Raw genomic sequence first — 57671 nt, forward strand, 5'->3', positions numbered from 1 at the left:
AGGAAATGTCTTTAAACGCTTTGCTATTTGCTGAGGAGACCATAAACAACGGATCGCTTCAACAATAAATTTCCAGAGGATTGAATCGATTTTGAGTTTTCTGTGACCACGTCTACGTCTAGCGAAGGTGTTATCAGAAGCATATCGAGCTTGATAAACGTCATTGATGCTATTTCTTTTAAGCTCACGATAGATCGTACTAGGATGTCTTTTAATGAGTTCAGCAAATTTTCTGGCTGAAAAGCCTTCTTTTCTTGACTCAAGCATTAATGCAGTACGATCTTCAAAGTTAAGATGATGGTATGACAATTTTATATACTCCATAAACCCTTTAAATTAATTAGGTGGTTTATGTCGCACTTCAAGTTTTACTCTGCCAACTTATTAATCTTATTTATAGGTAAAACATTATAAAAAAATGCTTAATAGTTCGACTATCTCTAGCGTTCAGAATAAAACATTTATAGGTATATTTTAAGTTTAGCAATAACTTCAAGCACTTTTTTACTATTTGGTAAAGCTATCTCACTAAAATTATAGAATTTCCGCGAACACTCTAATAGAAAAAAGATATTAAAAAATAAGGGCAAAAGAAAATTTATCCTTTTGCCCTCTTTAATTACTTCTCTAAACTATATGCGATCACATAATCACCATGGTCTGGAGACTGACGTGCACCGCCCGCGGTAACCACTACATACTGTTTACCTGTTTTAGGTGAGACATAGCTGATTGGTGTACCTTGGCTACCTACTGGCATACGTGACTTCCACAGCTCTTTACCTGTAGATGAATCAAAAGCACGCAAGTAGTAATCTTGAGTTGCAGCAAAGAAGACTAAGCCCCCTTGAGTTGCCATCGGTCCACCAATAGTCGGCATACCAATCGGTGCTTTTAAGCCCATCTTAATACCTAAAGGTCCAGTATCTTCAACTGTGCCAAGTGGTACCTGCCATGCAACCTGACGAGTTTTCATATCAATTGCAGTCATGGTACCAAATGGTGGTTTTTGACAAGGAATACTTAAAGCAGACATAAAGCGGTTTTTATTCACTTTATATGGTGTACCTTTCATTGGTACAGCACCCATACCTGTATTTACTTTTTCACCGCCACTCGCCTGAATCTTAATATCTTCAGGGGTTTGTTTAATGAGTTGAACCCATAAACCAAGACGCATGTCGTTTACGAACATGTAACGATGAGTCGGGTCAAAAGCAATACTTCCCCAGTTCATGCCACCTAAAGAACCAGGAAAACTTAATGAAACATCAGTACCCGGTGCAGTAAATAAACCTTCGTAACGCATTGACTTAAAGTTAATACGGCACATGAGCTGATCAAACGGTGTAGCACCCCACATATCTGACTCAGTTAAAGTCTGATTACCAATTTGAGGCATTTCAACAGAACGTGGTTGAGTTAAACTATATTGCTCACCCGGAATATTCGCAGCTTTCACTGGCTGTTCAATCACTTTAGTAAGTGGTTTACCAGTTACACGGTCAAGAACAAAGAATTGGCCTGATTTGGTTCCAATCACAACAGCTGGCTTAGTCGTACCATCTTTTAATGGAAAGTCGACTAGACTTGGTTGCATTGGTAAATCAAAGTCCCATAAGTCATTATGAACAGTTTGATATACCCACTTTTCTTTACCCGTTGTCGCATCGAGTGCCAACACAGAAGTATTGTATTTGTGATCTAACGGATTACGGTTACCACCCCAAATATCAACAGATGAACTCCCCATAGGTAAGAACACTGTATTCATTTGTGGGTCATACGACATAGCGGCCCAAGAGTTTGCCGAACTACGTTTATACGTTTCACCTGGTTTTAGAACATGGTTAGGATCAGGGTTACGTGGGTCAAATGCCCAGCGGAGTTTACCTGTAATCACATCATAACCACGGATTACGCCACCCGGCATATCTGCTGCCACGTTATCTGCGATACGGCTGCCGACTACAATAGTAGTACCTGCTATCGTTGGTGCAGAAGTCACTTCAAAACGTGGAGCTTTTGTTCCATCGCCTAAGCCTTCGAGCAGGTTAACTGTTCCATTCACACCAAAGTCAGCACAACGTTGACCAGTATCTGCATTGACTGCAATTAAACGAGCATCGGGAGTATTGGTATATACACGGCGTGGACATGCTGTGTTGGCCGCAACAGTAGTGACCGGAGTTGCACCAGCTAAAGTTGGTTGTACAAGTGTTTTTGTTGAATCAAAGTATGCAACACCACGGCAACGCTCCCAAGCATCGGCTTTAGAGTTCACCTCAGCTTTCCAAAGCTGTTTACCCGAATCAGCATCTATTGCAAAAATATTGTTATGCGGCGTACATAAAAAGACTTTATTTCCAACTTGTAGTGGGGTCATTTGGTCTTCAGCACCATTACCGCTACCCGTTGTAAAATCACCTGTTCTAAAGCGCCATGCTTCTTTTAACTTATGAACGTTATCTCGATTAATTTGATCGAGAGCAACAAAACGACTACCGCCAGAATCATTACCATAATTTTCCCAATTCACCTGTTTTTTAGCAGGGTCAACTGGCACTAAAGGTAGCTTTTGACCTGAGCTTGCTACTGTCGGGTGCGGTTGAAACATTTGGTAAAGCGCAATCAACATACCAACAACAACTAGTCCACCAACAGCATATGCTGAAGATGCTGAACCATTTTGAAATTGGTAACGTCGAATTGAAGGTAAGGTAAATAACAACGCAGCAAAAAGACCAGCAGGAAACATTAAGCGCGAGAATAACGGCCAAAATTCCCATCCAGCGTCAATCAGTGACCAAATTACCGTACCGACAAAAACAACTGCAAAAATCCAGACACCAAGTGCTTTTTTACGGAAGATACTAATTGCCGAAATGGTTATAAACAGTCCTGAGATAAGGAAATACCAAGAACCGCCGAGTGATACTAGTTTTCCACCACCTACAATGTAAAAAACACCGGTAGCCAATAAAACTAGACCTAAAATAAAACACCATATTTTGAATAAGATATGAAACTTAGAATCTGACTCAGACATAGATCCTACTCCACATATACTGAACACAAATAGTTCAAGCATTTGGGCCAGTTAAACTATGTCTAACCAGCCATCAATATTGTTAAAAATTAGCTTTTACACTCAGGCCCGCCACCCAAGCATCATCAACTTCTTTTACACCAGCAGGTTGATGGATATATTGAATATTTGGTCGCAGCATGACGGCCGGAGACCATTGATAGGTATAGTTCAATTCAACGTTTAGTTCGTCGTCCTGAATTGGAATATAGTTAGATGCGATCGGATCATAGCTATAGTATCCGCGGCTTTCATTTGTCGCGATCTGCTTATCTTTAGCACGGTCATTAACGACATAATTGGCAATACCAAAACCAATTGAATCATTTGGTCGGCTGTCAAATGGGCCCTTATACCAAAGTGCAAGTTGTTGTGTACTTTGTACAAAGGTCGTTGCTTTATCATTTACAACGCCATTAAAACTTACATATAAACCGCGTTTCGGATCTTGGCCGGCATGGCTAAGTTGTTGCTGCGCATTAATCCAGAAGCTTTGTTTTCCGTCATGAACTTTACCTGCAGTTTTAATATCATTTGCTTCTGCGGTTGAGTAAAGTGCACCTACTTTATATTCACCCGGTAAACCATTGAAAGCAGCAAGTTTTGGTTTCCATGCAAGTTCAACCGGTATAGTAGCGCCCTTGACGTTATTCATATCCAGATTAAAACCATCACTGTTTGATTCGGTTTTAATATTGTCTGGATTGACCTCATAAACACCAACACCTAAAGACCATTCAGGTGCAAACTGATATTTAACATTTGCAGCCCAAACACCAACTGGTGAGTTATACCAAATTGAACCAATTGATTTTCCTAACTGCCCACCACAAAGCAATAAGTTCTGAAACTCACATTGAGAACTATTAAAGTCCTCTGAGATGCCCATACGACCAACTTTGACTTGTACGGTATTATCAGCAAAGCCTTTTTTTATCCATGCTTGAGATAAACGCCAGATTTTGCCACGACCATAAATCTCTTGTGCGTTACCAAGTTGGCTAGAGCGTGGGTCTTTAATACGCTCTAAAGTAAGCGCATTACCGTCACGTTTAGTCACAACTAAGCTCGCGGTTGTATCTTTCCATCCAGCAATTTTGTCTAAATCGAAAGTTGCACCCAAAGAAAGCTGCGCAGCATTCTCAAAAGTATTGCTGTCGTTATACCCACCATCTAAATTTGTGGCAGCTTGGCTCATGATAGAAGCTGTAAATTTATAACCCTGTTGCTCTAATTGTTGACGCTCACCATTCCAGTCACCCAATAACCATTGGCGGCCTTGTGACCACGGCTCATTCGCAAGTGCAAATTGGCTACCTAATACAGCAATTGTTAATACACTCAGTTTGATTACGTTTGGCATTTCAAGTCCTTTTTATCTTTTAAACGCGCCTCTGTTTGAGGCGCTTTATTTGTTGTTATTTAACTTGCGTAAAGCCGAGTTCAGAAGTTGCTCCAAAGTTATCCGTTACATTTGCTGTAATTGAGGCAACTTTGACTGTTGGCTTCCAATTGGCTTTTGCGTTGCCTTGTGCATCTGTAGCAACTGTTATAGTTCCTAAATATTGCTCAGCTTCTTTTGATGCCGCACTTTGATTTCCAAAAAACTCAACTTGGTAACGTTGGTTTGGTAAACCATTCACCTCTATATTAACTGAACCTTTATTTGCTGTTAACTTAGGCGCTTTAATACCCTGATTAGGTTGAGAATTACAACCTTGTTCATTTGGCTGAGTACATGTTTTTTGTAGTTTAGATGGTTCAATCACCACACCACCACCACGAGAGCCAACAAACCCTTCATGCTCAAGTGCAGGCACTCCAAATACAATTGCCCCTAAACGCTGATCTGGTACACATGAACCACCAGCTTCGCAGCGTTTAATATCTTTACCATTGTCCCAAATTAGGTTTTTAGTCAGTGTAATTCTTGCATTTGCATCTTTTTCTGAGCGAATGGCAACACCAATACGGTTACCATGCACTTTATTGCTATCAAGAATATTGCCATCACCCGTCATGTTAAAACCAATCGAGTTATTGGTCAGTTCGTTGTAAGCAATATAGTTACGCTTACCCCAGTTAATCTGTAAGCCATCTGAATAATTTTCAAACTTGTTACCAACTACCGCATTGTCATTGCCCCACAAAATTTCAATACCTTGTGATGGTTCTGGGTTTGCTTTAGTTGAAACAAAATGGTTATTCGCAATTAAGTTAAAAGCAGCACCACGTGTCAGTTCTAAACCATCTCCATTGTCTTGGAAAATATTGTCTAAAACTTTGTTGTTATTGGTGGTTGTCGCAGTTGGGTTACCTTTACCATCGTCACCCGTGATCATGACACCAGCACCACCATAGTTATTACTAATACGGTTATGCTGAATTAAGTTGTTACTTGAACGGTTAACCAATACACCAATGCAAAAACGATGGATATCTAATCCTTTTAAAGTCACGTTATTGACATCACGTAGTACAAAACCCGGTAAAGTCATGGTGCGTACATTGGTGCCGTACTGTTCAGGGTTTGCACCAGGACAAGCTTTTGCACCTTCACCTTTAATATAGTTTGAACCATCAATTGCGATGTATTCACCCGTTTTATCCCACTGGGTACCAATGATTTTGACGGGTGCTTTAATTTCAGGAAGTGCGCTGTTTAATTTAATCGCATAAGGCGCTTTGCCTACTGCTTGAATCAAGATATCGCTAGCTTCGCTTGGGTTTGCATTGGCTTGTTCAATTGCCCAGCGTAAAGAGCCTTTATTGCTATCGTCTTGATAACGGTCAACCACATAAGTTTGAGCCGCAGCTATGCCTGAAACCATCAAACCTAATGCAAGAGTAGTTAAACGTAATGTATTCATTTCATCATATCCTTATGATTTATGGGTTTGTTGGTTGAACTGTTTGTAAAATCTGTTTGAGCTTAGTCACATCAATTTGACCCGGTGCAGAAGCCTGACCAATCATGCCAAAGCTATAACTTCCACCCATATTGGCAGTCGCAACACGGGAAATCGTACCTAATTGCCCCATCGACATCGTCAATAAAGGCTTAGTGGTTTGCTGACTTACTTTTAAAGTTGCGTTCATTAAAGTGAAAACATCTTGTTTAGATTTTGGCATTACGGCAATTTTGAGAATATCTGCACCCATTTGATCTTGTTTTAATAAGCGTTTTTCAATTTCATCTTGGCTAGGCGTTTTTTGGAAGTCATGATTAGACATCACAATCAGCACTTTCTTTTGATGTGCTTTTTGAACAATCTCTGAAACTACTTTTTGATCACGGAACATTTCAACATCTAACCAGTCCATGAATGGATTTTTTAAGTAAGCCTGATAAGTCTTACCATAATCCACATCACTAATTTCAAGCTGGCCACCTTCATTTTTGGTACGAATAGTGGCAATCATTGGCTTATTGCCTAAAATCTTTTTTAATTCATGCCCCAAAGCAATCACTTGTTTTGTATCATTCGCAAAACTGAGTAAATCGATACGGAACTCAGCTAAATCAGCATCCGATGTATTTGCAATAACTTGAGCTTGTGCCAAAGCTTGTTCTTTGGTTTTTGCGGTAATCGGAACAATCGTTTTAACGGCTGTATTAGCAGGTTGTGTTTGAGCAGCTAAAGCAACAGGTTCAGCATTTACCTGTGCAGTAAAAAATGGGAGTGCAAGCAAACTTAGGCTTAATAATGTTTTCATGTTCATATCATTCATCCTTAAAAAGGCTACACGCATCCTTGAATAATCAGGTGTAGCCTTAGGTGTTTCTTAAATATCAAAAAATACAGTTTCGTCATCGCCTTGAATGCGAATATCAAAGCGGTAAACAACCTCACCATTTTCTTCAAAACGTTTTGCAATAAGAGTTTGGCGACGTGGGGCCCATTCAATGCTATTTAGAATTGGATCGTTAGCATTTGCCTCTGCTTCATCTTCAAAATAAACACGTGTATGAAGACCCAAGTTAATACCGCGAGCGAAAATAACTAACGCAATATGTGGAGCTTGAGTTGAACCCTTACGACCTGCTGTCGCGCCCGGTTTAATCGTATTGAAACTCCAAACGCCTGTTTCAAAATCGGCACCTGTACGGCCCCAACCCTGAAATGCCGGGTCAGCTTTTTGATCACGCGTATCTGCCTGACTTGGATAAATACCGTTCGCATCAGCCTGCCAAATCTCAATAAGTACATCACGTAGCGGTAAACCTAATCCGTCAAACACTTGGCCTTCAAGACGAATACGCTCGCCTTTGGTTTGGTCTTGTACTAACTGGTTATTAAAGTTATTTTCAAACACTTCAATATTTGCTTGTTGTGGCAATAAGCCAATGTGAACGTAAGGTCCACCTGTTTGAGATGGAGTTTCTTTTAGTTCCTGAAAATTCCAGTTATTCATGCTCGTGCTCCCGATTAAGTCAAATCATTTTCGAAGTAAGTCGCTCGACGTCCACGTAAAGTGATGTCAAAACGGTAACAACGGCTATTAGCTTCGATAAAGTTGTTTTTATCTTCTAGTGCAATCAATGCACGACGTTGATCTTCAGAAGGAATCGTTTTTAAAATCGGGCAAGTGTCAATGAGCGTATCGCCTTCAAAATAAAACTGCGAAATCAGACGCTGCGCCCAACCATCAGCAATTAAAGAGAAATGGATATGCGCAGGACGCCATTCATTAATGCGGTTACGCCATGGGTATGGACCCGGTTTAATGGTACGGAAAATATAAAAACCATTTTCGTCAGTTAGTGTACGACCACAACCACCAAAGTTAGGATCCATTGCACCAATAAACTTATCGTTTGGATGACGATAACGACCAGAAGCATTGGCTTGCCATACTTCTAAAAGTGCATTTTTTACAGGACGCCCAAATTGGTCACGAACATAGCCATGAACAATGACACGCTCACCAATTGGCAAACCATCTTTGGCATAGTTCAAAATCAAATCGTTATCTTTTGGACCAAATAGATTTGAAGAAAAATGCGGTGCAGTAACTTCAGTTAAAGTCTCGTTAATAGAGATCAATGCATTTTTTGGCGACCGCAATACACTTGTTTTATAACCTGGCGTATACGCTGGTGGATGATCATCTGTATTACGTTGGGCGTAGGCACCCCAGCTATGTTGTGACATCTTTATCTCCTTAATTCTGTTCTTTCGCTGCAATTGGGTTTACTTCTATTCCCAACTCTTTAAAGACTTCTTCAGCCATGTGCATTGCAGCGTTTGCAGCAGGTAAACCTGCATAGAGTGAACTGTGTAAGATCAGCTCTTTTAAATCTTCTTTGGTTACACCATTGTTGAAACAAGCACGTAAATGCATGCGTAGTTCATCTTCACGGCCCAGTGCCAATAAAATTGCGATAGTCACTAAACTACGTGTATGACGTGGCAAGCCCGGACGCGACCACACCTCACCCCATGCGTAACGGCTAATAAAATTTTGAAAATCTTGGTTAAAGTCATTTAGGTTTTGCAAAGACCGACCAACATGCTTTTCACCTAAAACTTCAGTCCGCACTTCAATGCCTTGTTTATAGCGTTGTTCATCATTCATTGTGATAGACCTCTATTAAGTTGCATCGGTATGCGCAACAAGTGATTTAACAAATACAGCAACAGCCGCAGCAGTCGCTGGAATTAGTAATAAACTGAGAATAGCGGTGAATGACCAATCATTACCGAGTAGCACCGCACCAATCCATGCACCAAATACCGCACCAAAACGCCCAATACCAGTCATCCAAGACACACCCGTTGCACGGCACTGAGTTGGATAGAAGCGTGCACTTAACGCAGGCATCGAAGATTGCGCACCATTAATGGCGATACCCGCACAAAGCACTAATACTGCAAGTAAGGTTGAGTTGCCTAAGCTTTGACCGACTGCAATTGCAAATAGACCTGCGGCAAAGTAGAAAATGGCGATGACTCGGTTTGGGTTGAATTTGTCCATTGCCCAGCCAATGAACAATGCGCTCACCACACCACCGAACTGGAACAAACCTCCAATAAATGCAGCACGCTCCATCGAAGCACCTGTTTCACGCATAAGTGTTGGTAACCAGCTTGTCAGCAAGTAAACAACCACGAGTCCCATGAAGTAAGTTACCCAAAGTAAAATTGTTCCTTTGGCATATGGCTTAGAAAACATAATTCCAAAGACATTTTTCTTTTGAGCTGTTTCAGTTTTCTCTTCAGGAACATGAAATGCAGTCGCATTTTGAATTTGTGTTGGCGCGATATGATTTAAGATTTTGCGTACTTTTTCAGGATTCTTACCTTTCACAATTAAAAAGCGGTAAGACTCAGGTAGCACTACAATCACTAAAATCATTAAAATTAAAGGTGACCAGCCGCCGAGCAAAAATAAGCTATGCCAACCGTAGGTAGGGATAAGCCAACTGCTAATAAACCCGCCGGTAGCCATACCCAAGTTGTAGCCACAGAACATACATGTCACGAGTAATGATCGAATGCGGGTTGGACAGTACTCAGAAAATAAAGTGGTCGCATTCGGCATTGCTGCACCAAGGCCAATACCGGTTAAAAAACGTAAAACGACAAGGCTATCCAAGTTGGTTGCATAAGCAGATGCCAAAGTAAAGCCACCGAACACAAGCATTGCCACAGCTAAAACAACTTTTCGCCCGAAACGGTCCGCTGTCGGACCAGAAACTAAAGCGCCAATAATCATTCCACCAAGTGCTGCACTCATCACCGGTCCTAACTGAGAACGATCAATTCCCCAGTCTTGTGCCAATGCTGGTGCAATAAAGCCCATCGCAGCTGTATCGATACCATCAGTAAAAATAATTAAGAAACAGATGATTGCGATCATCCATTGATATTTACTAAGTGGAGCATCATTAATCAGTGCTTGAGCATCGATGCTTTTGTTTGGTGTAGCGTAATCCTGAGACGCCATATTTGCCTCCTTAAGGCCAATTCCTTTTAAATTACTAAGCGATTAGATTTGCTGAATAAACCTAGTCAATTCCTGTGTAAATCTCTGTGGTTGCTCAATATTAGAAAGATGAGATGCTTCGAGTTTTGCTAACTGGCTGTTCTTAATTGCCTTCTGCATAAATTCGGCATCTGCTACTGTAGTTACCGGATCTTCTGTTCCTGCAACCAGTAGCGCTGGAATTTGGATTTGTGCAATTTCATCTCTTAAATCGGCATACGCTAAAGCACGACATGCGTTGGCATAACCTTGTGCTGGTGTGTTTGCCAGACTTTGAATCGTTGTCTGTGCAACCACATTATGCTGATAGTCAAATTTTTCACTGAACCAGCGGGTATGCGTGGTTTTAACCAGCTCAGCTAAACCATTTCTTTCTACCGATTCAGCACGACTCAACCAAGCTTCAGTCTGACCAATTTTGGCTGCTGAGTTTGCAACCGTAATACTATTAAAACGATTTGCATGATGAATACCTAACCACAGTCCTGTAATACCACCCATTGAAATGCCACAAAAATGAGCTTTTTCAATATTCAAGGCATCTAAAATATCAACAACATCTTCAGCTAAGTTTTGCAATGTGGTGTCACTAATTACATCACTTTCACCATGACCACGTGTGTCGTATGTAATGACATTAAAATGACTTTTTAACTCATTCAGCTGAGGTTGCCACATACCATGGTCTGTTCCTAATGAATTAGAAAACACAAGCACAGGAGTATCTTTTAGACCATCTATATAAACTGCTAACTGTTTTCCTTGACGATTACGAATAGTCTGTTTCACTTTGACTCTCCTTGTGCTTCTTGCAAAACCGCATCAATCTGTTGCTGAATATTGCCTAAATAATTTTCTGGTTTGAAAATATCTCGTATTTCTTGCTGGCTAAACTGTCCTTTTACTTCATCTAGTTGGCTAACAACATCAAACAAATGCTGGTTTTGTGCTACCGCTGTCTTACATGCAGCTTCAACTAAATGATGAGCATTTAAACGGCCAATCTTGGGAGCAAGTGCCATCATCACAGCTTCTGCCATAATTAATCCGTTGGTACACTCAAGGTTCTGTTGCATATGCTCAGCATTAACTTCAAAACCTTGCAAAACCTCAACTGTCCGACTTAAAGCACCAGCACAAAGCTGAAAGATTTCTGGAACTGCTAACCATTCTGCATGCCATGCACCTAAACTCCGTTCATGTTCCTGTACCATGCTTTGATAAATGCTAGACATCAGCGCTGGTACACGATTCGCTGCTGCAAGTACTGAAGCTGCTGCGACTGGATTACGCTTATGAGGCATAGTAGAAGAACCACCACGACCCTTTGCGGTTGGCTCAAACAACTCTGCAATTTCAGTTTGCATCATGAGTGACCAGTCGCGTGCCATCTTGCCCGTATTCCCGACAATCATGCCAAGCACACTTGCAATTTCTACAATACGGTCACGCTCACCATGCCATGTACTTGTTGGTACAGTCAGATTCAGTTGCTTCGCAAATGCGCTGACCACAAGCGAACCTTGGTCTTGCAAAGAAGCTAATGAACCCACAGCACCGCCTAACTGAGCAGTGAGCACACGTGATTTCATAGCTTGTATACGGTCTAAATCACGTTTAAATGCAGAAGCCCAACGAGCAAGTTTATGTCCCAACGTAATTGGTAAAGCTTGTTGTAACCATGTACGTCCAATCATGACTTGATGGCGATATTGTTTAGCTTGCTGTAATGCAGTCGCATAGCATTGTTGAATTTGAGCTTCCACAATATTTAACGCATCACGGCATTGCATAATACAAGCTGTGTCTAAAATATCCTGACTAGTTGCACCCCAATGCACATAGCGGGAAGCATCTTCATCAGTATCTTTAACAATTGCTGTAAGCTGTTTTACAAATGGAATTGCGATATTCCCAGCTAAACCAGTTGCTATCGCCAAAGCGGAAAAATCAAACTTGTCTAGTGCATGCTCAGCTACTTGGGCAATGGTATTTGCTGCATTTTGAGGAATCACGCCAACTTGTGCCTGCGCTTGGGCTAACGCAACTTCAACCTGAATCATGTATGCGATTAAGGATGAGTCACTAAAGATGTCCGTGACGTCTTTTTGGTAAAACAAGCTGGCATATAACTGACTCATGATTAGACTCTCTCAATAATCAAAGCGATGCCTTGTCCTACCCCAATACACATTGAACACAAGGCATAACGACCACCTGTTTGTTCAAGCTGGTTTAGGGCTGTAGTCACAAGGCGTGCACCTGATGCACCAAGTGGATGACCTAATGCAATTGCTCCACCGTTTGGATTTACCTTGTCAGAGTTGTCTGGCAAACCTAAATCACGGGTCACTGCCAATGCCTGTGCAGCAAAAGCTTCGTTAAGCTCAATCACATCCATCTGCTCTAAAGTCAGGTTGGCTTGTTTCAGTAATTTTTTAATGGCTGGGGCCGGAGCAAAACCCATAATCCGTGGTTCTACACCCACCGCTGTTGAAGCAATGATCTTGGCACGTGGTTTGAGGTTATAAGCCTGAACAGCATCATCCGAAGCAACCAGTAGAGCTGCTGCGCCATCATTAATACCTGAAGCATTACCTGCAGTGACTGTGCCATCTGCTTTCACAACAGGTTTAAGTTTGCTTAAACCTTCAAGTGTGGTTGATGCACGTGGATGTTCATCGGTATCAATCACAACAGCATCTCCCTTACGCTGAGGGATTTCAACTGCCACGATTTCTTTAGAAAAAAAGCCTTTGGCTTGCGCGCTTGCGGTGCGTTGTTGGCTCACCAAGGCAAACTGGTCCTGATCTGCACGATTGACGTTGAACTGTTCAGCCACGTTTTCGGCAGTCTGGGGCATAGTGTCTACACCATACAATTCTTTAAGTTTTGGGTTAATGAAGCGCCAGCCCATAGTGGTGTCTTCAATCTTCTGGCTACGGCCAAAAGCACTGTCAGACTTACCCATTACATAAGGCGCACGGCTCATGCTTTCCACACCACCTGCAATCACCAAGTTCGCTTCACCTGCTTTAATGGCACGTGCAGCAATGGCAATCGCATCGAGTGATGAACCGCATAAACGGTTAATGGTGGTTGCCGGCACCTGATAAGGTAACCCAGCAAGCAGTGCTGACATACGGCCGACATTACGGTTGTCTTCACCGGCTTGGTTGGCACAGCCATAGATCACATCATCGACCTGTTCCCAATCTACACTTGGGTTACGCTGCATGAGGGCTTTAATCGGCACAGCGCCAAGGTCATCGGCACGGACAGGTGCAAGGCCACCGGCATAACGGCCGAATGGAGTACGGATGGCATCGATGATATAAGCGTTTTTTAATGTCATTTCCCTACTTCCTTACCCTTGAGTCGCATCAATCAAAGTTGCACCAGTCAAAGCCTGTAACTCATCAAAGCTAAGACCTTCAACTTTCTCAATCACCTTTAAACCATCTTTGGTCACATCAATCACACACAGGTCGGTGTAAATACGATCCACACAGTGCTTACCCGTTACCGGATAGCTCAGCTCAGCCACAATCTTCGGCTCGCCTTGCTTGGTGACGTGGTCTGTGGTGATAAATACTTTCTTGGCACCAACTGCCAAATCCATCGCACCACCCACCGCAGGAATCGCATCCGGCGCACCTGTATGCCAGTTCGCCAAGTCACCATTGGCTGCAACCTGAAATGCACCAAGTACCGCTATATCAAGGTGACCACCACGCATCATCGCAAATGAGTCACCATGGTGGAAAAAGCTGCCGCCTTCAAGCATGGTCACAAACTCTTTACCCGCATTAATCAGTTCAGGGTCTTCTTCACCTGCCGCTGGTGGTGGGCCAAATGCCAATAGGCCATTTTCAGAATGAAGGAAAATATCTTTATCGTTAGGTAAGTAGCTGGCAATTTTAGTTGGTAAGCCAATGCCCAAGTTCACATAGGCGCCATCTGGAATATCTTGTGCCACACGTTGTGCAATCTGGTCACGGCTGAGTTTCTGGTAGCTCATGTTATTTCTCCTTATTGCTTACTGTGCTGGCGTTACTTGTACAACATGCTGTACAAAGATACCCGGGGTAATGATGTGTTCCGGGTCTAATCCACCCAGCTCCACCACTTCAGAAACCTGAGCAATGGTGACATCAGCAGCCATGGCCATGATCGGGCCAAAGTTACGTGCAGATTTACGGTAAACCAGATTACCCCAGCGGTCGCCCTTATAGGCTTTAATCAAGGCGAAGTCAGCCTTGATCGGATATTCAAGTACGTAATCTTTACCATCAATCTCACGAGTTTCTTTACCTTCGGCCAAAAGAGTTCCAAAGCCTGTTGGAGTAAATACAGCACCTAAACCCATACCGGCAGCTTGAATACGACAAGCCAGATTACCTTGCGGTACAACCTCAAGTTCCACCTTTCCGGCACGGTATAGTTCATCAAACACATAAGAGTCTGACTGGCGTGGGAAAGAGCAAATGACTTTTTTTACTGAACCGGCTTTAAGCAGTTTAGCCAGACCATAGTCACCATTACCGGCATTGTTGCTCACAATGGTTAAGCCTTTAACACCGAGTTCAATCAGACCGTCAATGAGTTCAGCGGGTTGTCCTGCGGTACCAAAACCACCAATCAGTATGGTTGCACCATCTTTAATCTGCGATAAAACCTCGCTTAGTGAGGACTTACTTTTGTCAATCATTAGACAACTCCATTGTGCTCATTGAAGAAGAGATAGGTAAGAGAGTTAGGCACACTGAGGCGAGAAGAATAGATAAATATTTCACTCAATCCCGAGTGTTTCCCTTAGATTTCCCTTTTAATCATTTTTGATAATTTTCGTATTTTGATCTAGTAAGCTATATATAGTTTTGTTCGATTTAGGATTTTTTTGTTCGACTATCGAACATTATCTCAGTAAATTACTTAATCTATCTTATAAACTCAAGTTGTAAAAAAATACCAATAATTTTGGATAGATATGTATAAAACAACATATTTGCTTAGGCTATTTCATAAATAAAATAACCATCAGCACTGTATATAAAACCTTAAGACTGTGATTGTAAAATTAAACGAGCAAGTTCCAAATCATCAGGATAAGTAATTTTTATATTATCAGAGCGCCCCATGACCACTTGTACACTTTCGCCCACAGATTCAAGTGCACTCGCCTCATCGGTAATGGTCAAATTATTTTTTAATGCTGTTTCTATTGCTTTTTTAAGCGTGCCAATTTTAGCAATTTGGGGAGTTTGAGCCTGCCACAAAAGTTCTCGACTCACAGTTTTATCAATTTGGTGTTGTTTAGTTACTTGTTTTAGCGTATCGCGTACAGGAATTGCCAAAATAGCACTCTGGTTTGTTTCAACTGCGTTTTTAACAAGAGCACTAAGACATTCAAAAGTCACACAAGGTCGTGCAGCATCATGTACTAATACCCAGTCATTCTCATCCGCTATCTGCAATAGATAATTTAGGGCGTTTAATACTGAGTGCACACGTTCAGCACCACCATTACAAAAATGAGCCTTATCTTTATCCTGAAAAGCTAAAGTCGAGGCAAAATTATCCTGTGCACCAATTGCTAAAACATAGCCACTTAACGGAAGTTGGTTTAAACGTTTAACCGTATGTTCTAAAACAGTAGCGTCTTGAATGTATTGATATTGCTTTAATTCAGTTTTGGAGAACCGACTTCCCGAACCAGCAGCAGGGATAACTGCCCATAATTTAGTCTGGGATGTCTGGCGATGGAGGTGTCTCATTAGTTTCCAAATCTACTTTAGCGTTCGGGTCAATATAAATAGGCTTATAATTGGTACTAATTGTACTCATTTGAACAAATGTTTCATGAGGCTTAACTAAACCAAGATCAAGACGAGCATGCTCTTCTATTGCTTCTGTACCGTTTTTTAGGTCAAAAACCTCAGCTGCCAAAATGCGGTTTCGCTCTTTAAGCTCATCATTTACTTCGGCTTGCTGTTGGATCTGTTGCATAAGCGCTTGATGAGGAAAATAACCACCCTCACCTAACCAGAACTGATATTGCAATATAGCTACTAAAACAATAACCAGTAGCAATATAAGTTTGCTTGAAGTGGATCGAAATACTTCTAACATAGCATTAAGAGCTTTAATTAAAAACTTTTATTAAGTTTTTGTATTGTATGACAATTTACAAGCGACATGCAAAATTCCTGCAAAATTCCTGCAAAACGATGAATGATCATATTACTTTAAATTGACCATCGTAACATGTTTCATTTTGTCAAAATTAAACTCAATTGGAAAGGAAAATAATGTTTATAAACACAACTGTTTATAAATCAATCTATGTATATAAAAGTTACTCTTAAGAATGAGTAAAAACTGCAAATATCATAGAAAAACCAGCAACCGCCAACATGCAATCTAGCAATAAATTAAAAGTTTCCTCAGACATCTTCATTACAAATGTTTTACCAATATAATTACCAATAATTAAAGAAAAACCAACCGCAACTCCCGCAATTAAAATATTTTTCTGTAAAACACCTAGCGCACCAAAAGTTAAGCTTTTTGTTACGTAAATTCCAAATGAAGCTGCCGCCTCTGTTGCCAAGAGAGCTCCCTTAGTTAAACCAAAACCATTAAAAACCGGAAGTAATAATGGACCTGTGGAGAATACTACACCAGTGATATAGCCAAGCACTCCACCTGCGACTATCATTTGCCATGAATTAAATTTAAAACTATGGCGTTTGGCATAATGCCTAATCGGTATTAAGCAAAAGAAAAAGAAACCTATACATAAGTTGGATAATATCGGTGACATAACCCATAAAGTATTGGCTCCCAGTATCGTTGCGGGTATGCCCAGACTCGTAAACAACAGAAATGCTTTAATATTAAGATCTTTATGCCACATCACTACACGTGAAATATTGCCCATGATTGCGGCAATTGCCATAATAGGTACTGCAAGCTTCGCCCCAAAAATATAAGAAAGTATAGGCAACAAAATAATAGATGATCCAGTCCCTACTACCCCACTAATCAGTCCTGATAGAACCCCAATAACAGCAAGTGCTACATAGATCATAGGCCTAACCAAAATAATTATTCTTAAGAGTCTACAATAGTCTAGGTTTTAAAATCGTACTATAGCTCTGTTCTGTTTTAGTATTTAAAATTTGCATTTTAAAATACTTAATTACTTATGCGATTAGCCCTATAAAACTTATTAAATTTTTATTTGAAGCTATATAAAATCACATATTTCTTATATTTTTAACCAATAACTACCTAAAAAGTATACTTTTTTGCTTTCCATTTTGATAAGAATTTTAAATGTATTTTTGATACATATTTTAATAAGTGAGAAGAAGATGGATCTTTCTAACATTTTTATAGGTGACACAACGTGGACCTTTGTTTTAGAAATTTTAATCCGATGTACTGTGATGTTTATTATCATCATTACTTTTTTAAGACTCTCTGGTAAACGTGGTATTCGACAACTTTCCTTATTCGAACTGGCTATTATTTTATGTTTAGGATCTGCTGCTGGCGATCCTATGTTTACTAAAGACTTACCTATTGCTCATGCATTTGTTGCTTTTGTAGCTATTATTTCTTTATACCGCCTCGTTACTTGGGGTATGGTAAAAAATAAAAAAATTGAAAATTTATTAGAAGGACGAGCTCTCTGTGTCGTTAAGGACGGTCTCTTAGTTTATAAAGATTTCCAGAAACAAACATATTCTCATGACGAGTTTTTCTCGGAAATGCGCCAACAAAATGTAGAGCATTTAGGTCAAGTCCGAACAGCCTTACTTGAATCTGATGGTATTTTGAGTTTGCTTTATTATGAAGATGAAGACGTTAAATGGGGACTTCCTTTATTTCCAGATGCTTACCGCAAAGCTGATGTACTTAAAATTAATACTTTTTATTCTTGTATGAAATGCGGTGAAACAAAAATTTTAAACAAACTCGACCAAGAATGTTCTCGCTGTCATCATCATAGTTGGGCTGAATCTTTAAAAACTCGACGTTTAGGATAAATAAAAAAGTGCTATTCCCAAAAAAAGAAATAGCACTTATATTTTAAATATTAATTTGTCATCAATATTTAAATAAGCAAAGTATTATTCAAAAGATTAGTTTAAACCTTTGAACTCAGCTTTACCGCGGTAAACCGCTTTAGTTAACTCTTCAATACGAAGTAATTGGTTATATTTAGCAACACGGTCAGAACGGCAAAGTGAACCAGTCTTGATTTGACCTGCTGCTGTACCAACTGCTAAATCAGCAATAGTTGAATCTTCTGTTTCACCAGAACGGTGAGAAATAACAGTCGTGTAACCATTTGCTTTAGCAAGGTAGATTGCATCTAAAGTTTCAGTCAATGTACCAATCTGGTTATATTTGATCAGAATTGAGTTACCTACTTTCTCATCAATACCACGTTGTAAAATCTTAGGATTAGTTACGAATAAATCGTCACCAACCAATTGGATTTTATCACCAAGAATTGAAGTTAAATAGCTCCAGCCTTCCCAATCAGACTCATCTAAACCATCTTCAATAGAGATAATTGGATATTGCTTAACAAGACCAGCTAAGTAATCAGCAAATTGATTGCTTGTAAAAGACTTGTTGCCTTCACCTTCAAGAATATATTGACCATTCTTGTAGAATTCTGAAGATGCACAGTCAAGTGCAAGCATCATATCTGAACCAGCTTTATAACCAGTTTGTTCAATTGCTTGAAGAATTACAGTAATTGCTTCTTCGTTTGAACGAAGGTTAGGTGCAAAACCACCTTCATCACCTACAGCTGTATTCAAACCTTGTTTTTTAAGAACTGATTTCAAAGAATGGAATACTTCTGCACCAGCACGCAATGCTTCAGCAAATGAAGTAAAACCAACTGGCTCAATCATGAACTCTTGAATATCAACAGTGTTGTCTGCGTGAGCACCACCGTTCAAAATGTTCATCATTGGTACAGGCATAGTCAAAGTAGTTTGACCACGTAAGTTAGCAATATATTGGAACAATGGAAGTTTTTGTTCAGCTGCTGCTGCGTGAGCTGCCGCCAAAGATACTGCCAAAGTTGCATTCGCACCTAATTTAGATTTGTTTTCAGTACCGTCAAATGCAATCATTTTTTCATCAAGTGCTTTTTGATCAAAAACACTCTGACCAACAAGCAATTCATGAATTGAGCTATTTACATTCTGAACAGCAGTACGAACGCCTTTACCCAAGTAACGTGATTTGTCACCGTCACGAAGTTCTAAAGCTTCACGAGAACCAGTTGAAGCACCAGATGGTGCACATGCACGACCAACCACCCCAGATTCTAAGATGACGTCTGCTTCGATGGTTGGGTTACCACGAGAGTCCAAAATTTCACGTGCACGAATGTCAACGATTTGGCTCATGAACAATTCCTCAGTTGAATGAATAACGCGATGCAAGTTCCTGCATCAATGAGTATCTAACTTTTTGAATCCTTTAACTAAAGTATCCAATTCTTTTAGTTGTGCCAAGAATGGCTCAAGCTGCGACAGGCGCAATGCAGATGGTCCATCACATTTTGCTTTGTCTGGATCTGGATGAGACTCTAGGAATAATCCCGCTAAACCTGTTGCCATACCTGCACGCGCCAAAGTTGTAATTTGAGCACGGCGACCGCCAGCTGAGTCAGAACGACCACCTGGAGTTTGTAAAGCATGAGTCACGTCAAAGAATACTGGTACATTCATTTCTTTCATGATGTCAAAGCCAAGCATATCTACAACTAAATTGTTATAGCCAAATGCTGAGCCACGCTCACAAAGAATAAGTTTGTCATTTCCAGCTTCCAAACATTTATGCAAAATATGACGCATTTCATGAGGAGCTAAAAACTGTGCTTTTTTAATGTTGATAATAGCTTGAGTTTTAGCCATAGCTTCAACAAGATCAGTTTGACGACTTAAGAAAGCTGGAAGCTGGATAATATCAGCGACTTCGGCAACTGGTGCTGCCTGATATGGTTCGTGAACGTCGGTAATAATTGGAACATTAAAATGCTTTTTAATATCACCTAACCATTCAATACCCTTTTCAAGTCCAGGACCACGGAATGAATGCAAACTAGAACGGTTTGCTTTATCAAAGCTCGCCTTAAATACATAAGGAATATCTAGGCGTTTACAAATATCAATATAAGTTTCAGCAATTTCAAAAGCTAAATCTTTTGACTCAAGTACGTTCATTCCGCCAAATAATACAAATGGCAAATGATTTGCCATTTGTATATCGCCTAAACGTACAACTTCTTGTGGTTTTAATTGTGACATTTAAACTTTCCCAGTTTATTTAAAATCGCATTACTTACTTTTTTGATGCTGTGTTTTTGCAGCGTCAATAAAACTAGCAAATAATGGATGTCCATCACGTGGTGAACTTGTAAATTCCGGGTGGAATTGTACAGCAATAAACCAAGGATGGTCAGGAATTTCTACAGTTTCAACCAAATGTTGTGCTGAAGAATAACCAGAAATCTTCATGCCCGCTTTTTCAATCGCCTCAATGAAACGATTATTCATTTCATAACGATGACGATGACGCTCAGTGATTTCAGCTTTTCCGTAGACTTCACGTGTTTTTGTGCCTTCAACCAATTCTGATTTTTGTGCACCTAAACGCATTGTTCCGCCTAAGTCAGACTCAAGGCTACGCTGTTGTAATTCACCACGCTCATCTAACCATTCAGTAATTAAACCAATGAGTGGATATTTTGTAGAACGGTTAAATTCTGTAGAAGATGCCTCTGGCATACCTGCAACATGGCGAGCATATTCAATAACTGCCAATTGCATACCTAAACAGATTCCTAAGAAAGGAATACGATTTTCACGTGCGTATTGAATAGCTTTCATTTTGCCTTCAGTACCACGTTCACCAAAACCACCTGGTACTAAAATTGCGTCAGCTGTACTTAAAATAGATACGTCTTGGCTTTCAAGCTCTTCAGCGTTGACATAATCAATTTGTACTTTTACACGATTTTTAATACCCGCATGTAATAATGCTTCGTTTACAGATTTATAAGCATCTGGTAACTCAACATATTTACCAACCATAGCTACACGTAAAGTGTATTCAGGGTTCAGTAATGCTTCGACTACATTGTCCCAATCTTCTAGATTTGCTTCTGGAAGATCATTAAATCCAAAACGCTCACAAATTAGATCATCAACGTTTTGTTCATAGAAGGTACGTGGAATTTGATAAATCGTTTTTGCATCTTTACATACCACTACAGCACGTGCTTCCACGTTAGTGAATAATGCAATTTTGCGTTTAGTATCAACATCTACATCATATTCAGTACGGCAGATAAGAATGTCTGGCTGAATACCGATTGAAAGTAACTCTTTTACAGAATGCTGAGTTGGTTTAGTTTTTAACTCTGCTGCCGACTTAATATATGGCAATAAAGTTAAATGCATAAGCATGGTACGTTTATGACCAAGCTCAACCATTAACTGACGAACCGATTCCATGAACGGTAAAGATTCGATATCACCTACGGTGCCACCAATCTCTACGATAGCAACATCGTAGCCTTCACCTGCGCGAAGAACACGTTCTTTAATATTATCGGTAATATGAGGAATAACCTGAACTGTACCACCTAAGTAATCACCACGACGTTCTTTATTTAAAACGTCTTGATATACACGACCACTAGTGAAGTTATTTAGTTTGGTCATTTTCGCGCGACGTAAGAAACGTTCGTAATAACCCAGATCCAGATCGGTTTCTGCACCATCTTCGGTAACAAAAACTTCACCATGCTGGAATGGGCTCATTGTCCCTGGATCGACATTAATATAAGGATCCATTTTAACCATTGTGACTTTTAAGCCACGAGCTTCCAAAAGTGCAGCAACAGAAGCAGCAGAAATACCTTTACCTAGCGATGAAACCACACCACCAGTGACAAAAATAAAATGGGTCATTAAGTTTCTCGTACAATCAAGCCGAAATCGGCCTACAATGTTTGGCAATTTTACTGTACTCTGCCCCTATAAAGCAAAGTCAAACCGCATCAATTCAAAGAACAATAAACAACTGGTTATTCTATCAGCATTTTTAATAAAAAATTAGCTCAATCTGACATGATTTTTTCATTGCTATTTACTGTTATAATGCCAATTCCTCAATTAAATGTTGTTTAGGGCAATGGCAAATAAAAAACTTTTAATCTGTGCTGCAATTGCGGCTGGACTATTGTTAACCGCATGCGTTAAAAAAGAGACACCGAAAGAAGAAGAGCAAGACAAGGTTGAAACTGCTGTTTCAGAACCTCAACCAGAGAAGCCTGCAAAATTTGAATCTTTAGAGAGTGTAGATACTCATCAAGAAGCTCAAGTTCCAGCGCAACCACAAGTTGAAGTTGAACGTGAAGAAACAACTAATACTACAACTGAAATTCGCCGAGAAACCCGTCCTGCGCATTCTGCTGAATCTTCACAGACACAAGTTGCTGAACAACCTAAATCTGAGACACCAAAGGTAGAACCTAAACCTGAAAAAAAACCTGAGCCTAAAGCAGAACCTAAACCTGAAAAGGCTCAGTCTAAACCAGCTAAGGCAACTGAGCCTGCGAAGACAGAAGATGACGCAGTTGCTGCTGCAATTGCTGCTGCAACACCAGCACTTAAAAACTAAGCTTCTGTTTTATAAATGCCCAAATTAATTTTTTTGATTTGGGCATTTATACAAAATTCATAATAAAAACAGATTAAATTCATTTAAATTTCAATTCAAACACTTGGAAAAATGAAGCAATACCGCTCTTATTTTAAGATATAAAAATAAAGCCCAAAATTTGAGCTTCACTTATATATTCAATAATTATCTATTTATTTCGTTCAATTAGAAAATAATCAGACATAAGACGTGCTGCCCATGACGTACTGCGCCATCCTTCATAAAATGCACAATGACTTCCCTTTTTAGTTGTGACTACAGCAACAGTACTCATTTGCTGAATTGGCTCTTTATAAGGTTCTAAATTTTTAATAGAGCAAACAGGGTCATCTTCTGCATTAAGAATCATTAATGGAATTTTGATATTTTCAAACACATAAATCGGGTTAATAGATTTACAGTAAGTCTCGTAATCTTGAAAACCTGCCATTTCAAAGTATTCTTTTTCAAATTCTTCTAAATTGGTCGTCGATAAGACTTTTTCTAAAGATGCTATTTTGCTCCACGTATTTTGATACGGATAAATAAAATACTTGAAGAGTTTTTTCGTCATCATTTTACTGTAAAAAGGATGAACATTTTTAAAACCAATTTCCGTGTTGTAACCCGGGCACATCGCAAAAGCAGCTTTAAAAGGCGTATCTTCGCCTTGTTCACCTAAATAACGAACAAGCAGCCCCGTACCGGCCGAAGAACCTACCGCATATAAATCCGATGCCGGAAATAAACTTTGAATATGGTTAAGTTGTTCTTTTAAATCACTGGTAGATCCAAAAAGAGAAATTTGCGGCACAGGCATTGGCAAACCTGCGTGCCCACGGCGCAGGCATAGTGCAATTCGCCAGCCTGTATATTGATTCAAATCACGTACTAACTCACGCATACTTTCAGGCGTACCTGTAATAGTATGCATAATTACAATTGTTGGAGTATCTGCCGGTAAGTCATATCCATACCAAGCTATAGCGGTAATCCCACCATCACTCATGGTTAGTTGATCAATGCGGTCATACTCTAATTTTATTGATTGTTTTCTAATAAGATCAAAATAGAGTAAATGGACATGACTGTTGGTTAACCAAGGCGTAGGTCGATATTTCTGTTTGAGTTGAGGAAGCTTCTCCAACACATCTTTTATTTGCCCTTGAGGATCGTAATAAACTTTTGGATGCTCAGCGCCTAACACTAAATCAAACAGCTCTGAACCGAAATCTTTAATTTTATTAAAAACAGATATGCCCATGTCCAATGACTACCTCTGACTATGAGTTAAATGATTGCCGCACTAAAGCAGCAACCTGCCGTCCCCAAACTGCGTAAACTTCTTTACTTGGATGAAAACCATCACTTGCCATTGTCAAATTCATGGCTTGAAAAGTTTCAATATCGTATTGAATAAACTTAAACTGGCTCTGCGGTGCTAACCATTGTTGTAATTTTTGATTCATTTGCTCTGCATATTGCCCAAATAACCAAGCTAGTGGATTGGGTAAAGCAGGGAAATGTTGCATTGGAGGCACACCAGAAACGATAATCAACTTTGGCTGAAAACGTTTCTGTATGTGCTCAAATAATTGCTTCTGTTGTTTAATCCATGATTTAGCAGAAGTTAATTTCGTAACATCGTTTACACCAATAGATGTCACAATCACATCATACTTCTGCTCGTCTAAATGCTGTAAAGCATTAAAAACTTGTCGAGTTGTATCACCAGTTTTAGCATGAAGTTTCCATTGCAGGGAAAATTCATTTTGCAGTTCTTGAATAATAGCACCAGACAAAGCATCTTTCTGATTTTCTACACCAACACCTGCTGCAGCAGAATCTCCCAAAATAAGCATGGATAAAGGCTTGCCTTGACCAATACAACCTTCTCGTTCACCTTTGGCTTCTGCTAAACGTGGCGTGTTCTTTCGAACTTTACTACCTTGTACAAATAATATGGGCAATAAAAGCAATGTTGAAAGTTTTAACCACATTTTATATATCTCAATACTCTTAGGCTATTTAACAAAATTATTGAGGTTTAAATTGAGCTATTCTTATACCCATTTGCTCAGCTAATGCAGCTAAACCACTCATTGGACGAATCATTACTTCAAAATCAATAATTTTACCCTGTTCATTAAAACGAATCATGTCAATCCCTTTTAATGATTTATCACCTACATTCGCACTAAACTCCAGTACTACATTTTCACCATCTTCTGTGTAAAACTCTCTGTGATAGGTAAAATTTTGGAATACTTGAATCACATTAGTAAGAATAAAGAAAACAACTTGTCTTCCCTCATAAGGTTTATAAGCGACTGGTGAACGGAAAACGACTTCATCTGCCAGCAAATCATTTAAGTTCGATAAGTCATTTGATTTAACCATGTGATGCCATTTTTCTAATGACTGTTTAGTTGTTTCGAGTGTCATTTTTTATTTTTCCTTCAAATAGTTTTTAGTCATGAGCACTCTCTTACCCAAGACAGTGCTCATTGAAATCATTAAAGAACCGCTGCTAGTTCAGCACCTTGACGAATAGCACGTTTAGCATCTAGTTCACCTGCTTCTTTAGCACCGCCAATCAAATGAACATTCTTACCATCTGCTTTTAATTGGTCATACATTGCAATAAATGATTCTTGGCCTGCGCAAATCACTACGTTATCAACTTCAAGCACTATTGGTTTTCCATCAACACTAATATGAAGTCCTTGATCATCTACTTTGTCATACTGTACGCCTGCCAACATTTTCACATTTCTGTTCTTAAGCCCTGTACGGTGAATCCAACCAGTCGTTTTACCTAGTCCCGCACCTACTGAAGAAGCTTTACGTTGTAACAAATAGATTTCTCGTTCAGAAACTTCAACTTTCGGCTGCTTTAAACCTCCAACGTGTTCATAGTGAGTATCAATACCCCACTCTTCATAAAATTTTTCTGGATTTAAACTACCACTTTCACCTTCATGGGTTAGATACTCAGCTGTATCAAAACCGATACCACCTGCCCCAATAATGGCAACACGTTGACCTACTGGTACACGCTCTTTAAGTACTTGTAAGTAGCTCAGTACTTTTGGATGATCAATACCTTCAAATTGTAATTGACGAGGTGTTACACCAGTTGCAACTACAATTTCATCGAAGTCTGATTGGCTTAACTCTTCATAAGTCGCTTTATGATTTAATACAAGTTCAATGTTCGGACGTAATTCAATTTGACGATTAAAATAACGTAGTGTTTCGTAGAACTCTTCTTTACCAGGCACAGTTTTAGCAATATTAAACTGTCCACCAATTTGATGACTTGCTTCAAAGATTTTAACTTGGTGTCCACGATCTGCCGCATATACAGCAAAACTTAAACCTGCTGGTCCTGCACCAATGACAGCGATATTCTTCTGATTTTGTGCTTCTTTAAAAATAAGTTCTGTTTCATAACATGCGCGAGGGTTAACTAGACATGTTGCGATTTTCATAGAGAAAATATGATCAAGACACGCTTGGTTACAGCCAATACAGGTATTGATTTCATCACTACGACCTTCACTTGCTTTTAAAACAAACTCAGGATCTGCAAGCATTGGACGTGCCATTGAAACCATATCTGCATGACCCGATGCCAATACATGTTCAGCCATTTCTGGGGTATTAATACGGTTTGAGGTAATTAATGGAACGGAAACTTCACCTTTTAATTTTTCAGTGACCCAAGTAAATGCAGCTCTTGGAACTTTAGTGGCAATTGTTGGTATACGAGCTTCATGCCAGCCAATACCCGTATTAATGATCGTAGCGCCAGCTTTTTCAATCGCTTTAGCAAGTTGAATCACTTCTTCTAAAGTAGATCCGCCTTCAACTAAATCAAGCATTGATAAACGGTAAATAATAATAAAGTTTTCACCCACTATTTCACGTGTACGTTTTACAATCTCGATAGGAAAACGAATACGGTTTTCATAGCTACCACCCCATTCATCATCACGATGGTTTGTTCTTGCTGCTATAAACTCATTAATTAAATAACCTTCAGAACCCATAATCTCAACGCCGTCATATCCAGCGTATTGAGCAAGCTTCGCACAGTTTGCAAAATCATCAATCGTTTGTTGAACCTCTGCAGAAGTCATTGCTTTAGGTTTAATTGGATTAATCGGTGCTTGAATTGCCGAAGGTGCAACAATCTCTGGCTGATAAGAATATCGACCCGTATGTAATATCTGTAAAGCAATCTTTCCGCCAGCAGCATGTACAGCTTCGGTAATGACTTTATGTTTTTCGGCTTCTTCTGTGCTATCTAGCTTAGAAGCATGAGCAAAGGTTAAACCTGCCTGATTAGGTGCAATACCGCCAGTAACAATAAGACCAACATCTCCTTTAGCACGTTCCGCATAAAAAGCCGCCATGCGCTCATAGCCACCCGGCGCTTCTTCTAGACCAACGTGCATAGACCCCATCAATACGCGATTTTTTAATGTCGTAAAACCTAAATCTAATGGTTTTAATAAATGTGGATATAACGACATAACAACTCCTTGGCTTGCTAATCTGCTTGCTTAATGCAACTTGTTGCACAAATTTATAATCAAATTTTGACTTTTATGCAACATGTTGCATAATCTTATGAGTCACACTTTACTTTTGCTTACAAACGGATTGCCATGTCACTTCCCCATGTTTTACTAACCAGCTTACTAGAACGTCCAAGCACTGGCTTTGAACTCGCTCGCCGTTTTGACCGCTCTATGGGCTTTTTCTGGAATGCCACACATCAGCAAATTTATCGTGAACTCAATAACATGCTAAAAAAAGGCTGGGTTTCTACTTTAGAAAATGAGATGGATAGCGGCCGAAAAAAGACTTATCAAGTCGAACAACTTGGGCGTATAGAACTTGCCTCATGGATGACACAGCAAAGTGAACCCGCTCAGCTTAGAGATGACTTAATGGTAAGATTGCGTGCCGAGGCACAATTGGGCAATAATCAAATATTACCCGAACTGTTACGACATCTTGGCTTACACCAAGAAAAGCTTAAGCTTTACCAAAATATTTACGATAAAGATTTTAAAGATAGTGATGACTTGAATAATCGAGTTTTATATATCCACAAAATGATCTTGGAACTCGGTATCACTATGGAAACTGAGTGGATCAAATGGTTAGAACAGGTCATCCCACAATTAAAACTTTTTGCTCAAGATAACGCATCTGGAGAATAACCATGCCTTATTACACCATGCCCGATCAGGAAAAATTATTTGTACGCCGTGTTGGTCGTGGTGAACCAGTATTAGTATTATCTGGTCTAGGTATGCAAAGTTGGCAATGGCTACCGTTTATCTACGCAAATCGTAAAGAATATGAATTTATTATTCCTGACTGGCGTGGTTTTGGCGGTTCAAAAAACTGTGCTATTCCCGAGCAAGATGCCATATCAAGCCACTGGCAAGATGTCGCTCATTTAATTGAACAACTAAAACTTGATCACTTTATTTTAATGGGCTATTCAATGGGTGCTACCACTGCAATGCATGGTATGAAGCATGCTCATCTTGCTCAGCAGTTAAAAGCTTATTTACATATTGATCAAACGCCTAAAATATCTGTAGATGCGACATGGCAATATGGTTTATTCGGACCATTACATGCCCAATTTAAACAATTACTCAATGATATTTATCAATTATTATCAAAACATAAAAATGCTAAATATCTTTATGAGTTATCACTTCCAGACCGTCAAAAATTGGTACGTTTGTGGGTAGATTTTATTGAATTGCAAAGTAGCAATCCTTTTAGTCCATTTGTTTTTAAAACTGCGTTAAAACAGCCATTTTTACAGAAATATTTATTACCGATTCAACGCTTAGACTACTTATTTTGGTACGTCGAAAATTATCTTTTTCACAATGAAGACTATCGTGAGGCATTGCAACAATTACAGTGCCCAACAACTTTCTTTATTGGCCGTAATTCAACACTCTATCCAGAAACTGGTCAGACACTGATTGCACATAGTGTCGAACATGCAAAAACAATTTATTTCGAGCGTTCTGGCCACACGCCATTATTAACCGAACCGAAAAAATTCGGTCATGAAATCACTACATTCTTATCCGAACTCAAACATGTTTCATAAAAAAAAGGGATCTGCAAAAACAGATCCCTTTTTTAAACCATAAATCATTAAGCTGAATGAGCTAACTCATTTGCTTTTAACTGTTCAGCAACATTTAACAAAAGTTGTTCAGTTTTATCCCATCCTAAACAACCATCTGTCACAGACTGACCATAAGTCATTTCACACGAAATTTTCTGATTACCATCAACTAAATGACTTTCAATCATGACACCCTTTACCTGAGTTTTTAAGCGTTCAGCAACGATTTGCTGCAAAACCTCTGGCTGACGTAAAGGGTCTTTACCACTATTGCCATGACTACAGTCAATGACTAAAGGAGGAAGATTTTGCTTATGTTTTTCACGTATTGCCTGAATTGAAGCTAAATCATAATTAGGGCCATGATTCGCTCCACGCAAAATTAAGTGTGGTAATGGGTTGCCGGCACTCTGAATAACAGAAGGTAAACCTTGCTGATTCATTCCTAGAAATTGATGCTCATTTTGTGCCGACTGAATAGCATCTAAAGCAATTTGAATCGAACCATCTGTACCATTTTTGAAACCAATACTGTATGGCATATGACTTGAGATTTCACGGTGAATTTGAGACTCGCTGGTACGTGCACCAATTGCGCCCCAAGCCAACAAATCATCAAAATAACCAGTTGCCATTGGGCTTAGAATTTCGCTCGCAATCGGCAAACCCTTTTCAATAATTTGCAAATAAAGCTCGCGTGATTTTTCTAAACCTAATTGTAGATTAGATGAACCATCAAGGTTTGGGTCATACATGTACCCCTTCCAACCTACAGTTGTACGCGGCTTTTCAATATAAGCACGCATCACAATGAATATTTGATCTTTAACTTTTTCTTGTAATTTTTGGAGTTTTTCTGCGTATTCAAGAACCGCAACTGGGTCATGAATTGAACATGGTCCTGTAATAACCATTAAACGCTGATCTTTACCAGCAAGAATATTTTGAATAATTTGACGGTGTTCTGCAATTTGACGTGCGAAGGTCTGCACAAGCGGATATTTAGCTTTTAACTGAAGAGGTAAACTAACTGGTGTTTCTTTTGTATTACTTTGAGTTAGTAAAGTATTTAAAGCATTCATTGGTCTTTTCCTTTGGACTGAAACCGAATCAGTCCGATCATTTATTTGAGCGTTTTGGATCTATTCGTTGGCAAAGGTAAGCAAAAGTAAAACCAATAAAAGTTGCTAAAGTATGAATAAGTCATGTTGTTCATTTTGAGTTCCTCGATTTAAAAAAGATAAAGCATAAAAAAACCTGATCGGGGTTGCCGATCAGGTATTAACTGTGATGGGCAACTTTCATGCCCGAATACGCTCAGGCAACTATCTAAATTGCCAGAAATAAAAGTAAGCGTTAGAATTCACAGATTGATTTAACATCTTTATCTCAAATATTAAAAAATGTTCCTTAAATCTAAAATACGCATTGTTGATGAATTTGACAAGTATTTTTTGCGAAAAAGTTTCTTATTTTTTACTTAAAATTTAATTGGTCACTTCATCATTAGCGAATTAATCCTTGCGGCTGCAAAATAATCAAACTTGCACCACAAAGTACTATAAAGCCACCTAAAACATCCCATCTCGTTAAAGCGACCTGATCGACAAAACGAAGCCACATGAGTGCAGTAAAAATATAAATACCGCCATAGGCCGCATAAATGCGCCCAGAAGCAGCTGGATGTAATGTAAGTAACCAAACAAAGATCGCTAAGCTTAAGGCTGTAGGGATCCACAACCAAGCAGACTTCCCTTCTTTTAAAATAAGATAAGGAAAGTAACAGCCTAAAATCTCAGCGATCGCAGTAATAATAAATAACCCGAACACACTAAGTATTCGGGTTATAGAAAGACTATCAATTAACATAAATTAAGCTGGTTCTGCCGTATGGTGATCTTCAAAAACTTCAAGTTTTAGACCAACTGCCTTGCCATCTTCTTTCTTCACTGATACCGCCACATTACCACCATGATCTGCAAGTTCACCAAACAGAATCATTTCAGCTAATGGTTTCTTCAAGTGTTCTTGAATGAGACGTTGCATTGGGCGAGCACCCATTAAACGATCATAACCATTGGTTGCTAACCAGTCACGCGCACTTTGATCTACATCTAGAACTACACGTTTTTCATCTAACTGTGCTTGTAATTCTGTTAAGAATTTATCAACTACAGATTCAATCACTGTGGTTGGTAAAGCTTTAAACTGAATAACACTGTCTAGACGGTTACGGAACTCTGGAGAGAATGCACGCTTCATAGCTTCTTGGTTATCCGAGCTATGGTCTTGCTCAGTAAATCCAATGCTTGCACGAGAAATGCTTTCTGCACCAATGTTTGTCGTCAATACAATAATGACATTTCTGAAGTCTGACTTACGACCATTATTGTCAGTTAACGCACCATGGTCCATGATTTGCAACAACAGGTTAAACACATCTGGATGTGCTTTCTCAATTTCATCGAGCAATAAAACACAATGCGGATTTTTATGAATCGCATCTGTGAGCAAACCACCTTGGTCATAACCAACATAACCTGGAGGAGCACCAATTAAGCGAGAAACAGCATGACGTTCCATATATTCAGACATATCGAAACGGACAAGCTCTACACCTAAAAGTTTTGCTAATTGCTTAGTGACTTCCGTTTTACCAACACCCGTTGGACCAGCAAAGACGAAGCTACCAACAGGCTTGTCTGGTGATTTCAAACCAGCACGTGACAACTTGATTGCAGAAGCCAATGCAGTAATTGCCTCATCTTGACCAAATACAACACGTTTTAGGTCACGCTCAAGATTTTCAAGTACTGATTTATCATCTTTAGACACTGTTTTAGGCGGAATACGCGCAATTTTAGAAACGATGTCTTCGATGTTTTCTACAGTAATTAAACTGTCTTCACTTTCAGCTTTTAAGCGGCGCTGTGCACCTGCTTCATCAATGACATCAATCGCTTTATCCGGCAAGAAACGATCATTAATAAATTTCGCAGAAAGCTCAACCGCAGAAACTAAAGCTTTGTCGTCATACTGTACGTGGTGGAAATCTTCAAACTTCGTTTTCAAGCCACGTAAAATATCAATAGTTTCAGAAATGCTTGGTTCATTTACGTCAATTTTTTGGAAACGACGAGATAACGCATGATCCTTTTCAAATACCTGACGATATTCTTGGAAAGTCGTTGAACCGATACAACGTAAAGTACCATTTGCCAATGCTGGTTTAATAAGATTCGATGCATCCATTGTGCTGCCCATACTAGAGCCTGCACCAATGATCATATGAATTTCATCAATGAATAAAATCGCATTTGGATTTTTCTTCAAAGCATTTAACAGTTGTTTTAAACGTTTTTCAAAGTCACCACGGTATTTTGTACCAGCAACCAATGCACCTATATCAAGGCTATAAATCTCTGCGGTGCTAAGTGGTTTTGGTGCTTTACCATTTACGATGAGCCATGCAAGGCCTTCTGCAATTGAAGTTTTACCTACCCCTGGATCACCAACTAGTAATGGGTTGTTTTTGCGTCGGCGGCAAAGAATTTGTGCTGTACGCTCAATTTCTTTTTCACGACCAATGAGTGGGTCAGTTTTACCCTTTTGCGCTTCAACATTTAAATTAAGCGTATAAAGTTCTAATGGCCCAGCATTGCCTGAGTTGCTTTCACCCTCAATGTCTTCAACTTCTTCTTCAACCTGCACTTCGTCTTTACGTGTCCCATGAGACAAATATTGAGTCAAAGTAAGTCGATTAATTTGATGACGTTTAAGTAAATAAACAGCAAAAGAATCACGCTCTGAGTACATTGCGACCAAAACATCCGCACCTTCAACAGTACGATCACCACCACTTGATTGCACATGGAAAATTGCACGTTGCAAAATGCGGTCAAAACTTTCTGTTGGATGTGGAGCTTGCTCGCTATTTTCGCCAAGCTTAGGAGTATGTTGTTCTACATATTCTTCTAATTCTTTACGTAAAGAAACAATATCAGCGCCGCATGCTTTTAATGCATTCACAGCCGAATCGTTATCGAGTAAGGCTAATAGTAAGTGTTCAACTGTAAGAAACTCATGTCTCTTTTGACGAGCCATGCTAACAGCCAAACGTAATGATACTTCTAATTGACGACTGAGCATGTGACCCCCTTATGCTTTAGGCTCAATCTGGCAAAGTAATGGATGACCTTGCGATCGAGCGTAATTATTAACAAGGTTTGCCTTGGTTTCCGCGATGTCTCTTGGATATACCCCGGCAGTACCTTTACCTTCATAGTGTACTGTTAGCATTACTTGAGTTGCTTGGTCAAGATTCATTGCAAAGTATTGTTGTAAAATTTCAATTACAAAGTCCATTGGCGTGTAATCGTCGTTCAATAATACTACCGCATATAAAGGAGGACGCTTGAGTTCGGGAGGTGCTGTTTGAACAACAACCTCTCCGTCATGATCTTCGTTTTGCGAATCACTTAAGCGTGGATTGAAGTGCCAATCGACATAGCCAGACTGCTGAAAAGAAGCCTTAATATCTTTTAAATTTGTTTGACGCTTATTTGTTCGCATATGATGTTACTATTGTGAATTTGCTTCAGCTTGAGGAATTTCTGCAACAAAAGCAGAAGGTGTTTCGACAGGTTTACCGCGCTGCCAACTAAAACGTTTAATCACTGGTGTCTCAGAACCACCTGTTAAACGTACTTCAATATACTGAGGTGTGAAGCCCTTAGGCATTGTCCATCGGCCAGTCAAACGCTCAAAATCAGTGAAGTTAAAGTTCTTATCTTCAAGTGGCACAACCAAGACTTCAGTATCTTTAATCAGTCTTATTTCAACTGAACCTGAAGCACGGCGTTTATTTGGACTCACCTGCACCAAATCAAGCTGATATTCATAAGCGTTTTCTGGTAACGGTTTAATTGCCAAATCCTGAATGGTTAAGCTTAATCCACCACGTTGTCTTAAAATTTCACGGTAGATATTACTCATACCTTCTTGTTGCGTTTTATCAGCATTGGCTTGATTAAGTGCTGTAAACAAGTCATTTGCATTTGTAACAGCAACATCACGCTCTTGTACAGCAGCATTCAGGCTTTTGTTAACTGCATCTAACGCTGTTTTTTGTTTTTGCACTACTTCAACCAATTGCTCTGCATCTGCATCGTAACCTACAACAGTTAAACCTTGACGGTGCCCAATTGTATAGCCGAGCGCAAAACAACCACTCATTAAAATAGCAGCACCAATAAACAAAGGCTTATTGGTGTTTAAAAATTTTTTCTTTTGCAACGAACTTTCTACAGAAGTCGTCTGTTCCGAGTTTTGCATCGTCATCTCAGTGTTTAAGATCAGAGTCAAGACACACATTTAAATCGAAATTTAAATGTGTGTGAAGCAAAAAAGAGTTTTTTATGGTAATAAACCAATCCCTTGTAAGCCTTCATCTTCATTAAAGCCAAACATAAGGTTCATATTTTGTACAGCTTGTCCAGATGCTCCTTTTACAAGGTTATCTTGAGCGGCCAAAATAATGAGTTTATTTGGTTGTGGTTTATACAAAGCAATGCGTAATTCATTTGCCCCACGTACACTACGTGTTTCAGGTGAACTATTGGCAGGCATGACATCTACAAATTTTTCATTTGCATAGAAGTTTTCATACAAAGCTTGTATTTCTGTTTTTTCCCCCGCCTCTGTCAAGTCCACGTAAATTGTACTCAACATACCTCGAATCATCGGTACTAAGTGTGGAACAAATAAAAGACCTTCAAAAACATCTTTCTCGCCTGCAATATTTTCCAAAGCTTCTACAATCTCAGGATGATGGCGATGTCCCGCAACACCATAAGCTTTAAAGTTATCGGCATTTTCGCTATAAATCATACCTAAACTTGCTTTACGGCCAGCACCTGAAACGCCTGATTTTGCATCAATAATAATATTTTTGGTTTCAATGAGTGCTTGTGCTGATTTTAAAAGTGGAGCCAAGCCCAGTTGGACAGTTGTTGGGTAACAACCTGGGTTACCAATGACTTGAGCTTGCTTGATTTTTTCACGATTTAACTCAGTTAAACCATAAACAGAATCTTTTAGTACGTCTGGGCAAGCATGTTCCATACCATACCATTTTTCAAACTGTTCAAGATTTTGTAAACGAAAGTCTGCTGCCAAATCAATAACTTTAGTTCCAGCTTCGATCAAATCTTTTGCGTGCTGCATTGCAACACCATGTGGAGTTGCAAAAAATACAACATCACATTCTTTTAATGCATCAATATTTAAATCTGAAAATTGAAGATCTGTATGTCCACGTAAGTTTGGGAACATATCAGCAACTGGTTTGCCTGCTTCTGTACGTGAAGTAAGAACTCGAACCTGCGCTTTTGGGTGTCGTAATAAAATACGTAATAGTTCAACGCCTGTATAACCAGTTCCACCAACAATTCCGACAGAAATCACGTGCATTACCTCAAATATTGAATCTATACTTGCGGTAGTATGACAGGATGTCCAGACTTACAAAACCATTTCATGCTTGGTAATTTTAATTTTTTTATTTTTTAGCGTTAATTACATAGCACTTGCTGGTCTGTCAGAACCAAACAAATATCAGTAAATAAATACCAGATTCATTTTTGGAGAGCTAGGATGCTTGATCAATCAAAACAAACAAAGTTGTGCACTTATCTCGGCCTTAGTACTTTAATTTTAAGCGCAGCCCTTGTTGGATGTGGTGGTGGCAGTAGTAGCGGAGGTTCATCTAGCACTCCGACACCGACTGTGCCAACTCCTGAAGTCACGACAGATTTTACACTTAAAACCCCTGTCGAAATGCGCAATGTGCAACTCAAAGTCTATGACAATACCGACAATAGTATTTTGATTGATACCCAAGTTGCCAGTTTAACAAGTTATAATATTAAACTTCCAAGTACCAAGTTGAATCGGCTTTATCGAGTAGAAGTCACAACTCAAGCCTCATCTCAGGTATTTGATCCAATTAATTCTAAATATGAGAACATTTCTGGCGTCTATCACGCTTTTATTACTCCAAGTTCAATAAGCAATAAAACGCAGCCGATTAGTCCAAGTTCAGAAGCGATTTATCAGCGTGCCGTAATTCGTTCAGGCCAACTTCCACAAGAAACGATAGACCCGACCCGTATTGAACAATCACATGTTGATTTGGCTTCTCAAGATGTTTACACCGCTCTTATTAGTGCGTTTAAAGATGCCGCCATACCAAGCTTAAGCCCAGCTAGCCCGCTGACTGTACTAAATTTATTACAGTATTCAACAAAACAACCTAGTACTTATGTAGATAGCTATCTGAGTTTCGGATATTTACAATACTGGAATACGATTCATGGTAGTACCAATGCATATCAAGAACTTACAAATAGTCTTGCCACCGATTTAAAAGATGGATATTTAGACGGCAAAAAGCTTAATGGTGACAATACAACCATGACACCTATTTTTAGTCCATCGCCAGATAATATTGACCCTGTAAAAAATACGCTTTTGGACATAGCAGCCAATCAAAAAGCGACTCGCGATTATTTTGCTACCAATTTAAAAGCTGCCACATTGCAACTAGCAGATGCACAAAGTCAGTCCAGTTTAGATCAAACAGGATATGTTCTTTTGCAGAAAAAACTCTATTCTGGAGTTGTGCCTTCTGGAAATACAACTGACTTTTTCCGTATAGATGGTGCTGGTGACTACCGACGTGCCGTAGGATTTAGTGGTATTACCACAAGTTGTAATGGTTCGGCTTATCCATGTAAACAAGGCTTAACTAGCATCAATATATCTGACCCTAAACTGCCTGCTACGGACTATTTAGTTGGTCACTATGAAAACAGCGCATCGGGTTGCCAACTTAATTTCCGTGCTAATGGCCAAATTGAGTTAATTCAAGGTTCACTAAGTTATCGCTCAGCCTTAAGCGCAGATAGTACAGATAATTTACTGCAAACCGACGCTGCAAGTTATAGCTACTTACTTAACTCAAGTTCATCAGAACCTAACAATTCAACACAGCAATATAATTTTATACAGCTACATATTAAAGCGAATAAGATTGTCAGTGCTCAAGCTGGTCTTGATAGCCGTAAGGCACCAGATGTCTTACAAACAACACAATTAGAATGTAGCTTTAGCTAAGCTGTCACATACCACCACGCAGGCAATGGGTTACCTTTTAATTGTCTGCGATGCTGCATATAGTTTGGGTCGAACTTTGCAACTTCGGCCCAAAATGCAGGACTATGGTCGAAGTGTTTGGTGTGAGCTAATTCATGAATGCAAACATAACGAGTAATTTGAGCAGGCATAAGAACCAGACCTGCATGCAGCATAATATTATGTTGACTACTGCAACTGCCCCAACGAGTTTTAGGACGTCGGATAGCACACTCTGCATAACTCAACCGAGTTTTTTGGCTAAGCTCTGACAAAAGTGCTGGTAACTCTTGTTTGGCATAAGCAATAACGGCGCTTTGTAAAGCTTGATAGGTTTGCTGGTCTTTAATAAATAAACGATTATTTTCCCAATCAAATTGAAAAATGCGATGTTGCTTCTGTACAACAATTTGAAAAGGCTGCTCTCTATTAAAAAAAGAAATTTCTGAAGGAATCGCAAACGAGGTAGATTGAGCGTGGTGCTGTTTATTCCATGTCTCGATCAACCATTGTTCAGACTGAGCCAAAAACTGCTGAATTTGTTTCTTACTACAAAATAGCGGGACAGTGAGACGTATAGACGCAGGCTCAACACGTAAGCGCAATTTTCTTGCCCTTACGTGACGAACAATTTTAATTTCTGGCATTTCCACAGACATTACTGTGCAGTACGCTCTTCAATACCATTATTTGTTGCAACAATTGCAATCGTTGCTGGATTTAACGCAAAAATACCGTTAGTCACAACACCCGGAATATTGTTGATTGTCTTTTCCAAATCAATTGCATTTAAGATGTTCAAATTAAATACATCTAAAATAACGTTTCCGTTATCAGTTACCACACCTTCACGATAAACCGGATCACCACCTAAGCTAACCAATTTACGAGCTACAGCAGAGCGCGCCATTGGGATAACTTCTACTGGTAATGGGAAATCACGACCAAGTTGATCAACCCATTTTGAATCATCAACGATACATACAAACTTTTTAGCAATTGAAGCTACAATTTTTTCACGAGTTAATGCTGCGCCGCCGCCTTTGATCATATGCATGTGACGATCAATCTCATCTGCACCATCAACATAAGCATCAAGGCTACCTACATGGTTCATATCAACCACTTCGATACCTAATTTTTTAAGACGGTCTGCTGTTGCTTGAGAACTTGCTACTGCTGCTTCTAATTGTAGTTCAGGCAATAAGTCAATTAGAAAATTTACAGTACTACCGGTTCCTACTCCCAAAATGCCACCTTTGGGTAAGTGTTTTAAAGCAGCTTTCGCAGCAGCTTGTTTCTTTTCATCTTGGGTTGCATATAGGCTCATTACATCACTCAACTATTTTTTGACATTTATGCGCCAATAAACGGCGCAAATGCACAAGGGTTTGCTACAATAATTTCCTATTTTAAACTGTTATAGGGAAGATGAACATGCTGTCTCGTGTGGTACGACAAATTTTACAAGCAACGGTTTATGATGTTGCAATTGAAACACCTCTCGAAGCAGCTCCACGAATTAGTCAAAAATTAAATAATACAATTCGTTTTAAGCGTGAAGATTTACAACCGGTTTTTTCTTTTAAATTACGCGGTGCTTATAACCGTATTAGCCAATTACCCAAAGAACAACTTGAACGTGGCGTGATTTGCGCATCTGCCGGCAACCATGCACAAGGCGTAGCATTGTCTGGTCAACGTTTGGGTATTCCTGCAATTATTGTTATGCCAAGCACTACTCCTGATATTAAGGTTCAGGCAGTTAAGCGTTTAGGTGGGCAAGTTGTATTACATGGTGATAGCTTTGATATTGCAAATAAATACGCTCAGCAGCGTGCCGAAGCAGAAGGATTAGTTTTTATTCCTCCTTATGACGATGAATTGGTTATTGCTGGTCAAGGTACCATTGCAAATGAAATATTGCGTCAATGGCGCGATGTGGAATACGTCTTCGTTGCTGTAGGTGGTGGCGGTTTAATTGCGGGTGTAGCAGCTTACTTAGGTGAAGTTGCACCACATGTAAAAGTCATTGGTGTTGAATATGAAGAGTCTGCGTGTTTAAAAGCAGCGCTTGAAGCCAATGAACGTGTAATCTTGCCACATGTAGGTTTATTTGCAGATGGTACTGCTGTTGCACAAATTGGTGCTTTACCGTTTGATATTGTTCGTCTACGCAAGTCAGATAACTCTGGCCCAATTGTTGATCCTGACATTGTCACTGTTAATACAGATGAAATCTGTGCCGCAATTAAAGATACTTTTGATGAAAACCGTAGCATTGTTGAACCATCAGGTGCAATGGCCCTAGCCGGTATCAAAAAATATGTAGCGGAGCATAAAATTAGCGGTAAAAACATGGTATCGATTGTTTGCGGTGCCAACATGAACTTTGACCGCTTACGTTACATTGCAGAGCGTACTGAGCTCGGTGAACAACGTGAAGCAATTTACGCGGTGACACTTTCTGAAGAAAAAGGCGCATTTTTAGGTTTCTGCCGTGCTCTACAGGGCCGTAATATTACCGAGTTTAACTACCGTGCAAATAACACAGAAGAAGCACAAGTTTTTGTGGGTATTAGCTTAAAAGGTGGTGACGCTGAACGTCATGAAATTTTAGAACAACTTAAACAGCAAAATTATGTTGTAGATGATTTATCTGATGATGAAGTTGCTAAATTGCATATTCGTTATTTAATTGGCGGTCATGCTAATCTAGATGATGAAAGATTGTTCCGCGTTGAATTCCCTGAACGTCCGGGTGCATTACTCACCTTCTTAACTCGTTTAGGTCCAACTCACAATATTACGCTGTTCCATTACCGTAACCATGGTGCTGCAGAAGGCCGTGTATTGGTTGGCTTACAAGCAACAGATGCCAAACAAAATCCAGATGGTTTAATTGAAACCCTAGAACAAATTAGCTATCCATACGCAGAAATTACTGACAATGTGGGCTATAAACGTTTCTTGAAATAATCTTTGTTTTATAAAAAAGCTGACAAATTTGTCGGCTTTTTTATTATTTGAGCCCAATATTTTCTATATTTACATTGCTTCTCTTTATCTCAAAGAAAATATCATTAAAAATAAAGCCCTAATTAAGTATAAAAGGTTATTTATGGCACAGTTCGCGGTCATCGGCTTTGGAAGTTTTGGAGCAACAGTTGCTCAAGAACTCACAAAATTAAATCATGATGTTATTGGCATTGATACAGTCAAAAAGAATGTTGAAAATCTTGCCGATGTTTTAACTCATGCTGTCATTGCTGATGCTACTGATGAACATGTACTGGATGAATTAAACATTCAAAATTGTGATGCGGTTGTTGTTGCAATTGGTGAAGATATTGAGGCCAGTATTTTATGTGTGCTGAATTTAAAAAATCTTGGTATTGATAAAATTTGGGTAAAAGCAAAGACAAAGGCCCATCACACAATTTTGTCTCACCTCAATATCAATAAAATCATTCATCCCGAAGAAGACATGGGTGTACGTGTTGCGCAAGCACTTAATTATCCAATGGTAAGTCGTTACATGTCTTTAGATGATGATCACTATATTGTGAAAATCGATATTCCCGAGAAATTAAATGGCATTAATTTGTATGGGATTATGCAACAAGCACCGCAAGTTAAAACTTTACTTGTAAAACGACAGCAGCAAATTTTATTTGAAACTGAAGAGACTTTTACCCTACAAACGCATGATATTCTTATTTTAGAAGGTCATTTACAGCAACTTAAAAAGCTCTCTAATTGTTTCCTATAAAAACGAACCCAAAAATATGTCTCTTAAGCCTAAACCACATAAAACATTAAACCTAAGCCCACCTTCTCTTTTAGCGCTGGGTTTTCTAGGCTTTATTGTCTTTGGCACATTATTACTTAAACTTCCCATTGCCAATAACGGTCATGTCAGCTGGATGGATGCATTATTTACAGCAACGTCAGCAGTTACGATTACAGGTTTATCCGTTCTAAATATTCATGAATCTTTTACACTTTTTGGGCAAGTCATTATTTTATTGTTGATTCAATCAGGTGGTTTGGGCTTCATGACTTTTGCCATTTTGGCAGCACTAAGCCTTTCGCCTAAAATTGGTCTTAAACAGCAAATGATGGCTCAGGACAGCCTGGGTCAAACGAGCCTATCAAAAGTGACCTTCGTAGCTAAAGGAGTAGTGACTTATACTCTCTTATTTGAACTGATCGGCATAGTCATTCTCACCTGTGCATTTACACCCGCTTTTGGCTTCGCTCGTGGTTTGTATTATGCAATTTTTTATAGTATCTCTTCGTTTAATAATGCCGGTTTTTCATTATTTAATAATAGTTTAATGGGTTTTCAAAACAACTATGTGATCTGCCTTACGGTAAGTTTGCTTTATACAATAGGTGGACTTGGCTTTTTAGTTCTCATGGATATTAAACAAAATAAAAAATGGAAAAAACTTAGCCCAAATAGCAAACTGATCTTAACGACTATTGCCATTATTAATTTAGTGGCCTTTATTTTAATTTGGGCAATGGAAGCACAAAACCCTCATACGCTAGGAATGCTAAGCGTAGGTGATCAAGCTTTACATGCTTGGTTCCAAGCGACTGTTCCACGATCTTCAGGGTTTAACACCATTGACACAGGTGCAATGACTAATAGTAGTTCTTTGCTTATGATGCTACTTATGTTTATTGGCGGTGGTTCATTAAGTACTGCTGGCGGTATAAAAGTGGGTACTTTTGTTATATTAGTTTTAAGTGTTCTGTCCTTTTTAAGACGTACTGATGAAATCAGGGTTTTTAATCATTCTGTTTCTCACGAAACTACTTATAAGGCCTTAGCTGTTACTGCGATTACCAGCATACTCATATTTATTGGGTTCTTTATACTTTTGCTTTTAGAACCAAAAGCCGACTTTATGAACTTACTATTTGAAGTCGTTTCAGCCGCCTGTACGGTAGGCCTTTCCCGCGGTATCACGCCAGATTTACATAACGGTAGCCTGTTTATATTAAGTTTACTTATGTTTGCTGGGAGACTTGGACCTTTAACACTGGCGTATTTAATTGCTACTCCTAAAAAGAGCCGTCTCAAGCATCCTCAGGCCAACATTCAAATTGGTTAATAAAAAAGCCGCTGTTAAAGCGGCATTTTTATGGGTTCGAACTTAGTACCAGTTCATGAGTGAAACACCCAAACCTGCATAAGTTGCACGGTGGTTATAGTCAATTAAGCTTTCACCATATCCATTAAATAGCTGGAAGTGACCACGTAACTTACCACTAATTGGGAATGCCCAGTCAAACTGAACAGCTCCATGAGAGTCATCTCCACCTTTTAAAGAGTGACGTAACATTAGGGAGAAGTCGTTATCTTTCCACTTATAAAAAGCGGTCAAATCGCCTCGTCCAATATAATCCTCAATATCGGGGTTGTTATCATCTTTGGCAGCTTCATTAATACGTATCCAAGGACGAAGCATTACAGCAAAATTGCCACGTTCTAAGCCGACATTAAAGATAACACGGTTCCAACTACGAGATAACGGATCTGAACGACCATTCGATTGGTGATTTAAAGTGACACCAAGCAAGCGACCATCTAAACCGAGTAACTCATAGTTTGTTCTAAACATTAAGCTAGCTTCAGGCTCATAATTTGTTTCACGGAAAGGACGAGATTCTTTAGAGTTAAAGGTCTGCCAACGTGAAGATTGAGTATAACCTACCCACAAATCACCATTGTTACCAAAAATATTTTCCCAAGCTTTAGTTTTCAAAGAAATTTGAAATTTAGTTTCGGTAGATTTCAAATCTTGAGCTTCTTTAACTGTGTTATTGGGATTTGGGCTAGTTGGAAATTCATTTTTATCGCTGGTCCAAAATACAGGTAGTAAATAGACAGGCTGATAAGCACGAATGTTCCAAACACCAAGTTTACTTTTTTCAGATAACTCCCAACGTTGATCTAATAAAGAAGTAGTAGGTTCAATTTTCGGAGCTTTCCCTATTACTTTAATATTACTAACCGTATCTACAACCTTCTCTTTAAAAGTTTCAGGCTGAACAGCAGGTTTATCAATTTTTTTAACAGGCTCTGGTACTGCGGCAGCTTGAACAGCGGGTAAAGCTGAGGGCTTAAATACAGAGTCATAACAAGCTAGGCGATCAGCATTTGAAGCGAGGGCAACACATGCATCTACGGTCGCAGGTTTTACAGGGGCTAAGGTGTCAGCATATGCCACCGACGCACATAAACAGCTAAGCAGGGTCCCCATACTTAGCTGTAAAGATGTGCGTTCAAATTGTCTGAACGCCATGTTCATCTCCAATTTTTATTTTAATTAACTTGTTTAATCGTAAAGCCCAGTTGTTGCAATTCATCACGTTTTGCAAAAGGTGCAACCACAGCTTTTACAGGTGTTTGTTCAATTAAATATTGACGTGCAACACGTTGTAAATCATCTAAAGTTACATGCAATAATCTTTCACGTAAGGTACGACGGAAAGTTGGAGTTCTTGCATGTAACAGTGCATAACACGCTGTAATTGCCTCACCTGCTGGTGAACCAGGTTTATCCATACTCGCCACCAAACCAAGAATTGCCTCTTCAAGCTGATGAGGTTGTTGCTCTGTATTTAACAACCATTGCACACTCGCTTCAAAGTCTTTAAACGTGTCAGCTAAACGAGGATCACGGTAACTAAAGAAACGGAATGAACATGCATTTCCATCATAGCTAGCACCACCACCATAAGCACCACCTTTTTCACGGATAGCGCTGTGCAAGAAACCATTACGCAAGTATGCTGCCAACACCATTAAAGGTGCCGCATCCGGATGAGACACTTCAACTGCTTGATATGCAGAGGCACAGAACTGAACATTGGCTTGAATTAACCAAGCTTCATGTTCATTATCATTTTCTTGCTCGACTTGGGTTAACTCAGCCGCTGCTGTATCAACGTTTAATTTATCCCAAACGTTTTGAATTTCTTCAACTAAACGCTCTGACTGATGCTCTTCACATACAAGCAAGAACTGTTTAGGCGCTTGCAATAGTTTGGTATGGATATGCTTCAATTCAGCAATCAGGGCATCATAAGCAGCATCGTCTTGAGTAATGTTAGTAACAAGCTCGCCTAACCAGTTCAACGCACCTAAACCTGTGTTTTGATAGTCACGTTGAGCCAATGCACTCATGTTACGAGAAGCGATCTGCATCGCGTAGCTATGACCAGCACCAGATAAACGAGACTGCCAGCGTGTCTTCCGTTGTTGCAACAACTCAATAATTCGCTCTTTTTCATCAAAGCGAAGTTGTTCAAATGCTAATTTCAATAAATGAATTGCATCAAACTTCTGCGTTAGAGATTTAGTCGTTAACGTTAACCAAGCGCTAATTTTGTCTTTATCATCAACTTTACTGCGTAATGAAGCGCCCATTCCTAAACCACCACTTACAGCTGTTTGTAAGTTTTGTAATTCAAGATAGTCATACTCACCTGCACCAACTTCACCCATTAAGATAGAGAGCAAATTAAAGTATGGCGATTTAACAACATCATCAGGAATCTGAATGAGAACTTGTTGATAGTAAATACCATTCGTTCCTGCATGATACAAATTCAACGGCGTATCCATTCGATTACAGATAATTTCGCGCAATTGACCTTGTACAATATGCAAGTCAGCTGGAACGTCTTCTAGGCCTACTTTTGGTAATAGCTCAAGATTATCTGGCGTATCTTGACGTTCTTGTAACGCTTTGGTTTTAGCAACGATCTCTGCTTTGTCTTCTTCAGTGAGCTTTTCACCAATCGCAGCTAAACGTGCTTTTTCAGCTTCTTGCTCTTTTACTGACTTAGTTGCATCAGGTACTAAAGTCATTTGTACGCGGTGCGGATTATCTAACAAATGTGTTTGAATTAAATTAGATAACCACATTGGGTCTTGAAGTTCTTCTTTGACCTGAGCAATAGCACTGTCAACATCCCAAATTTGAATCGGGTCGTTATGGTGAATAGCACCACTTAAACCATTTAAGATCAGGCTTAAGCCATATGGTGTGCCATCACCATTAATTTCACGTTGATGCAATTCGATTTGATGCAAAATTGCATCAACTAACGATGAGTCAATTGGTTTTGCAGCCACTTCACGTAAAACATTTAAAACACCATCTCTAAAGCTTTGTGCATGCTCTGGATTTGAACCTTGAACGCCGCAATAGAAGGTCATTTCAAAATTACTGTCGTCTACTCCCATTAAAGGACCAGTCGACTGAGCATAACCACAAGTTTCTAAATAATGACGTAGTGGTGAAGCAGAGTTTTCTAGTAAAACACCTTCGACCAAGCGCATACCTAGACGCAGTTTGATATCACTCGCTTGTGGTAACAACCAAGACAACACATGGTAAGTTTTGTCTTTTAACTCATCACCATCAACAGCATAGGTTTCAGTGACTTCAACAGGAGCTGTTAAACGTTTTTCTGGTTTTGAATATAAAGTTGTACCCGCAGTAAATTTATGTAGAGCTAGTTTTTCGAATTGCTCTTGTAACTCATACGCCGTTTGGTTACCGAAAGTCATAAATACCGCATTACTTGGATGGTAATGAGTTTTATAAAATTCGACTAACTGTTCATAGGTTAAATCAGGAATATCTTTTGGAACACCACCTGAGTTGTAGTGATATGTAGTTTCAGGGAATAGATGATGAGCCAACTGATGATAAAGCTGGTCAGACGGCGCACTCATCGCACCTTTCATTTCATTGAACACTACGCCTTTATATACAGGCTGACCGTTTTCAAGTTCAATACGGATTCCTTCTTGAGCAAAATCAAGAGGATTCAAATTTGCCGAGAAAGCTGCATCAAGATAAACAGAGAGTAAGTTTTGGAAATCTTTCTTATTTTGAGTTGCAAATGGATAGGCTGTCCAATCTGCTGCTGTAAACGCGTTCATAAATGTATTTAATGAACGGCGAATCATTAAAAAGAATGGGTCACGAACAGGAAACTTTTCAGAGCCACATAAAGCGGTATGCTCTAAAATATGTGCAGTTCCTTTAGAGTCCATAGGTTGTGTTCTGAACGCAACAAGAAATACATTTTCATCATAATCAGTTGCCAAGTGATAATGCACCGCACCTGTGACTTTATGCTTATATTCAGACACTAAAATATCTAATGCTTCAACATGGTGCTGACGTAGCAACTGAAACGCAGGGTGAACAGTTTGAGAAATGGTTTCAGTGACATCTACAGTCATGTGATCTCCTAACATATCGGATAAGTGAATAAGTCTCATTATAGCCTGAGTCGGCTTGAGATTGGCGAACAAAAGCCAAGTAAAATACTATGTTTTTGTTGAGTATTAGTTTTCATGGGCATAGCTTTGATATCAAGCACATAGCTAGCTTAGTTGTATCCTACCAGAACAAAACCTTTTAATACTATCTATATGCTACACGACAAATAAAAAAGCTCACCAAAATGATGAGCTTTTTAGACTTTTTCAATTAAAAACGATAGCGAAGTGCGACTTGAGCATTTAAAGGGTCACCCATCATATTTGAATCATTTGCTCCACTATGGCCGGAAACAAAATAATCGCGATCAAACAAGTTATTTAGGTTTAAGTTCACATCATAACGTTCACTTTGATAACCTAAAGCTGCATTTACAACCGCATACCCAGGTAAAACGTTTTTGTTATCTGGTGCACTAAAGCGCGATGATTCACCACGACCACCTACAGCCGCATACCAATGATCATTAATTTGATATTTTAACCACAGGTTAGCTGTGTTGTTTGGCGTAAGCGCTGAGTGATTACCCGTAAATCCAACAGTCGACTTTTCAATCTTACCATCCATATAAGAATAGCCAGCTAGCACTGACAACTGATCAGTCAACTGACCTGTTAATGAAAGTTCAACCCCTTTTGTTTTTTGCTCGCCTGCCAATAGTGCTTGATTTGGATTAGCTGGATCTTGGTTTTGAATATTGGTTTGGCTCATTTCAAATAAAGCCAATGTCACATTCAATTGATCATTCACATCCCACTTTGCACCCGCCTCATAATTTTCAGTTTTTGTTGGTTTTAAATCAGCACTGTTTTGATAAAAAACAAATGAATCAGCCAAAGGCTGGAAAGAACGATTATAAGAAGTATAAAGTGAAAGATTATTTACTGGCTGATAGACCACCCCAATTCGTGGAGAATAAGTATTGTCAGTACGGTTTAAGTCTAAATTCGTACTCGTTTTATCATCACGATCTTGAGATAGATTGTCATAACGTAAACCAACTAAAACTTTAAGCTGATCTGTTACTGTCATTAAATCTTGCAGATACACACCATAGTTTTCAAAGGTATTACTATTGTTATTGCGTGCAACTGTTGTTCCGGTATTAATAGGTGCCCAGTAATCTAATTTAGGATTATATAAATCAGTAGTTGTCTTAGCACCTTGCCAAAGTATCTCATCTTTATGCTGTTTACTATATTCAGCACCAATTAAAGTATTGTGCTTTAAGAAACCTGTATTAAATAAAGCGCTCAACTCTTGTTGAACATATACACCATCTTCATTACGCAGGCGTTTATTTTGAGTCAAAGTAATTTTTGTCTTATCAGCAGGATGCGTATCAACACTATATTGACGATCTAATGAGTAGTTATAGTGGCGAACTGCACCATGATATTTGAGTTGATCATTAAACTCATGATCCAAGCTGATAGTCTGGCTTGAGATTTCAGTATCGACATCCCCAACTTCTTTACCGTTTAATGCACCATAAAAAGTTTTAGGATTTGTCTTAACTGGTTTACCTGTAATTGGATCTGTCGGGAAACCTTGATCAGCTAGACGATCATCGTGCAAGTAGTCGGCCTAAGTAAAAGTTTGGTTTTATCAGTAATATCCCACTGTACAGATGGAGCCACCGCCTGTCGTTTTAAAAATGCCTGATCGCGATAACCATCTGAGTCTTCAACTGCACCAGTTAAACGAACTTTAACATTCTCGGCTACTTTTTCATTTACATCGACTTCTGCACGACGTTGCCCTGTAGTACTGCCAATCAGGCTCACTTCACGTAAGGATTGATCCATTGGTTTTTTATTAATCTTGTTAACTAAACCGCCCGCCGAACCGCGTCCATATAATACAGAAGCAGGTCCTTTTAGTACCTCAACTCGTTCAACATTCGACATATCACGAAAATACAAAGCATCATCGCGAATACCATCTACATAATTATCTGTGATTGCAGAGAAACCGCGAATCATGACCTGATCACGTTGCCCATCCCCCACACTAAAGCTCAAACCAGCAACGTTTTGCAAAGCACCTTGCATAGAAGTCACTGTCTGCTCTCTTAGAATTTGTTTCGGTACAACATTTACAATTTGAGGAACATCTTTTAATTGCATAAGTCCTTTAGTGGCACTTGATGCTTGTCCTACCTCTTGTTTTAAACTGTTTTCCTTCTCAGCTTTTACTGAAATCGTTGGAAGGTTGGTTACAGCCTGTGAGTCTGTCTCTGCGGCATATACATGGCCTGTTATAACCCCAACTGATGAAATAAATAAAATAGAACGTTTCATGTAAGTTCGCTATGAATAATTTCAGGCGAAGTTTCAATGAAATACTATACATTTGTAAATATTATCAATAATCATTATTAATTGATAATATTTATTAAAAAGAATATTTCGATTGCTTAGGCAAACAATAAAACTCTACTAACTGCTGAATTACCTGAATTTTATTCAATAAACTACAGCAAATGTGAGCAATGGTGTAAAATTATCAGTCTGATTTTTTATTCTGTGACAACACATATGGCAACTGTAGATCTTTTTGCAATTGGTAATGCATTAATCGACCAAGAATTTAAAGTGTCTGATGATTTTCTTAGTCAGCAAGGCTTACAAAAAGGCACCATGCAGTTGTCTGACGGTAAAACACAATCTGCCCTTTATGAAAAATTAAAGCAAACTCAAGACTACAAAGGCCAAGCAAGTGGTGGTTCTGCTGCAAATACAACTGTAGCTTTTAGTGCATTAGGTGGAACTGCTTTTTATGGTTGCCGCGTTGGCAACGATGATTTGGGTTCAATTTATCTGCAAGGTCTAAATGATGCAGGCATTCAGACTACGCCAAAGTCCATCAGTGAAGGTGTAACAGGCACCTGTATGGTACTTATTAGTCCAGATTCTGAGCGTACCATGCATACCTATTTAGGTATTACAGCTGAACTCTCTCAAGACCAAATCGATTTTGAGCCATTAAAAACAGCAAAATGGCTTTATATTGAAGGCTACCTTTCTACGAGTGAAACGGCACGTAAAGCGGTAAAACAAGCTCGAGAAATAGCTAAAGCTCACGGCGTTAAAATTGCGTTATCTTTATCAGACCCTGCAATGGTTCAATACGCACGTGAAGGCTTAGAAGAGCTTATGGATGATGGTGTAGATTTATTGTTCTGTAATGAACAAGAAGCTTTAATGTATACCAATACTTCTACTATTGAGGATGCACTCACTCAGTTGCGTTTTAAAAACCATACTGTTGTGATTACACAAAGTGCCAAAGGTGCTTTAGTTGCAAATTCAACCCAACATTTTCATGTGCCTGGCCGTCACGTAGAAGCTGTAGATACGAATGGCGCTGGTGATGCTTTTGCTGGTGCCTTCCTCTATGCATTAAATCATCATGAAGATTTAACTGCTGCGGCGCAGTTAGCCATCTTAATTTCTAGTGAAGTTGTGTCTCAATTTGGTCCTCGTTTAGCCATTAATGACTATGCTAAACTTCTCGAAAATTTTCAGAAGGAATGTGCTTGAAATGGAAAGGATCTGTATGACGGAAGAAGTTCCTGAGCGTGAAGCTAGAGCTTTTGACACTTTACAAGGAACGACTATTTTCATTACACAGCGTGATGGCTCATTCTATGCCTATCAGAATTTATGCCCGCATTTGCAAACCGAACTTGAGTATTTAGAAAATCAATTTCTAGACCAAGACAAAGAATATATTCAATGCTCTACTCACGGTGCTTTATTTAACGTGGAAACTGGCGAATGTATTTCAGGTCCTTGTTTAGGTGATTTTTTAAATAAAGTTGAGATTAAAGTACATTCAGATGGCGGTATTTATATCGTAGACTGAGATCATCAACATTAGAGTTTCTACCATGGCTGATTTCTTTTTTAATTATTATCTTATGCCATTTCATTTAAGTGTTGTGGCTTTGATATTGCTCAGTGTGGTAGAAACTATTGGTATGTATATCGGGTTACGGCCGAGTCAACTCCTAAAAAAAATTGCACCAGACTGGCTTACTAACTCACCTATACTTAATGTTAAGTTTTCTAAAGCTCTAATTTTTGTTTTTTTACTCATTAATTTCAGTTTTGCTGGTTACTTCTTACAGCTGTCTTTCTTTGCTATACAGCATTACTTTATCACTCCATTTTACTTAATCATCCCTGCACTGGTCATTGCAATCTTTTTTACCGTATTTATGATTCATTGTCTTGATCAAGTGATTAAACCAAAGCATACACATACCAATTACAATCTTTTAGGGCGACTAGCAACTATCTCTAGTGGCAGTGCCAGACCCGGTTTTTCAGCTCAAGCACGTGTACGTGATGAGTTCGGCCAACTACACTACGTGCAAGTTGAACCAGAATATGGCGAGCTAGAATTATATTCACAAGTCATTCTTATTAAAGTGCATAAAAGCCATTATGTTGCCAAAAAAATCTCCTTATCAAACGATCTTTTTGCACCCGATTAATTTTCCATAATTTTTGTCTTTTATCAGTTTAATAACTTTATTATTCCCTTCTATCTTTTTATTTTTTAATTAAAATTAATCCAACTCTTTTAGTTAGAAATAAAAATAACTTTATTATACCCAACCATTTTAATCAGAATTAAATTTAACCATACCATTTTAATCAACTTAAAATATTTATTTACAAGTGTTTTAGTTGGATTTAACAATCAATCCAAACTATTTTAGTAAGATATTTTATTTAAAATTATTTAAATACATAAGATATTGTTTTATATAAAAAAGATAATTAAGTTTTTATTTAAAATATATTTATTGTTTATTTTTAATATATTTTGATTAATAATGAAATTAATATGTATCGAGGTTTATTCTATGAGCCTTAAAAATCTAGATATTAATGCCAAATTAGTTAGAGAAATTACGATTATTCTAATAATTAAAGTCGTGCTTCTCTTAACAATCAAACATATTTGGTTTGACGCTCCCACTATCCCCAAAAATTTCGACAATCAGGTCGCCGAGCATATTGCAGGCGATAACACTTCCCACATTAAGGAGACACGTTGATGATTTCTGAAAGCGTGGTTGATCTTTCGCGGTTCCAATTTGCCATGACCGCAATGTATCACTTTCTTTTCGTACCTTTGACCCTAGGCCTTGCATTTATTCTGGCTATTATGGAAACAACTTATGTGATATCTGGTAAAGAAATTTACAAAGATATGACTAAGTTTTGGGGAAAATTATTTGGTATTAACTTTGCCTTAGGTGTAACTACAGGCTTAACCATGGAGTTCCAATTCGGGACAAACTGGGCATATTACTCACATTATGTAGGTGATATTTTCGGTGCACCATTAGCAATTGAAGGCTTAATGGCATTCTTCCTTGAGTCAACATTTATTGGTTTATTCTTTTTCGGATGGGATCGCCTGAGCAAAGTACAACATTTAGGTGTAACTTGGTTAGTTGCTCTTGGCTCTAATATGTCAGCGCTCTGGATTTTAGTTGCGAATGGCTGGATGCAAAACCCGGTAGGTGCAGCATTTAACTTCGAAACCATGCGTATGGAGCTTGTCGATTTCGGTGCACTTATTTTCAACCCAGTTGCACAGGTTAAATTTGTACATACTGTTTCTGCCGGATATGTAACAGGTGCGATTTTCGTACTTGCCATTTCAAGCTACTATCTACTCAAAAAACGTGACCTCCCTTTTGCCCGCCGTTCATTTGCAATTGCCGCCATTTTTGGTCTTGCCTCTACACTTTCAGTGATTTTGCTTGGTGATGAATCTGGTTATGAGTTAGGTGATGTGCAAAAAACTAAACTCGCTGCAATTGAAGCAGAATGGGATACTCACCCTGCTCCTGCTCCATTTACGTTATTTGGTGTACCCAACCATGAAGAAATGCGAACAGACTATGCAGTTAAAATTCCATATGCATTAGGTCTAATTGCAACTCGTTCAACAACTAAAGAAGTCACTGGTTTAAAAGACTTAATGCAACAGCATGAAGTGCGTATTCGTAACGGTATGCTTGCTTATGCTGAACTTGAAAAACTACGTGCTGGTGATCGCTCACCTGAGTTGTTAGCTTCATTTGAAAAAAATCAAAAAGATTTAGGTTATGGCCTACTTCTTAAAAAATATGCACCAAATGTTGTAGATGCAAGCGAACAAAACATTCAAGCAGCTGTGAAAGACACTGTTCCAAATGTTACAGCATTATTCTTCTCGTTCCGTGCAATGGTTGCATCTGGCTTCTTAATGTTGCTTCTTTTCATTTTAGCGACTTGGGCTGTTGCGAAAAGAAATGCTGAGAATAAACCTTGGCTACTTAAATATGCATTATTTGCCTTACCACTTCCATGGATTGCTGCACAAACTGGTTGGTATGTAGCTGAGGGCGGCCGTCAGCCGTGGTCTATTGGTGAGATTTTACCAACACACTTATCAGCTTCAAGTTTAAGTACAGGCGATGTGTGGGGTTCCATCCTCGCGTTAGCAGCGTTCTATACCGTCCTTTTAATTATTGAAATGTACTTAATGATTAAATTTGCTCGCTTAGGACCAAGCTCACTTCACACTGGTAAATACCATTTTGAAAAACAAGAGCCAAAAGCAGCTGTTAATGGAGAGGCTTTATCATGATTGAATACGAACTCCTGAAAATCATATGGTGGGTGTTAGTTGGGGTCTTGCTTATTGGGTTTGCTTTAACCGATGGCTTCGATATGGGCTCAATGGCACTCATGCCTTTTGTTGGCAAGACTGATAACGAACGACGTGCTGCTATTAATACCATAGCACCACACTGGGATGGTAATCAGGTCTGGTTTATTACAGCAGGTGGCGCCTTATTTGCTGCGTGGCCAATGGTTTACGCGGTTGCATTCTCCGGAATGTATTGGGCCTTATTACTTGTGCTATTTGCCCTGTTCTTACGCCCTGTAGGTTTTGACTATCGTTCTAAACTCGAAAATAAAAAATGGCGCAACTCTTGGGACTGGGGCCTTTGTATTGGTGGTGCCGTGCCTGCTCTAGTTTTCGGTGTAGCATTCGGTAATTTATTCTTAGGTATTCCTTTTAGTTTAGATAGCACATTGCGCTCTGAATATTCGGGTAGCTTCTTTGCTCTTCTTAACCCGTTTGCTTTAGTTTGCGGCATTGTCAGTTTATCTATGTTGTGTGCGCACGGCGGTGCTTGGCTTATGCTTCGCACAGACGGCGCTTTAAAACAGCGTTCTGCTAAGGCCACTCAAATTATGGCAGCAGTATTCTTGGTTTGCTTTCTTGTTATTGGAGCTTGGTTATGCTTCGGTCAAGTTCCTGGTTATAGCTATGCTGCAGCAATTGATACAAATGCTGCACTTAACCCTTTAGCTAAACAGGTAGTCACAAATAACAACTCAGGTTGGATGAACAATTACACTAATTATCCAATTACCAAGATCGCTCCAGTTCTCGCAATTTTAGGGGCAATTATTGCATTCTTTACAGCATCAAAAGCAAAAGCAGGCTTAAGCTTTGCTGGCACAAGCTTAATGATTGTAGGTGCGATCTTAACTGCTGGTTTTGCACTCTTCCCATTTTTATTACCATCAAGTGTCAATCCAAACTCTAGCTTAACAATGTGGGATGCGGTATCAAGCCATCGTACTTTAGGGGTTATGACTGTTGCTGCATGCATATTCGTTCCGATCATTTTGCTCTACACCAGTTGGTCGTATTACAAAATGTGGGGCGTGATTACCAACAAACATATCGAGTCAAACTCGCACAGCTTGTACTAATAAGGAGAAGCATATGTGGTATTTCGCATGGATTCTTGGAATTTTGATGGCATGTTTTGCGGGTGTACTCAGTGCACTTTATATCGAACATCATCAAAATTTAGATGAGGAATAAATCATGGCAAACGCAATGACAGCACCAAATCAACGAAAAGCTCAAGCATTCGCAATGGCCATTTCATTTCTGTTGGCATTGCCGCTTGCTGTAATTTTACTGGTGCATCCTTCCCTCATGTTAGATGCAAACGGACACTACAATCATAGCCAGCTTATGCTGGTGATGGTGGGTATTTCTGGAGGCTTCATTTACGGGGTTGGTTTTGTACCACACTTCTGGTTATGGAAATGGTTATTTAGCCCATGGGTAGCTTGGCCTCTCATGCTTTTAGGCTATTACATCTGGTTTTTAACCTAAAAAAAGGACCTCATTTGAGGTCCTTTTTCATTTCAATTAGTTTAATTGGTATAAGTGGTATTCCAACGTCTGCTTCAGTCGGATATGGTTCTACATGACCTGTTTTTGCATAACCACGTCTCTCATAATAAGCAATTAGCTCCGAACGTACATTTAAAACATACATGAGTGCACTGTCCAATTCTGGTGTTTTTTGCAAAGCGAACTGTTCAGCATACTCCAAAACACAGCGACCAACTTTCATATTCTGTAGATTAGGATCTGTACAGAATGTTCCTATCTCAACAGTATTGTTCTGAAATGTAAGACCAATACATGCAACAATTTGTGAAGAATCTATTTCTGCAACTAATAATACCGAGTTAGACAATTTCAATTGCTGTGTCAATTGTTCTTGACTAATACGTTGGCCTTTTACGAATTCAACTTCAGTTGTCCAGCTTCTACCTTGTTGTGTTCTATAAGAATGATTAATCAAGTCTAAAAGTGATGGAATGTCACTTAGTTCAGCTAAACGGAAATTTAAATTCATCATAAATATGCTTAGGCTATTTTAAATATTTAAAAAATAAAGCCGATATTAAATCGGCTTTATCTTGAATAGCAATTGCTTAATTTGATTGTTCAGCTAACCAAGCCATAAATTTTTGACGCTCAGCCTTAGAAGATTTTTGCCAAAGCTCGACTAGACGCTGATCATTTGTTTGTGCAACACCTGCCGAAGGTACTGTTGCGGCAATAGATGTTGTAACTTGAGAAGTAGATGGCTTGGCAGCAGCATAAACAGGTTCAGGCTGTGGTTTAGAAGGCTTTGTCGTAAAGTCAGCCACCTTACCCAACAAACCCGTTGCAAACCAAGGTCTTGCTTCGTTGTTTGCACCAGTTTGCTGAACAACCAGTTCGTTATTTGAGTTATATAAAGCGACTGTTGGTTGCTCAGCATATTTCTTTGCTTGCTCATATTTTTTTGGTACACCCACCATAGCAAGCTTATAAGTTTGACCATCTTTTAAAGTTGGAGTTTGAATTGTAACAACACCAGACTTAACAATATCGTGTTCACCATTTAGATGTTCAAAGTATTCTTGATAACGCACACTTAGGTTTGTTTCACCCGCATCAATTTTGTAGTTATTTTTAGAGGAACGGAATAATCCTGAATTGACTTCTTGACCGTTCACCGCAAGGATTACAATTTCCTCAGGTGCCGTAATTGTAACTGCTGAAAATACCGAACCGCTTAGTAATAAACCAATTGCAGCAACACTTAATCTTAAAGTCATCTGTTCACGTCTCTATAATATTTAATAGTTTGTAAAAACATGAGCAATATGCAATATGATTATGACGATTTTATGACACTATCTGTTTTAGCATAACTACACTTAAAACTTTTAAAATATATTATTGAATTATAATAAATAACTATTTTTCATGTTAATTTTGAACACAAAAAAAAGAGTACCATTGAGGTACTCTTTTGATTAACTAAAATTAGTTAAATGTTTTGAAACGATCTTCATCGTTAATAAATGCTTTCTCACCAGCTGGTGCTTCAACAGAACCAAATACTAATTGAGCACGTAATTTCCAAGTTGATGGGATATCAAATGCTTCAGCAGCGTCAGCATCAACAATTGGGTTATAGTGTTGTAAAGAAGCACCTAAACCAAGTTCTGAAAGCGCAGTCCAAGTTGCAAATTGTGCAATTGCGGTTGAATGTTCAGACCAAACTGGAAAGTTGTCTGCATATAGTTCAAATTGCTCTTGCAAGTTTTTAATAACAGCTTGATCTTCATAAAATAGTACTGTACCAACACCGGCAACGAAACTATCAATTTTTGCATTAGTACCAGCAAAAGCATCTGCAGGAACAATTTTACGTAATGCCTCACGAACCAAATTCCAAAATTTAGTATGTGATTCACCATATAGAGTAACTACACGTGAAGATTGTGAATTAAACGATGAAGGACTATGTTTAACAGCTTCACGAATTGTTTCTTCAATTTTTGTGCGATCTAATGCAACATTTTTACCAATTGCATAAATAGTACGACGGTTTTTAATTTTATCTAAGAAAGTAGACATTTTTATTTCCTACCTATTTGTTTGACCATTGGCCGTTGTTTGGGAATGAATATAGTCTATGAAACTCATTTCTTATAATCAGCATTAAAAATATGACAGTTCGTTTTATTTTCGCAACAATAAAAAAAGATATGGATATAAAAAAACCTCACTATTTCATGAGGTTTTTTTAGAGTTTAGCTGCAAATTACTTTTCTGTTTCAAATAATGCCGCTACAAATGATTTTGCCGAGAACGGTCTTAAATCATCAATTTTTTCACCCACACCAATAAAACGAATTGGTACATGAGTACGACTAGCAATATTAAACAGTACACCACCTTTTGCAGTACCGTCCAACTTAGTAATAGTAATACCAGTTAAACCTACTGCTTGATCAAATTCTTGTACTTGGTTAATTGCATTTTGCCCCGTACCTGCATCTACTACTAACATAATTTCATGAGGTGCCGTAGCATCAATTTTTTGCATAACACGCTTAACTTTTTTAAGCTCTTCCATTAAGTTGCTTTTGTTATGTAAACGACCTGCGGTATCTGCAATTAACACATCAATACCTTTAGCACGCGCACTTTCAAAAGCATCGAAGATAACCGAAGCACTATCTGCACCATGGCCTTGAGCGACAACAGCAATGTCGTTACGCTCACCCCAAATTTGCAATTGTTCAGTAGCAGCTGCACGGAATGTGTCACCTGCTGCTAACATGACTTTCTTGCCTTCGCCTTGTAAACGCTTAGCCAGTTTACCAATAGTGGTTGTTTTTCCAACACCATTAACGCCCACCATTAAAATCACATAAGGTGATTTATTAGGGTCAATATGCAAAGGCTTCACACGTGGAGC

Annotated in this window: 54 protein-coding genes and 1 pseudogene (1 of these 55 running past the window's edge); 16 read left to right on the forward strand and 39 right to left on the reverse strand. The window is 39.0% G+C overall.

The genetic code is table 11. The annotated features are described in order from the left end of the window. The 17 genes from J671_RS14540 to J671_RS14620 form a co-directional block, all read right to left on the reverse strand. Positions 1-267, reverse strand: a 267-nt coding sequence (locus J671_RS14540) for a helix-turn-helix domain-containing protein (protein WP_235675572.1), incomplete at its 3' end; no start/stop codon positions are given. A 352-nt stretch (positions 268-619) separates the two neighbouring features. Next, positions 620-3049 (reverse strand): glucose/quinate/shikimate family membrane-bound PQQ-dependent dehydrogenase, encoded by a 2430-nt coding sequence (locus J671_RS14545; protein ID WP_031982695.1) that lies wholly within the window; start codon positions 3047-3049, stop codon positions 620-622. An 82-nt stretch (positions 3050-3131) separates the two neighbouring features. Then, complete coding sequence (locus J671_RS14550; RefSeq protein WP_031982697.1) at positions 3132-4451, reverse strand: carbohydrate porin; 1320 nt, start codon at positions 4449-4451, stop codon at positions 3132-3134. Between the two features lie 55 nt (positions 4452-4506). Next, entirely contained in the window at positions 4507-5958 is a 1452-nt protein-coding gene (locus tag J671_RS14555; protein ID WP_031982698.1) for a NosD domain-containing protein, read from the reverse strand. Between the two features lie 19 nt (positions 5959-5977). Next, on the reverse strand, positions 5978-6805 hold the full coding sequence (gene aroD / locus J671_RS14560; RefSeq protein ID WP_081404910.1) for a type I 3-dehydroquinate dehydratase: 828 nt from the start codon (positions 6803-6805) through the stop codon (positions 5978-5980). Positions 6806-6874: 69 nt separating this feature from the next. Further along, positions 6875-7504 (reverse strand): protocatechuate 3,4-dioxygenase subunit alpha, encoded by a 630-nt coding sequence (pcaG, locus tag J671_RS14565; protein ID WP_031982701.1) that lies wholly within the window; start codon positions 7502-7504, stop codon positions 6875-6877. A 14-nt stretch (positions 7505-7518) separates the two neighbouring features. Further along, positions 7519-8244 (reverse strand): protocatechuate 3,4-dioxygenase subunit beta, encoded by a 726-nt coding sequence (gene pcaH / locus J671_RS14570; protein ID WP_031982702.1) that lies wholly within the window; start codon positions 8242-8244, stop codon positions 7519-7521. 10 nt (positions 8245-8254) lie between these two features. Continuing rightward, positions 8255-8668 carry a 4-carboxymuconolactone decarboxylase gene (gene pcaC / locus J671_RS14575; RefSeq protein WP_004841052.1) on the reverse strand — a complete coding sequence of 138 codons (414 nt, stop codon included), beginning with the start codon at positions 8666-8668 and terminating at the stop codon, positions 8255-8257. A 15-nt stretch (positions 8669-8683) separates the two neighbouring features. Next, positions 8684-10039, reverse strand: a complete 1356-nt coding sequence (locus tag J671_RS14580) for an MFS transporter (protein ID WP_002048835.1) — start codon at positions 10037-10039, stop codon at positions 8684-8686. A gap of 42 nt (positions 10040-10081) precedes the next feature. Beyond that, positions 10082-10867 carry a 3-oxoadipate enol-lactonase gene (gene pcaD / locus J671_RS14585; protein ID WP_031982704.1) on the reverse strand — a complete coding sequence of 262 codons (786 nt, stop codon included), beginning with the start codon at positions 10865-10867 and terminating at the stop codon, positions 10082-10084. After that, the gene (locus J671_RS14590; RefSeq protein WP_031982705.1) at positions 10864-12219 is read right to left on the reverse strand and encodes a 3-carboxy-cis,cis-muconate cycloisomerase; all 1356 of its coding nucleotides are present in this window, start codon (positions 12217-12219) and stop codon (positions 10864-10866) included. Before J671_RS14590 ends, pcaD begins: the two co-directional genes overlap by 4 nt. A gap of 2 nt (positions 12220-12221) precedes the next feature. Further along, positions 12222-13433, reverse strand: coding sequence for a 3-oxoadipyl-CoA thiolase (gene pcaF, locus J671_RS14595; RefSeq protein WP_031982706.1), 1212 nt, complete (start codon positions 13431-13433; stop codon positions 12222-12224). Between the two features lie 12 nt (positions 13434-13445). Continuing rightward, positions 13446-14099, reverse strand: coding sequence for a 3-oxoacid CoA-transferase subunit B (locus tag J671_RS14600; protein ID WP_017394059.1), 654 nt, complete (start codon positions 14097-14099; stop codon positions 13446-13448). A gap of 18 nt (positions 14100-14117) precedes the next feature. After that, complete coding sequence (locus tag J671_RS14605) at positions 14118-14789, reverse strand: 3-oxoacid CoA-transferase subunit A (protein ID WP_031982708.1); 672 nt, start codon at positions 14787-14789, stop codon at positions 14118-14120. A 349-nt stretch (positions 14790-15138) separates the two neighbouring features. Continuing rightward, positions 15139-15855 carry a 2-C-methyl-D-erythritol 4-phosphate cytidylyltransferase gene (gene ispD / locus J671_RS14610; RefSeq protein WP_031982709.1) on the reverse strand — a complete coding sequence of 239 codons (717 nt, stop codon included), beginning with the start codon at positions 15853-15855 and terminating at the stop codon, positions 15139-15141. Further along, positions 15821-16210: a cell division protein FtsB gene (ftsB, locus tag J671_RS14615; RefSeq protein WP_004701341.1), complete on the reverse strand. Its 390-nt coding sequence runs from the start codon at positions 16208-16210 to the stop codon at positions 15821-15823. The genes ispD and ftsB overlap by 35 nt, the downstream gene beginning before the upstream one ends. 232 nt (positions 16211-16442) lie before the next feature. Then, complete coding sequence (locus J671_RS14620) at positions 16443-17171, reverse strand: sulfite exporter TauE/SafE family protein (RefSeq protein WP_031982711.1); 729 nt, start codon at positions 17169-17171, stop codon at positions 16443-16445. 286 nt (positions 17172-17457) lie between these two features. On the opposite strand from J671_RS14620, the gene J671_RS14625 reads away from it, so the two are divergent. Continuing rightward, positions 17458-18135, forward strand: a complete 678-nt coding sequence (locus J671_RS14625; RefSeq protein ID WP_004708522.1) for a DUF421 domain-containing protein — start codon at positions 17458-17460, stop codon at positions 18133-18135. A gap of 96 nt (positions 18136-18231) precedes the next feature. Here J671_RS14625 and eno read toward each other — a convergent pair whose 3' ends face one another. The 3 genes from eno to J671_RS14640 are packed head-to-tail and all read right to left on the reverse strand — an operon-like array spanning position 18232 to position 22092. Then, the gene (eno, locus tag J671_RS14630) at positions 18232-19521 is read right to left on the reverse strand and encodes a phosphopyruvate hydratase (protein ID WP_031982712.1); all 1290 of its coding nucleotides are present in this window, start codon (positions 19519-19521) and stop codon (positions 18232-18234) included. A 45-nt stretch (positions 19522-19566) separates the two neighbouring features. Next, positions 19567-20424, reverse strand: a complete 858-nt coding sequence (gene kdsA / locus J671_RS14635; protein WP_000080538.1) for a 3-deoxy-8-phosphooctulonate synthase — start codon at positions 20422-20424, stop codon at positions 19567-19569. Between the two features lie 30 nt (positions 20425-20454). Beyond that, positions 20455-22092, reverse strand: coding sequence for a CTP synthase (locus tag J671_RS14640; RefSeq protein ID WP_002050609.1), 1638 nt, complete (start codon positions 22090-22092; stop codon positions 20455-20457). A gap of 223 nt (positions 22093-22315) precedes the next feature. On the opposite strand from J671_RS14640, the gene J671_RS14645 reads away from it, so the two are divergent. Then, positions 22316-22804: a hypothetical protein gene (locus J671_RS14645; RefSeq protein ID WP_002050668.1), complete on the forward strand. Its 489-nt coding sequence runs from the start codon at positions 22316-22318 to the stop codon at positions 22802-22804. Positions 22805-22994: 190 nt separating this feature from the next. On the opposite strand, the gene J671_RS14650 is transcribed toward J671_RS14645, so the two are convergent. From J671_RS14650 to J671_RS14665, 4 genes are all read right to left on the reverse strand, one after another. Then, positions 22995-24089 (reverse strand): YheT family hydrolase, encoded by a 1095-nt coding sequence (locus J671_RS14650; RefSeq protein ID WP_031982713.1) that lies wholly within the window; start codon positions 24087-24089, stop codon positions 22995-22997. Between the two features lie 19 nt (positions 24090-24108). Beyond that, positions 24109-24825, reverse strand: a complete 717-nt coding sequence (locus J671_RS14655) for an SGNH/GDSL hydrolase family protein (RefSeq protein ID WP_031982715.1) — start codon at positions 24823-24825, stop codon at positions 24109-24111. A 37-nt stretch (positions 24826-24862) separates the two neighbouring features. After that, positions 24863-25270, reverse strand: a complete 408-nt coding sequence (locus J671_RS14660; protein WP_004708511.1) for a nuclear transport factor 2 family protein — start codon at positions 25268-25270, stop codon at positions 24863-24865. Positions 25271-25341: 71 nt separating this feature from the next. Continuing rightward, positions 25342-27366, reverse strand: a complete 2025-nt coding sequence (locus J671_RS14665) for an NADPH-dependent 2,4-dienoyl-CoA reductase (protein WP_031982716.1) — start codon at positions 27364-27366, stop codon at positions 25342-25344. A 135-nt stretch (positions 27367-27501) separates the two neighbouring features. On the opposite strand from J671_RS14665, the gene J671_RS14670 reads away from it, so the two are divergent. Both J671_RS14670 and J671_RS14675 read left to right on the forward strand, forming a co-directional pair. Continuing rightward, on the forward strand, positions 27502-28062 hold the full coding sequence (locus J671_RS14670) for a PadR family transcriptional regulator (protein ID WP_002050679.1): 561 nt from the start codon (positions 27502-27504) through the stop codon (positions 28060-28062). Positions 28063-28064: 2 nt separating this feature from the next. Then, entirely contained in the window at positions 28065-28982 is a 918-nt protein-coding gene (locus tag J671_RS14675; protein WP_031982718.1) for an alpha/beta fold hydrolase, read from the forward strand. A gap of 47 nt (positions 28983-29029) precedes the next feature. On the opposite strand, the gene J671_RS14680 is transcribed toward J671_RS14675, so the two are convergent. From J671_RS14680 to argC, 6 genes are all read right to left on the reverse strand, one after another. Further along, positions 29030-30085, reverse strand: coding sequence for a 3-deoxy-7-phosphoheptulonate synthase (locus J671_RS14680; protein WP_031982719.1), 1056 nt, complete (start codon positions 30083-30085; stop codon positions 29030-29032). 424 nt (positions 30086-30509) lie between these two features. After that, positions 30510-30872: a YnfA family protein gene (locus J671_RS14685; protein WP_004708502.1), complete on the reverse strand. Its 363-nt coding sequence runs from the start codon at positions 30870-30872 to the stop codon at positions 30510-30512. A gap of 3 nt (positions 30873-30875) precedes the next feature. Further along, positions 30876-33152 (reverse strand): ATP-dependent Clp protease ATP-binding subunit ClpA, encoded by a 2277-nt coding sequence (gene clpA, locus J671_RS14690; protein WP_022575633.1) that lies wholly within the window; start codon positions 33150-33152, stop codon positions 30876-30878. 9 nt (positions 33153-33161) lie between these two features. After that, complete coding sequence (gene clpS, locus J671_RS14695; protein ID WP_001260033.1) at positions 33162-33575, reverse strand: ATP-dependent Clp protease adapter ClpS; 414 nt, start codon at positions 33573-33575, stop codon at positions 33162-33164. A gap of 9 nt (positions 33576-33584) precedes the next feature. Further along, positions 33585-34343 carry a DUF6776 family protein gene (locus J671_RS14700; RefSeq protein WP_080660889.1) on the reverse strand — a complete coding sequence of 253 codons (759 nt, stop codon included), beginning with the start codon at positions 34341-34343 and terminating at the stop codon, positions 33585-33587. A gap of 75 nt (positions 34344-34418) precedes the next feature. Continuing rightward, positions 34419-35474 carry an N-acetyl-gamma-glutamyl-phosphate reductase gene (argC, locus tag J671_RS14705; RefSeq protein WP_081404909.1) on the reverse strand — a complete coding sequence of 352 codons (1056 nt, stop codon included), beginning with the start codon at positions 35472-35474 and terminating at the stop codon, positions 34419-34421. Between the two features lie 183 nt (positions 35475-35657). Here argC and J671_RS14710 point away from each other — a divergent pair, with 183 nt between their 5' ends. Next, positions 35658-37178: a hypothetical protein gene (locus J671_RS14710; protein WP_031982722.1), complete on the forward strand. Its 1521-nt coding sequence runs from the start codon at positions 35658-35660 to the stop codon at positions 37176-37178. Here the strand turns inward: J671_RS14710 and J671_RS14715 are convergent. After that, positions 37175-37855 carry a SprT family zinc-dependent metalloprotease gene (locus tag J671_RS14715; protein WP_002050669.1) on the reverse strand — a complete coding sequence of 227 codons (681 nt, stop codon included), beginning with the start codon at positions 37853-37855 and terminating at the stop codon, positions 37175-37177. The genes J671_RS14710 and J671_RS14715 overlap by 4 nt on opposite strands. After that, positions 37855-38526 (reverse strand): ribose-5-phosphate isomerase RpiA, encoded by a 672-nt coding sequence (rpiA, locus tag J671_RS14720; RefSeq protein WP_000061060.1) that lies wholly within the window; start codon positions 38524-38526, stop codon positions 37855-37857. The genes J671_RS14715 and rpiA overlap by 1 nt, the downstream gene beginning before the upstream one ends. A 101-nt stretch (positions 38527-38627) precedes the next feature. Between rpiA and ilvA the strand changes: the two genes are divergently transcribed. The 3 genes from ilvA (at position 38628) to J671_RS14735 (ending at position 42322) form a co-directional block, all read left to right on the forward strand. Beyond that, a complete protein-coding gene (gene ilvA, locus J671_RS14725; RefSeq protein WP_170318178.1) occupies positions 38628-40175 on the forward strand; it encodes a threonine ammonia-lyase, biosynthetic in 1548 nt (515 codons plus the stop codon). Positions 40176-40317: 142 nt separating this feature from the next. Beyond that, positions 40318-40968, forward strand: coding sequence for a potassium channel family protein (locus tag J671_RS14730; RefSeq protein WP_031982723.1), 651 nt, complete (start codon positions 40318-40320; stop codon positions 40966-40968). A gap of 16 nt (positions 40969-40984) precedes the next feature. Then, the gene (locus J671_RS14735; protein ID WP_016804867.1) at positions 40985-42322 is read left to right on the forward strand and encodes a TrkH family potassium uptake protein; all 1338 of its coding nucleotides are present in this window, start codon (positions 40985-40987) and stop codon (positions 42320-42322) included. 42 nt (positions 42323-42364) lie between these two features. Here the strand turns inward: J671_RS14735 and J671_RS14740 are convergent, their stop codons facing one another. From J671_RS14740 to J671_RS0104595, 3 genes and pseudogenes are all read right to left on the reverse strand, one after another. Then, complete coding sequence (locus tag J671_RS14740) at positions 42365-43516, reverse strand: phospholipase A (RefSeq protein WP_002050661.1); 1152 nt, start codon at positions 43514-43516, stop codon at positions 42365-42367. Between the two features lie 20 nt (positions 43517-43536). Beyond that, entirely contained in the window at positions 43537-46476 is a 2940-nt protein-coding gene (locus tag J671_RS14745; protein ID WP_031982724.1) for an insulinase family protein, read from the reverse strand. Between the two features lie 250 nt (positions 46477-46726). Further along, positions 46727-48819 (reverse strand): annotated as a pseudogene (locus J671_RS0104595) (TonB-dependent receptor). A 237-nt stretch (positions 48820-49056) separates the two neighbouring features. On the opposite strand from J671_RS0104595, the gene J671_RS14750 reads away from it, so the two are divergent. The 8 genes from J671_RS14750 (at position 49057) to J671_RS14775 (ending at position 54733) form a co-directional block, all read left to right on the forward strand. Further along, positions 49057-50061 (forward strand): adenosine kinase, encoded by a 1005-nt coding sequence (locus tag J671_RS14750; RefSeq protein WP_031982726.1) that lies wholly within the window; start codon positions 49057-49059, stop codon positions 50059-50061. Between the two features lie 16 nt (positions 50062-50077). Next, positions 50078-50386 (forward strand): Rieske (2Fe-2S) protein, encoded by a 309-nt coding sequence (locus tag J671_RS14755; protein ID WP_002050689.1) that lies wholly within the window; start codon positions 50078-50080, stop codon positions 50384-50386. A 25-nt stretch (positions 50387-50411) separates the two neighbouring features. Continuing rightward, positions 50412-51020, forward strand: coding sequence for an OB-fold-containig protein (locus J671_RS14760; protein WP_002050666.1), 609 nt, complete (start codon positions 50412-50414; stop codon positions 51018-51020). Positions 51021-51395: 375 nt separating this feature from the next. Next, positions 51396-51590, forward strand: coding sequence for a cytochrome oxidase putative small subunit CydP (gene cydP / locus J671_RS0104600; RefSeq protein ID WP_004701293.1), 195 nt, complete (start codon positions 51396-51398; stop codon positions 51588-51590). Further along, positions 51590-53176: a cytochrome ubiquinol oxidase subunit I gene (locus tag J671_RS14765; protein ID WP_004708483.1), complete on the forward strand. Its 1587-nt coding sequence runs from the start codon at positions 51590-51592 to the stop codon at positions 53174-53176. The genes cydP and J671_RS14765 overlap by 1 nt, the downstream gene beginning before the upstream one ends. Continuing rightward, positions 53173-54318: a cytochrome d ubiquinol oxidase subunit II gene (cydB, locus tag J671_RS14770; protein WP_031982727.1), complete on the forward strand. Its 1146-nt coding sequence runs from the start codon at positions 53173-53175 to the stop codon at positions 54316-54318. The genes J671_RS14765 and cydB overlap by 4 nt, the downstream gene beginning before the upstream one ends. Positions 54319-54331: 13 nt before the next feature. Further along, positions 54332-54433, forward strand: a complete 102-nt coding sequence (cydX, locus tag J671_RS0104605; protein ID WP_000270276.1) for a cytochrome bd-I oxidase subunit CydX — start codon at positions 54332-54334, stop codon at positions 54431-54433. Continuing rightward, complete coding sequence (locus J671_RS14775; RefSeq protein WP_079377014.1) at positions 54434-54733, forward strand: cyd operon YbgE family protein; 300 nt, start codon at positions 54434-54436, stop codon at positions 54731-54733. A 10-nt stretch (positions 54734-54743) separates the two neighbouring features. Here the strand turns inward: J671_RS14775 and J671_RS14780 are convergent, their stop codons facing one another. The 4 genes from J671_RS14780 to ftsY form a co-directional block, all read right to left on the reverse strand. Continuing rightward, the gene (locus J671_RS14780) at positions 54744-55268 is read right to left on the reverse strand and encodes a GNAT family N-acetyltransferase (RefSeq protein ID WP_031982729.1); all 525 of its coding nucleotides are present in this window, start codon (positions 55266-55268) and stop codon (positions 54744-54746) included. 76 nt (positions 55269-55344) lie between these two features. Beyond that, positions 55345-56016 carry a DUF2057 domain-containing protein gene (locus J671_RS14785; protein WP_031982730.1) on the reverse strand — a complete coding sequence of 224 codons (672 nt, stop codon included), beginning with the start codon at positions 56014-56016 and terminating at the stop codon, positions 55345-55347. 211 nt (positions 56017-56227) lie between these two features. After that, positions 56228-56824, reverse strand: coding sequence for a nitroreductase family protein (locus tag J671_RS14790; RefSeq protein ID WP_002050635.1), 597 nt, complete (start codon positions 56822-56824; stop codon positions 56228-56230). A gap of 187 nt (positions 56825-57011) precedes the next feature. After that, positions 57012-57671 carry the 3' portion of a signal recognition particle-docking protein FtsY gene (ftsY, locus tag J671_RS14795; protein WP_002050665.1) on the reverse strand. Its footprint extends 447 nt past the window's final position, so the window shows 660 of its 1107 coding nt (coding positions 448-1107); its start codon lies beyond the right edge, outside the window; the stop codon is at positions 57012-57014.

This window comes from Acinetobacter sp. 1130196 (genome assembly GCF_000588095.1).
GTDB lineage: Bacteria > Pseudomonadota > Gammaproteobacteria > Pseudomonadales > Moraxellaceae > Acinetobacter > Acinetobacter nosocomialis.

What these genes read in the sequence shown, in the direction of transcription:
- J671_RS14790 (WP_002050635.1), bottom strand. Translation starts at nt 56,824, where the DNA reads ATGTCTACTTTCTTAGATAAAATTAAAAACCGTCGTACTATTTATGCA.
- pcaF (WP_031982706.1), bottom strand. Translation starts at nt 13,433, where the DNA reads ATGACATTAAAAAACGCTTATATCATCGATGCCATCCGTACTCCATTC.
- J671_RS14650 (WP_031982713.1), bottom strand. Translation starts at nt 24,089, where the DNA reads ATGGGCATATCTGTTTTTAATAAAATTAAAGATTTCGGTTCAGAGCTG.
- cydX (WP_000270276.1), top strand. Translation starts at nt 54,332, where the DNA reads ATGTGGTATTTCGCATGGATTCTTGGAATTTTGATGGCATGTTTTGCG.
- J671_RS14550 (WP_031982697.1), bottom strand. Translation starts at nt 4,451, where the DNA reads ATGCCAAACGTAATCAAACTGAGTGTATTAACAATTGCTGTATTAGGT.
- J671_RS14780 (WP_031982729.1), bottom strand. Translation starts at nt 55,268, where the DNA reads ATGATGAATTTAAATTTCCGTTTAGCTGAACTAAGTGACATTCCATCA.
- J671_RS14605 (WP_031982708.1), bottom strand. Translation starts at nt 14,789, where the DNA reads ATGATTGACAAAAGTAAGTCCTCACTAAGCGAGGTTTTATCGCAGATT.
- argC (WP_081404909.1), bottom strand. Translation starts at nt 35,474, where the DNA reads ATGCACGTGATTTCTGTCGGAATTGTTGGTGGAACTGGTTATACAGGC.
- clpS (WP_001260033.1), bottom strand. Translation starts at nt 33,575, where the DNA reads ATGCGAACAAATAAGCGTCAAACAAATTTAAAAGATATTAAGGCTTCT.
- ilvA (WP_170318178.1), top strand. Translation starts at nt 38,628, where the DNA reads ATGAACATGCTGTCTCGTGTGGTACGACAAATTTTACAAGCAACGGTT.
- J671_RS14765 (WP_004708483.1), top strand. Translation starts at nt 51,590, where the DNA reads ATGATTTCTGAAAGCGTGGTTGATCTTTCGCGGTTCCAATTTGCCATG.
- J671_RS14545 (WP_031982695.1), bottom strand. Translation starts at nt 3,049, where the DNA reads ATGTCTGAGTCAGATTCTAAGTTTCATATCTTATTCAAAATATGGTGT.
- J671_RS14700 (WP_080660889.1), bottom strand. Translation starts at nt 34,343, where the DNA reads ATGACGATGCAAAACTCGGAACAGACGACTTCTGTAGAAAGTTCGTTG.
- J671_RS14600 (WP_017394059.1), bottom strand. Translation starts at nt 14,099, where the DNA reads ATGAGCTACCAGAAACTCAGCCGTGACCAGATTGCACAACGTGTGGCA.
- J671_RS14735 (WP_016804867.1), top strand. Translation starts at nt 40,985, where the DNA reads ATGTCTCTTAAGCCTAAACCACATAAAACATTAAACCTAAGCCCACCT.
- J671_RS14555 (WP_031982698.1), bottom strand. Translation starts at nt 5,958, where the DNA reads ATGAATACATTACGTTTAACTACTCTTGCATTAGGTTTGATGGTTTCA.
- J671_RS14730 (WP_031982723.1), top strand. Translation starts at nt 40,318, where the DNA reads ATGGCACAGTTCGCGGTCATCGGCTTTGGAAGTTTTGGAGCAACAGTT.
- cydP (WP_004701293.1), top strand. Translation starts at nt 51,396, where the DNA reads ATGAGCCTTAAAAATCTAGATATTAATGCCAAATTAGTTAGAGAAATT.
- J671_RS14745 (WP_031982724.1), bottom strand. Translation starts at nt 46,476, where the DNA reads ATGACTGTAGATGTCACTGAAACCATTTCTCAAACTGTTCACCCTGCG.
- J671_RS14750 (WP_031982726.1), top strand. Translation starts at nt 49,057, where the DNA reads ATGGCAACTGTAGATCTTTTTGCAATTGGTAATGCATTAATCGACCAA.
- kdsA (WP_000080538.1), bottom strand. Translation starts at nt 20,424, where the DNA reads ATGTCACAATTAAAACCACAAGAAGTTGTACGTTTAGGCGATATACAA.
- J671_RS14685 (WP_004708502.1), bottom strand. Translation starts at nt 30,872, where the DNA reads ATGTTAATTGATAGTCTTTCTATAACCCGAATACTTAGTGTGTTCGGG.
- J671_RS14710 (WP_031982722.1), top strand. Translation starts at nt 35,658, where the DNA reads ATGCTTGATCAATCAAAACAAACAAAGTTGTGCACTTATCTCGGCCTT.
- ispD (WP_031982709.1), bottom strand. Translation starts at nt 15,855, where the DNA reads ATGAGACACCTCCATCGCCAGACATCCCAGACTAAATTATGGGCAGTT.
- rpiA (WP_000061060.1), bottom strand. Translation starts at nt 38,526, where the DNA reads ATGAGCCTATATGCAACCCAAGATGAAAAGAAACAAGCTGCTGCGAAA.
- J671_RS14715 (WP_002050669.1), bottom strand. Translation starts at nt 37,855, where the DNA reads ATGTCTGTGGAAATGCCAGAAATTAAAATTGTTCGTCACGTAAGGGCA.
- J671_RS14675 (WP_031982718.1), top strand. Translation starts at nt 28,065, where the DNA reads ATGCCTTATTACACCATGCCCGATCAGGAAAAATTATTTGTACGCCGT.
- J671_RS14580 (WP_002048835.1), bottom strand. Translation starts at nt 10,039, where the DNA reads ATGGCGTCTCAGGATTACGCTACACCAAACAAAAGCATCGATGCTCAA.
- J671_RS14760 (WP_002050666.1), top strand. Translation starts at nt 50,412, where the DNA reads ATGGCTGATTTCTTTTTTAATTATTATCTTATGCCATTTCATTTAAGT.
- J671_RS14680 (WP_031982719.1), bottom strand. Translation starts at nt 30,085, where the DNA reads ATGAATGCTTTAAATACTTTACTAACTCAAAGTAATACAAAAGAAACA.
- clpA (WP_022575633.1), bottom strand. Translation starts at nt 33,152, where the DNA reads ATGCTCAGTCGTCAATTAGAAGTATCATTACGTTTGGCTGTTAGCATG.
- eno (WP_031982712.1), bottom strand. Translation starts at nt 19,521, where the DNA reads ATGAGCCAAATCGTTGACATTCGTGCACGTGAAATTTTGGACTCTCGT.
- J671_RS14660 (WP_004708511.1), bottom strand. Translation starts at nt 25,270, where the DNA reads ATGACACTCGAAACAACTAAACAGTCATTAGAAAAATGGCATCACATG.
- J671_RS14670 (WP_002050679.1), top strand. Translation starts at nt 27,502, where the DNA reads ATGTCACTTCCCCATGTTTTACTAACCAGCTTACTAGAACGTCCAAGC.
- J671_RS14655 (WP_031982715.1), bottom strand. Translation starts at nt 24,825, where the DNA reads ATGTGGTTAAAACTTTCAACATTGCTTTTATTGCCCATATTATTTGTA.
- pcaC (WP_004841052.1), bottom strand. Translation starts at nt 8,668, where the DNA reads ATGAATGATGAACAACGCTATAAACAAGGCATTGAAGTGCGGACTGAA.
- J671_RS14755 (WP_002050689.1), top strand. Translation starts at nt 50,078, where the DNA reads ATGACGGAAGAAGTTCCTGAGCGTGAAGCTAGAGCTTTTGACACTTTA.
- J671_RS14665 (WP_031982716.1), bottom strand. Translation starts at nt 27,366, where the DNA reads ATGTCGTTATATCCACATTTATTAAAACCATTAGATTTAGGTTTTACG.
- J671_RS14590 (WP_031982705.1), bottom strand. Translation starts at nt 12,219, where the DNA reads ATGAGTCAGTTATATGCCAGCTTGTTTTACCAAAAAGACGTCACGGAC.
- J671_RS14785 (WP_031982730.1), bottom strand. Translation starts at nt 56,016, where the DNA reads ATGACTTTAAGATTAAGTGTTGCTGCAATTGGTTTATTACTAAGCGGT.
- cydB (WP_031982727.1), top strand. Translation starts at nt 53,173, where the DNA reads ATGATTGAATACGAACTCCTGAAAATCATATGGTGGGTGTTAGTTGGG.
- pcaH (WP_031982702.1), bottom strand. Translation starts at nt 8,244, where the DNA reads ATGTCACAACATAGCTGGGGTGCCTACGCCCAACGTAATACAGATGAT.
- J671_RS14640 (WP_002050609.1), bottom strand. Translation starts at nt 22,092, where the DNA reads ATGACCCATTTTATTTTTGTCACTGGTGGTGTGGTTTCATCGCTAGGT.
- ftsB (WP_004701341.1), bottom strand. Translation starts at nt 16,210, where the DNA reads ATGTTAGAAGTATTTCGATCCACTTCAAGCAAACTTATATTGCTACTG.
- J671_RS14620 (WP_031982711.1), bottom strand. Translation starts at nt 17,171, where the DNA reads ATGATCTATGTAGCACTTGCTGTTATTGGGGTTCTATCAGGACTGATT.
- J671_RS14645 (WP_002050668.1), top strand. Translation starts at nt 22,316, where the DNA reads ATGGCAAATAAAAAACTTTTAATCTGTGCTGCAATTGCGGCTGGACTA.
- aroD (WP_081404910.1), bottom strand. Translation starts at nt 6,805, where the DNA reads ATGAAAACATTATTAAGCCTAAGTTTGCTTGCACTCCCATTTTTTACT.
- J671_RS14625 (WP_004708522.1), top strand. Translation starts at nt 17,458, where the DNA reads ATGGATCTTTCTAACATTTTTATAGGTGACACAACGTGGACCTTTGTT.
- J671_RS14740 (WP_002050661.1), bottom strand. Translation starts at nt 43,516, where the DNA reads ATGGCGTTCAGACAATTTGAACGCACATCTTTACAGCTAAGTATGGGG.
- pcaG (WP_031982701.1), bottom strand. Translation starts at nt 7,504, where the DNA reads ATGAATAACTGGAATTTTCAGGAACTAAAAGAAACTCCATCTCAAACA.